Source organism: Pseudomonas sp. Pc102, assembly GCF_018408275.1.
In the GTDB taxonomy this organism is placed as follows: domain Bacteria; phylum Pseudomonadota; class Gammaproteobacteria; order Pseudomonadales; family Pseudomonadaceae; genus Metapseudomonas; species Metapseudomonas tohonis.
Genome location: NZ_AP021905.1, coordinates 5,697,303 through 5,754,973 on the forward strand (window position 1 = coordinate 5,697,303; position 57,671 = coordinate 5,754,973).

At 65.4% G+C, this 57,671-nt stretch carries 41 protein-coding genes, 2 tRNA genes and 1 other RNA gene (2 of these 44 cut by a window edge); 16 read left to right on the forward strand and 28 right to left on the reverse strand.

All coding sequences use genetic code 11. The features are described from left to right. The 10 genes from infB to ftsH form a co-directional block, all read right to left on the reverse strand. A protein-coding gene (gene infB / locus PHLH3_RS26095) for a translation initiation factor IF-2 (protein ID WP_111260163.1) crosses the window boundary here: on the reverse strand, nucleotides 1-766 show its start. It extends 1,757 nt beyond the left edge of the window; the window shows 766 of its 2,523 coding nt (coding positions 1-766); its start codon is at nucleotides 764-766; its stop codon lies off the left edge, out of view. Between the two features lie 27 nt (nucleotides 767-793). Then, a complete protein-coding gene (nusA, locus tag PHLH3_RS26100; protein WP_213626339.1) occupies nucleotides 794-2,275 on the reverse strand; it encodes a transcription termination factor NusA in 1,482 nt (493 codons plus the stop codon). A 47-nt stretch (nucleotides 2,276-2,322) separates the two neighbouring features. Next, complete coding sequence (rimP, locus tag PHLH3_RS26105) at nucleotides 2,323-2,781, reverse strand: ribosome maturation factor RimP (RefSeq protein WP_111260165.1); 459 nt, start codon at nucleotides 2,779-2,781, stop codon at nucleotides 2,323-2,325. A 130-nt stretch (nucleotides 2,782-2,911) separates the two neighbouring features. Next, nucleotides 2,912-2,988, reverse strand: a tRNA-Met gene (locus PHLH3_RS26110). A 100-nt stretch (nucleotides 2,989-3,088) separates the two neighbouring features. Next, a tRNA-Leu gene (locus PHLH3_RS26115) sits at nucleotides 3,089-3,174 on the reverse strand. 10 nt (nucleotides 3,175-3,184) lie between these two features. After that, the gene (gene secG, locus PHLH3_RS26120) at nucleotides 3,185-3,568 is read right to left on the reverse strand and encodes a preprotein translocase subunit SecG (RefSeq protein WP_111260166.1); all 384 of its coding nucleotides are present in this window, start codon (nucleotides 3,566-3,568) and stop codon (nucleotides 3,185-3,187) included. A gap of 4 nt (nucleotides 3,569-3,572) precedes the next feature. After that, nucleotides 3,573-4,328 carry a triose-phosphate isomerase gene (tpiA, locus tag PHLH3_RS26125; RefSeq protein WP_213626340.1) on the reverse strand — a complete coding sequence of 252 codons (756 nt, stop codon included), beginning with the start codon at nucleotides 4,326-4,328 and terminating at the stop codon, nucleotides 3,573-3,575. A gap of 65 nt (nucleotides 4,329-4,393) precedes the next feature. Beyond that, nucleotides 4,394-5,737, reverse strand: a complete 1,344-nt coding sequence (gene glmM / locus PHLH3_RS26130) for a phosphoglucosamine mutase (RefSeq protein WP_213626341.1) — start codon at nucleotides 5,735-5,737, stop codon at nucleotides 4,394-4,396. Nucleotides 5,738-5,753: 16 nt separating this feature from the next. Continuing rightward, nucleotides 5,754-6,605, reverse strand: coding sequence for a dihydropteroate synthase (gene folP / locus PHLH3_RS26135; protein ID WP_213626342.1), 852 nt, complete (start codon nucleotides 6,603-6,605; stop codon nucleotides 5,754-5,756). Between the two features lie 9 nt (nucleotides 6,606-6,614). After that, entirely contained in the window at nucleotides 6,615-8,531 is a 1,917-nt protein-coding gene (gene ftsH, locus PHLH3_RS26140; RefSeq protein WP_213626343.1) for an ATP-dependent zinc metalloprotease FtsH, read from the reverse strand. Nucleotides 8,532-9,030: 499 nt separating this feature from the next. Between ftsH and PHLH3_RS26145 the strand changes: the two genes are divergently transcribed. Beyond that, the gene (locus tag PHLH3_RS26145) at nucleotides 9,031-9,345 is read left to right on the forward strand and encodes a YhbY family RNA-binding protein (RefSeq protein ID WP_173178980.1); all 315 of its coding nucleotides are present in this window, start codon (nucleotides 9,031-9,033) and stop codon (nucleotides 9,343-9,345) included. A gap of 25 nt (nucleotides 9,346-9,370) precedes the next feature. Here PHLH3_RS26145 and PHLH3_RS26150 read toward each other — a convergent pair whose 3' ends face one another. From PHLH3_RS26150 to grpE, 8 genes are all read right to left on the reverse strand, one after another. Further along, nucleotides 9,371-9,799, reverse strand: coding sequence for a DUF4149 domain-containing protein (locus PHLH3_RS26150; RefSeq protein ID WP_213630687.1), 429 nt, complete (start codon nucleotides 9,797-9,799; stop codon nucleotides 9,371-9,373). After that, the gene (gene greA, locus PHLH3_RS26155) at nucleotides 9,792-10,268 is read right to left on the reverse strand and encodes a transcription elongation factor GreA (RefSeq protein ID WP_111260173.1); all 477 of its coding nucleotides are present in this window, start codon (nucleotides 10,266-10,268) and stop codon (nucleotides 9,792-9,794) included. The genes PHLH3_RS26150 and greA overlap by 8 nt, the downstream gene beginning before the upstream one ends. Then, on the reverse strand, nucleotides 10,265-13,486 hold the full coding sequence (gene carB, locus PHLH3_RS26160; protein WP_213626344.1) for a carbamoyl-phosphate synthase large subunit: 3,222 nt from the start codon (nucleotides 13,484-13,486) through the stop codon (nucleotides 10,265-10,267). The genes greA and carB overlap by 4 nt, the downstream gene beginning before the upstream one ends. Nucleotides 13,487-13,522: 36 nt before the next feature. Continuing rightward, nucleotides 13,523-14,659: a glutamine-hydrolyzing carbamoyl-phosphate synthase small subunit gene (carA, locus tag PHLH3_RS26165; protein ID WP_213626345.1), complete on the reverse strand. Its 1,137-nt coding sequence runs from the start codon at nucleotides 14,657-14,659 to the stop codon at nucleotides 13,523-13,525. A 184-nt stretch (nucleotides 14,660-14,843) separates the two neighbouring features. Next, nucleotides 14,844-15,650 (reverse strand): 4-hydroxy-tetrahydrodipicolinate reductase, encoded by an 807-nt coding sequence (dapB, locus tag PHLH3_RS26170; RefSeq protein WP_213626346.1) that lies wholly within the window; start codon nucleotides 15,648-15,650, stop codon nucleotides 14,844-14,846. Between the two features lie 76 nt (nucleotides 15,651-15,726). Beyond that, nucleotides 15,727-16,854: a molecular chaperone DnaJ gene (gene dnaJ, locus PHLH3_RS26175; protein WP_021222329.1), complete on the reverse strand. Its 1,128-nt coding sequence runs from the start codon at nucleotides 16,852-16,854 to the stop codon at nucleotides 15,727-15,729. A 123-nt stretch (nucleotides 16,855-16,977) separates the two neighbouring features. After that, on the reverse strand, nucleotides 16,978-18,888 hold the full coding sequence (dnaK, locus tag PHLH3_RS26180) for a molecular chaperone DnaK (RefSeq protein ID WP_213626347.1): 1,911 nt from the start codon (nucleotides 18,886-18,888) through the stop codon (nucleotides 16,978-16,980). Nucleotides 18,889-18,988: 100 nt separating this feature from the next. Further along, nucleotides 18,989-19,558, reverse strand: coding sequence for a nucleotide exchange factor GrpE (grpE, locus tag PHLH3_RS26185; protein ID WP_213626348.1), 570 nt, complete (start codon nucleotides 19,556-19,558; stop codon nucleotides 18,989-18,991). A 152-nt stretch (nucleotides 19,559-19,710) separates the two neighbouring features. On the opposite strand from grpE, the gene recN reads away from it, so the two are divergent. Further along, nucleotides 19,711-21,384: a DNA repair protein RecN gene (gene recN / locus PHLH3_RS26190; RefSeq protein ID WP_173178990.1), complete on the forward strand. Its 1,674-nt coding sequence runs from the start codon at nucleotides 19,711-19,713 to the stop codon at nucleotides 21,382-21,384. A 72-nt stretch (nucleotides 21,385-21,456) separates the two neighbouring features. Here recN and fur read toward each other — a convergent pair whose 3' ends face one another. After that, nucleotides 21,457-21,861: a ferric iron uptake transcriptional regulator gene (fur, locus tag PHLH3_RS26195; RefSeq protein ID WP_021222333.1), complete on the reverse strand. Its 405-nt coding sequence runs from the start codon at nucleotides 21,859-21,861 to the stop codon at nucleotides 21,457-21,459. A 96-nt stretch (nucleotides 21,862-21,957) separates the two neighbouring features. Here fur and PHLH3_RS26200 point away from each other — a divergent pair, with 96 nt between their 5' ends. Further along, complete coding sequence (locus tag PHLH3_RS26200; RefSeq protein ID WP_111260180.1) at nucleotides 21,958-22,479, forward strand: outer membrane protein assembly factor BamE; 522 nt, start codon at nucleotides 21,958-21,960, stop codon at nucleotides 22,477-22,479. Between the two features lie 69 nt (nucleotides 22,480-22,548). On the opposite strand, the gene PHLH3_RS26205 is transcribed toward PHLH3_RS26200, so the two are convergent. Together PHLH3_RS26205 and PHLH3_RS26210 are read right to left on the reverse strand one after the other, a co-directional pair. Further along, nucleotides 22,549-22,860: an RnfH family protein gene (locus PHLH3_RS26205; protein ID WP_213626349.1), complete on the reverse strand. Its 312-nt coding sequence runs from the start codon at nucleotides 22,858-22,860 to the stop codon at nucleotides 22,549-22,551. After that, nucleotides 22,853-23,287, reverse strand: coding sequence for a type II toxin-antitoxin system RatA family toxin (locus tag PHLH3_RS26210; RefSeq protein ID WP_173178994.1), 435 nt, complete (start codon nucleotides 23,285-23,287; stop codon nucleotides 22,853-22,855). Before PHLH3_RS26210 ends, PHLH3_RS26205 begins: the two co-directional genes overlap by 8 nt. Nucleotides 23,288-23,438: 151 nt before the next feature. On the opposite strand from PHLH3_RS26210, the gene smpB reads away from it, so the two are divergent. Continuing rightward, nucleotides 23,439-23,921, forward strand: a complete 483-nt coding sequence (smpB, locus tag PHLH3_RS26215) for an SsrA-binding protein SmpB (protein WP_111260183.1) — start codon at nucleotides 23,439-23,441, stop codon at nucleotides 23,919-23,921. Nucleotides 23,922-23,970: 49 nt separating this feature from the next. Here the strand turns inward: smpB and PHLH3_RS26220 are convergent, their stop codons facing one another. After that, the gene (locus PHLH3_RS26220; protein ID WP_173178996.1) at nucleotides 23,971-24,738 is read right to left on the reverse strand and encodes an FCD domain-containing protein; all 768 of its coding nucleotides are present in this window, start codon (nucleotides 24,736-24,738) and stop codon (nucleotides 23,971-23,973) included. A gap of 316 nt (nucleotides 24,739-25,054) precedes the next feature. Between PHLH3_RS26220 and PHLH3_RS26225 the strand changes: the two genes are divergently transcribed. From PHLH3_RS26225 to PHLH3_RS26255, 7 genes are all read left to right on the forward strand, one after another. Continuing rightward, complete coding sequence (locus PHLH3_RS26225) at nucleotides 25,055-26,740, forward strand: lactate permease LctP family transporter (protein ID WP_213626350.1); 1,686 nt, start codon at nucleotides 25,055-25,057, stop codon at nucleotides 26,738-26,740. Nucleotides 26,741-26,893: 153 nt separating this feature from the next. Further along, on the forward strand, nucleotides 26,894-28,039 hold the full coding sequence (gene lldD / locus PHLH3_RS26230) for an FMN-dependent L-lactate dehydrogenase LldD (protein ID WP_213626351.1): 1,146 nt from the start codon (nucleotides 26,894-26,896) through the stop codon (nucleotides 28,037-28,039). Nucleotides 28,040-28,114: 75 nt separating this feature from the next. Continuing rightward, a complete protein-coding gene (locus PHLH3_RS26235; RefSeq protein WP_213626352.1) occupies nucleotides 28,115-30,925 on the forward strand; it encodes an FAD-binding and (Fe-S)-binding domain-containing protein in 2,811 nt (936 codons plus the stop codon). A gap of 420 nt (nucleotides 30,926-31,345) precedes the next feature. Next, nucleotides 31,346-45,433: a leukotoxin LktA family filamentous adhesin gene (locus PHLH3_RS30740; protein ID WP_213626353.1), complete on the forward strand. Its 14,088-nt coding sequence runs from the start codon at nucleotides 31,346-31,348 to the stop codon at nucleotides 45,431-45,433. Then, a complete protein-coding gene (locus PHLH3_RS26245; protein WP_173179028.1) occupies nucleotides 45,420-47,090 on the forward strand; it encodes a ShlB/FhaC/HecB family hemolysin secretion/activation protein in 1,671 nt (556 codons plus the stop codon). The genes PHLH3_RS30740 and PHLH3_RS26245 overlap by 14 nt, the downstream gene beginning before the upstream one ends. Nucleotides 47,091-47,388: 298 nt before the next feature. Then, nucleotides 47,389-47,667, forward strand: a complete 279-nt coding sequence (locus PHLH3_RS26250; protein WP_111260189.1) for a hypothetical protein — start codon at nucleotides 47,389-47,391, stop codon at nucleotides 47,665-47,667. A gap of 103 nt (nucleotides 47,668-47,770) precedes the next feature. Further along, complete coding sequence (locus PHLH3_RS26255; protein ID WP_213626354.1) at nucleotides 47,771-48,016, forward strand: hypothetical protein; 246 nt, start codon at nucleotides 47,771-47,773, stop codon at nucleotides 48,014-48,016. A gap of 304 nt (nucleotides 48,017-48,320) precedes the next feature. Here PHLH3_RS26255 and PHLH3_RS26260 read toward each other — a convergent pair whose 3' ends face one another. Continuing rightward, on the reverse strand, nucleotides 48,321-51,239 hold the full coding sequence (locus PHLH3_RS26260; protein ID WP_213626355.1) for an ATP-binding protein: 2,919 nt from the start codon (nucleotides 51,237-51,239) through the stop codon (nucleotides 48,321-48,323). A 144-nt stretch (nucleotides 51,240-51,383) separates the two neighbouring features. Here PHLH3_RS26260 and ssrA point away from each other — a divergent pair. Further along, nucleotides 51,384-51,758, forward strand: a transfer-messenger RNA (tmRNA) gene (gene ssrA / locus PHLH3_RS26265). A gap of 89 nt (nucleotides 51,759-51,847) precedes the next feature. On the opposite strand, the gene PHLH3_RS26270 is transcribed toward ssrA, so the two are convergent. Together PHLH3_RS26270 and PHLH3_RS26275 are read right to left on the reverse strand one after the other, a co-directional pair. Beyond that, nucleotides 51,848-52,054 carry a carbon storage regulator gene (locus PHLH3_RS26270; protein WP_213626356.1) on the reverse strand — a complete coding sequence of 69 codons (207 nt, stop codon included), beginning with the start codon at nucleotides 52,052-52,054 and terminating at the stop codon, nucleotides 51,848-51,850. A 187-nt stretch (nucleotides 52,055-52,241) separates the two neighbouring features. Next, nucleotides 52,242-52,505 (reverse strand): hypothetical protein, encoded by a 264-nt coding sequence (locus PHLH3_RS26275; RefSeq protein ID WP_213626357.1) that lies wholly within the window; start codon nucleotides 52,503-52,505, stop codon nucleotides 52,242-52,244. A gap of 123 nt (nucleotides 52,506-52,628) precedes the next feature. On the opposite strand from PHLH3_RS26275, the gene PHLH3_RS26280 reads away from it, so the two are divergent. Next, a complete protein-coding gene (locus PHLH3_RS26280; RefSeq protein WP_213626358.1) occupies nucleotides 52,629-52,910 on the forward strand; it encodes a helix-turn-helix transcriptional regulator in 282 nt (93 codons plus the stop codon). After that, the gene (locus PHLH3_RS26285) at nucleotides 52,907-53,320 is read left to right on the forward strand and encodes an ankyrin repeat domain-containing protein (protein ID WP_213626359.1); all 414 of its coding nucleotides are present in this window, start codon (nucleotides 52,907-52,909) and stop codon (nucleotides 53,318-53,320) included. Before PHLH3_RS26280 ends, PHLH3_RS26285 begins: the two co-directional genes overlap by 4 nt. Here PHLH3_RS26285 and PHLH3_RS26290 read toward each other — a convergent pair. Then, a complete protein-coding gene (locus tag PHLH3_RS26290) occupies nucleotides 53,303-53,725 on the reverse strand; it encodes a hypothetical protein (RefSeq protein WP_213626360.1) in 423 nt (140 codons plus the stop codon). The genes PHLH3_RS26285 and PHLH3_RS26290 overlap by 18 nt on opposite strands. A 301-nt stretch (nucleotides 53,726-54,026) precedes the next feature. Next, a complete protein-coding gene (ycaC, locus tag PHLH3_RS26295; protein WP_213626361.1) occupies nucleotides 54,027-54,656 on the reverse strand; it encodes an isochorismate family cysteine hydrolase YcaC in 630 nt (209 codons plus the stop codon). 283 nt (nucleotides 54,657-54,939) lie between these two features. On the opposite strand from ycaC, the gene PHLH3_RS26300 reads away from it, so the two are divergent. Further along, nucleotides 54,940-55,836, forward strand: coding sequence for a LysR family transcriptional regulator (locus tag PHLH3_RS26300; protein ID WP_213626362.1), 897 nt, complete (start codon nucleotides 54,940-54,942; stop codon nucleotides 55,834-55,836). A gap of 72 nt (nucleotides 55,837-55,908) precedes the next feature. Here PHLH3_RS26300 and PHLH3_RS26305 read toward each other — a convergent pair whose 3' ends face one another. Then, nucleotides 55,909-56,541 carry a TetR family transcriptional regulator gene (locus tag PHLH3_RS26305; RefSeq protein ID WP_173171687.1) on the reverse strand — a complete coding sequence of 211 codons (633 nt, stop codon included), beginning with the start codon at nucleotides 56,539-56,541 and terminating at the stop codon, nucleotides 55,909-55,911. Nucleotides 56,542-56,741: 200 nt separating this feature from the next. Here PHLH3_RS26305 and PHLH3_RS26310 point away from each other — a divergent pair, with 200 nt between their 5' ends. After that, on the forward strand, nucleotides 56,742-57,671 hold the 5' portion of the coding sequence (locus tag PHLH3_RS26310) for an efflux RND transporter periplasmic adaptor subunit (RefSeq protein WP_213626363.1). It continues 213 nt past the right edge of the window; 930 of the gene's 1,143 nt are visible here — the first part of the coding sequence; its start codon is at nucleotides 56,742-56,744; its stop codon lies off the right edge, out of view.

Below are 57,671 nucleotides of genomic sequence, written 5' to 3' on the forward strand. Positions count from 1 at the left end.
GTCCTGTCGGGCTCTGGAACCCGTGCTGGTTGCGCTTCTTGAGCTTGGACTTGCCACCACGACCGCCACGACGGTAGCCGTCGCTTTCCTCTTCGGTGCTGCGCGGGGCGACACGCGGTGCCGGAACCTTTTCCTTCTCCTTGACGGAGGGGCGGTGCTGCGTGTGCTTGCGATCACGGCGCTCGTCTTCGTCACGAGCCTTCTCGGGACGGCGCGGCTCTTCCTTCTTGCGATCGTCGGCGCCTGCGGCAGCGGCAGGAGCCGGAGCAGCGGCAGGAGCGGTCGCTTCGGCAGCCACGGCGGCAGCAGGTGCTGCATCGCCGCCGCGAGCGGCTTCCAGGGCACGGGCATCGGCCTGGCGACGGGCGTCTTCTTCGGCCCGGCGCTTGGCTTCTTCCTCGGCCTTCAGGCGCGCGGCTTCTTCAACGGCACGCTGCTCTTCGAGCTCGCGCTGCTTCTCGGCCTCGATCTCGTCGGGGCTGCGTTTCACGTACGTCTTCTTCTTACGTACTTCGACGCTGATGGTCTTGCTACCGGCCACTCTCAGCGTAGTGGTGGTCTTGCGCTGCAAGGTGATCTTGCGGGGCTCTTCCAGCCGTTCGCCGTGACTGCCCTTGAGATGCGCCAGCAGCGCCTGTTTCTCATTGTCAGTCACAACTTGCTCGGCGCTGGTGTGCGGCAACCCTGCCTCACGCATCTGCAACAGCAGGCGCTCCACCGGTGTGTCGACCACTTGGGCCAGTTCTTTCACCGTGACTTGCGTCATGCACTTCTCTCCTCAGGCCGCGACTGCTTACTCGAACCAATGGGCTCGGGCGGCCATGATCAGCTTGCCGGCACGCTCTTCGTCCATGCCGTCGATGTCGAGCAGGTCGTCGATAGACTGCTCGGCCAGGTCTTCGCGGTTGACTACGCCACGTACTGCCAGCTCAACAGCCAGCTCTTTGTCCATGCCTTCGAGAGCAAGCAGGTCGTCCGCCGGCTGAGCGTCAGCCAGTTTTTCTTCAGTGGCGATAGCCTTGGTCAGCAGGCGATCCTTGGCGCGGGCACGCAGCTCGTTGACGATGTCTTCGTCGAAGCCGTCGATGCTCAGCATCTCTTCCATCGGTACGTAGGCGATTTCTTCCAGGCTGGTGAAGCCTTCCTCGACCAGTACCTGGGCCAGTTCCTCGTCGACTTCCAGCTCGTCGACGAAGGCCTGCATGATGTCGCCGGTCTCGGCCTGCTGCTTGGCCTGGATGTCGGCCTCGGTCATCACGTTCAGCGTCCAGCCGGTCAGCTGGCTCGCCAGGCGAACGTTCTGGCCGCCACGACCGATGGCCTGGGCCAGGTTGTCCTCGCCCACGGCGATGTCCATGGCATGGGCATCTTCGTCGACGATGATCGCTGCCACTTCGGCCGGAGCCATGGCGTTGATCACGAACTGCGCGGGGTTGTCGTCCCACAGCACGATGTCGACACGCTCACCGCCCAGCTCGCCGGAAACGGCCTGGACGCGCGAACCACGCATGCCGATGCAGGCGCCTTGCGGGTCGATGCGCTTGTCCTTGGAGCGAACGGCGATCTTGGCGCGGGAGCCCGGGTCACGGGAGGCGGCCATCACTTCGATCAGCTCTTCGGCGATCTCCGGCACTTCGATGCGGAACAGCTCGATCAGCATCTGCGGCGCGGTGCGCGACAGGATCAGCTGCGGACCGCGGTTCTCGGTGCGGATCTCTTTCAGCAGCGCGCGAACGCGGGCGCCGACACGGAAGGTCTCGCGGGCGATGATGTCCTCTCGGGCCAGCAGCGCCTCTGCGTTGTTGCCCAGGTCGACGATCACGTTGTCACGGGTGACCTTCTTCACGGTGCCGGAGATGATGTCACCCAGCTTCTCGCGATAGGCCTCGACGACCTGTGCACGCTCGGCTTCGCGAACCTTCTGCACGATCACCTGTTTGGCGGTCTGTGCAGCGATGCGGCCGAACTCGATGGACTCGATTTTTTCTTCTACGAAATCACCGGCCTTGGCACCAGGTTGCTTCTCCTGGGCCTCTTCGACGGTCAGCTCGGCCGCGGGGTTTTCCTGGTCGTCTTCTTCGACGACCGCCCAGCGGCGGTAGGTGTCATAGCTGCCAGTATGGCGATTGATCTCCACACGCAGCTCCACTTCATCTTCGAAGCGCTTCTTGGTAGCAGTGGCCAGAGCCAGCTCCAGCGCCTCGAATATCACGCCAGCCGGTACGCCTTTCTCGTTGGATACCGACTCTACAACCAGCAGTACTTCTTTGCTCATCGTACGCCTCGCCTTTCGCAATCCATTGGATCCGCGGGATCCGCGTCTCAGTCAAAACGGGGAATGATGTTGGCCTTGTCGATCAGATCGATCGGCAGCAGGTACTCGTGATCCTCAACAAGAACCACCACATCCTGTTCCTCCACCCCGCGGAGGAGCCCCTGGAAATTACGTCGCCCATCGTAGGGAGAGCGCAACTTGATCTTCACCAGTTCACCGGCGTGTGCCGCGAACTGCTCAAGACTGAACAGCGGTCGATCCATGCCAGGCGAGGACACCTCGAGGGTGTATTCGCTGGGGATAGGATCTTCCACGTCGAGAACACCACTGACCTGGCGACTGACTTTTTCACAGTCGTCGACCTGGATGCCGTTCTCATGATCGATATAAACCCGCAGCAGCGAATGCCGCCCCTGGGACAGGAACTCGACGCCCCAGCATTGGTAGCCAAGCGCTTCGACTACCGGGGCCAGCAAGGCCTGCAACTGTTCTAGCTTGCTCGACACCTGATTGCCCTCGCATGCTGTGCAAATAAAAAATGGGCGAAACGCCCATCCATTCGAACCAATCGGCAAACGACCGATGGCTAACTGTCCCAGCTAGCAAAAAGCCCCTAAAAAGGGGCTCCGCTACTACTGGTTGCGGGGGCTGGATTTGAACCAACGACCTTCGGGTTATGAGCCCGACGAGCTACCAGACTGCTCCACCCCGCGTCAAAGCTGGGGCGAGAGTATACGGCCTACGTGCATACACGGTCAACCGAACACCTCACCAACAAGAAAGCCCGCATACAGCGGGCTTTCTTGTTTTGTATGGTACCGAGGAGGGGACTCGAACCCCTACAGCCTATGGCCACTACCACCTCAAGGTAGCGTGTCTACCAATTCCACCACCTCGGCAAAACTTGCCTTACTTCTGCTCTGGAGCCTGAGGTACATCACCTGCACTTTCTGCAGGCTTCTGCTCTTCGAGCACCGGCACATCATCAGCTGCCGGCTTTTGCTGCTGAACCTCGACAGCTGCCGGATCCGGCAGACCAACGTGACTCAGAGCTTCAGCCTTTTCTTTAGCGAAGAACGCTAAGCCCAGGCTGGTAATGAAAAAAACCGCGGCGAGTATACCAGTAACTCGACTCAGAAAGGTAGCAGAACCTTGACTACCGAAAACGGTACCCGAAGCTCCCGCACCAAACGAGGCGCCAGCATCCGCACCCTTACCCTGCTGCAGCAACACCAACGCGACGACGCCGAGCGCGCCGAGCAGGTGAACCACGATAACGACAGTTTCCAGCATCTCGTCAGCTTCCTGCGGCACGACAGATCGCGCCGAATTCATCAGCATTCAGGGAGGCTCCACCAACCAGCCCCCCGTCGATATCCGGCATGCCGAACAATTCGGCCGCACTGGCCGCCTTGACACTGCCGCCGTAGAGAATCCTCACACCACGCGCCACTTCGGCATTTTCCGCCGCAAGCTGACCACGTATTGCAGCGTGCACCTCTTGTGCCTGCTGCGGGGTCGCCGTGAGCCCTGTACCGATAGCCCAGACCGGCTCGTATGCGACCACCGCTTTCGCGAATGCCCCCACACCGAGCTCTTCGATCACGCTACCGAGCTGACGCCCGACAACCTCTAGAGTCCTGCCCGCCTCACGCTGCTCCTGCGTCTCACCGACGCAAAGCACCGGAACCAGACCACAGGATTGAGCCGCAGCGAACTTGCGACTCACCACTTCGTCGCGCTCACCGAGAATCAGGCGGCGCTCAGAGTGACCGACGAGAACCAACGTGCAACCGGCATCAGCCAACTGACTCGCAGCAACCTCACCCGTCAGCGCGCCCTGCATGGGCTCTACTGCACAATTCTGCGCACCGATGGCAATCGACTTGCCATCCAGGCCTTGAGCGACCTGATTGATGTACAGACAAGGCGGGAATACCGCGACCTCAATACCAGCCGGCAAGGCCAACTGGCGAAGCCCTTTGATCAGCTCTGCGACGCTGGCGCGGGTACCGTGCATTTTCCAGTTACCAGCTACCAGGGGGCGACGCATGCTTTACCTCGTCGATCAAAGTGGGCGCAGATGTTACCCAAGGTTTTTTGAAGTAGCAAGAGAAATCAAGCACATACCTCGGTTACGACTTTAACCAGTTCTTCCGCGTAACCGCGGACCTGGCTTTCGTCGTCGCCCTCGACCATCACGCGAACCAACGGCTCGGTGCCGGACTTGCGCAGCAGCACGCGTCCGCGCCCCGCCATCTTCTCGGTGACACGGGCACAGGCGTCCTTCACCGCGGGGTGCTCGACCGGATCCACACCGCCACCGGCAAAGCGCACGTTCAACAGCACCTGAGGGCACTTGCGCATGCCTTGACGGGCCTCTGCCAGCGATTGGCCACGACGCTGCAGGGCCAGCAGTACCTGAAGCGCAGCGATCAAGGCATCCCCGGTGGTGGTGAAATGACTGCAGAGGATATGCCCCGAGTTCTCACCACCGAGACTCCAGCCCCGCTCCTGCATGTCGGCTATGACATAGCGATCCCCGACCTTGGCGCGCGTGAAAGGCACACCAAGCTCACCCAGAGCGAGCTCGAGCCCGAGGTTGCTCATCAACGTCCCGACTACACCGCCCCCCTGGAGCTTGCCACGCTCATGGAGGTCGCGGGCAATGATGAACAGCAGCTCATCACCGTCCACGACGGCACCGGTGTGATCGACCATGAGCACACGATCCCCATCACCATCGAAGGCGATGCCGATGTCCGCATGCTGGGCCACCACTTCCGCCTGCAACGCTTCCATGTGGGTGGAACCGCACTTGTCGTTGATGTTCAGCCCATTGGGCTGAGCCGCGAGCACCGATACGCTGCCGCCCAACTCACGAAACACACTGGGAGCGACCTTGTAAGTCGCCCCGTGCGCGCAATCGACCACGATCTTGAGCCCCGCGAGATCGGTACTCATGGGCACCGTACTCTTGCAGAACTCGATGTAGCGGCCGGCAGCATCATTGATACGCGAAACCTTGCCGAGGTTGGCCGACTCGACCACCACCATGGGCTGATCGAGCAACTCCTCGATCATCAGCTCGACCTCGTCGGAGAGCTTCACGCCCTGGCCGGAGAAGAACTTGATGCCATTGTCGTTGTGCGGATTGTGCGAGGCACTGATGACGATCCCCGCATCGGCGAGGAAGGTCCGGGTCAGGTAGGCGATGGCCGGGGTCGGCATCGGCCCGAGCAGCATCACATCGGCACCTGCGGCGGAAAGACCGGCCTCCAGCGCGGACTCGAACATGTACCCGGAGATACGGGTGTCCTTGCCGACCAGGATGCGGCACTTACCCTGCTTGCGGAACGCCATGCCGGCAGCCCAACCCAGCTTGAGCATGAAATCAGGGGTGATGGGGAACTGCCCAACATGGCCGCGAATGCCATCGGTGCCGAAATACTTTCTGCTCATGAATGCTCCGTGTTTCTTATTCCGCTGCCTGTACTGCAGCGATCATGCGTACGACATCGACAGTCTCGGCCACATCGTGCACCCGCAGGATGCAGGCGCCCTTGGCCACGGCCAGGGCCGCCAGAGCCAGACTACCGTAAAGGCGCTGATCGACATCGCGACCCAGCACCTGACCCACCATGCTCTTGCGTGAAACACCTATCAGCAGGGGACGCCCGAGACCATTCAGTTCTTCGAGATGCCTGAACAGGCCCAGGTTGTGTTCGAGGGTCTTGGCGAAGCCAAATCCCGGATCCAGCAGAATACGCTCCACCGGTATACCTGCAGCGACGCAGGCCGCCATGCGGTCGACAAGAAACCCTGCGACCTCACGCGTGACATCCTCGTACTGCGGATTCTCCTGCATGTTCCCCGGTTCACCGAGCATGTGCATCAGGCAAACCGGCAGGCCGGTATCGGCTACCGCATCCAGCGCACCATCACGTCGCAGTGCGCGGACATCGTTAATCATCCCCGCCCCCAATCGAGCGCCTTCACGCATGACGGCGGGCGTCGAAGTATCCAGGGAAATAATCACGTCCAACTCGCGGGCGATCATCTCGACCACCGGAGCGACACGCTCCAACTCCTCGGTAGGAGAAACCGCCCGCGCTCCAGGCCGGGTCGACTCCCCCCCTACATCGATGAGCGTAGCGCCGGCGGCTACCATCTCGGCGGCGTGACGAAGCGCCGCATCGTGCTGACTGAAACGCCCGCCGTCGGAGAAGGAGTCTGGAGTGACATTGAGGATGCCCATCACGTGTGGGCGCCCCAAATCAAGAACCCGGTTGCCGCAAGGCAACCGGGTCAGGTACTGCGTGGAACTCATGTAGGAACCTTAGTGTTCGCCAGCCGGCCCGCCGATCGGGTTCTCGGTACGAGGAGCTTCCTCGCGAGGGGCAGGTTTGCCGGAAGAGGCACCCGGGCCGCCTTGCCAGTCCTTGGGCTCACGAACCTGGCGACCGGCCATGATGTCGTCGATCTGTTCGGCGTCGATGGTTTCGAACTTCATCAGCGCCTCGGCCATCATGTCCAGCTTGTCGCGGTTGTCCACAAGGATCTGCTTCGCCGTGGCGTAGCAGTGGTCGATAATGCTGCGCACTTCCTGATCGATCAGTTGCGCGGTCTGCGCCGAGACACTGGAGTGCTGGCCACCAGCGCTGCGCCCCAGGAACACCTCGCCCTCTTCCTCTGCATACATCAAAGGACCGAGCTTCTCGGACAGGCCCCACTTAGTCACCATGTTCTTGGCGATCTGAGTGGCACGCATGATGTCGTTGGATGCCCCGGTAGTCACGCCATCGAAACCCAGGGTCATCTCTTCGGCGATACGACCACCGAACAACGAGCAGACCTGACTGATCAGCGCCCGCTTGGACAGGCTGTAGCGATCCTCTTCCGGTAGGAACATGGTCACACCGAGGGCACGACCGCGCGGGATGATGGAGACCTTGTAGACCGGATCATGCTCGGGAACGATACGACCGACGATGGCATGACCTGCTTCGTGGTAAGCGGTATTGAGCTTCTCCTTCTCGGACATGACCATGGATTTGCGCTCGGCGCCCATCATGATCTTGTCCTTGGCCAGCTCGAACTCTTTCATCTCGACGATGCGCTTGTTGACGCGAGCGGCGAAGAGAGAAGCCTCGTTGACCAGGTTGGCCAGGTCGGCGCCGGAAAAACCAGGGGTACCACGAGCGATCACACCAGCGTCGACGTCGTCCCCCATGGGCACCTTGCGCATGTGCACCTTGAGAATCTGCTCGCGGCCACGAATATCCGGCAGGCCGACCACCACCTGGCGATCAAAGCGCCCCGGGCGCAGCAGAGCCGGGTCCAGCACGTCAGGACGGTTGGTCGCGGCGATGACGATGATGCCGTCGTTCATTTCGAAACCATCCATCTCCACCAGCAACTGGTTGAGAGTCTGTTCACGCTCGTCATGACCACCACCCAGGCCGGCACCACGGTGGCGACCGACAGCGTCGATCTCATCGATGAAGATGATGCAGGGCGCATGCTTCTTGGCCTGGTCGAACATGTCGCGAACACGGGACGCACCCACGCCGACGAACATTTCGACGAAGTCGGAACCGGAAATGGTGAAGAAGGGAACCTTGGCTTCACCCGCAATGGCTTTTGCCAGCAGCGTCTTACCGGTGCCGGGCGGCCCCACCATCAGCACGCCACGGGGGATGCGACCACCCAGTCGCTGGAACTTGCCCGGGTCACGCAGGAATTCGACCAACTCACCCACTTCTTCCTTGGCTTCGTCGCAGCCAGCGACATCGGCCAGGGTGGTTTTCACTTGATCTTCGGACAGCAGGCGCGCCTTGCTCTTGCCGAAGCTCATGGGGCCGCCGCGACCACCGGAGCCGCCCTGCATCTGGCGCATGAAGAACATGAAGACAGCGATGATGACCAGGATCGGGAAGCTGGCGACGAGCAACTGGGTCCAGATGCTCTGCTGCTCGGGCTGCTTGCCCTCGATGATGACGTTGTTGTCGATCAGATCGCCGATCAGCCCGCCATCCTGGATGGCGGGACGAATGGTCTTGAAGGAGTCGCCGTCGTTACGCTTGCCGGTGATGACGAAACCATCGACGGTGACGCGCTCGACCTTGCCTTCCTTCACCTGACCGATGAAATCGGAATAGTTCAGCGTCTGCGGTTCGCTCGGACTGGAGAAGTTGTTCATCACCGTGACCAGGACGGCGGCGATGATCAGCCACAGGATGAGATTCTTTGCCATATCGTTCAATTAGCTACCCTCTGGAGCAGATCCCGCCCTGGGACGCGCCCCGCATGACGGCTGGTTATCAACCGGCCTAACTTACTATACAACCCCTGCCCCTGGCAGACGCCGTCTGTAACCCTTTATGAAGCATGGCACTCGCAAAACAACCGAGCCTGGCCATTCAGACCGAAAAACAAGTCGGCCGTTGCAGTCTATTCCTCGCAAAGAACACGCGCGAGCGGGTATTGCCTGGAGGAACAGTCGCTCGACGAAAGAGAGGGGCCCGCGTATGCCGACCCGACACCCCTCATATTGGGGCACTCTCGAAAATCACAAGCCTTGTCGGACATTCGAAAAAGGCCTCGAACCTGCTGGCGGATTACACGCCGATGACAGAGGCTCCTTCAGCCAATGCTGACTAGTCTTGGTACGAGCTGCGGGACACCGCCTGTTCAGCTGTGCGCCCCGAAATGACTCGGGTAAACTAGCCGCCTTTTTTCGCAGGGGTCTGATTATGGCGCTCTCTCAGGAGCACAAGAAGCAATACAAATCTATCGGCCACCACCTGAAACCGGTATTGATCGTGGCTGAAAATGGTTTGACCGAAGGCGTGCTCGCCGAATTGGAGCGCGCACTCAACGATCACGAGCTGATCAAGGTGCAATTCCGCATCACCGAGCGCGATGACCGCCGCGCACTCATCGATGAGCTGTGCAGCACCGGCAAATGCGAACTGGTCCAGGTGATCGGCAAGATGGCCCTGGTCTATCGCCGCAATCCCAAGCCGAATCGCAACCTGTCCAACATCAGCCGCTTCAGCGGGCTCTGAACCCAGGCCGATGACCGTGGCGCGCTCAGCGCGCCCGGACCTTCTCGCCCACCGGCACCGGCTGGATCACCAGCAAGGCGCCACAGAACGCCAGAACCAGGTAGTTGAACGCCAGCCAGCGCATCGCATTCGGCTGCAACTGGTTAACCAGCAGGAACGCCACCGCCATCACCAGAACGGCCACCAGCAGTTGCCCGCGCGAATCGCGCTGCAGGCTGCGGACACCTTCGATCTGGACCAGCACGAACCCCTGAACCAGCGCACAGAAAGCGGTGAATGCCACCAGCAGCGGCGTCAGGCTGCGCGTGATCTCCTCCACCAGCAACGGCGCCAGACCGACGCGTTCCAGGGAAGGCACGACAACGAAGTGCAGAAGCCAGAGGCCGCCGACCCAGAGTGTCTGGGCCAGCTGCCAACTGGCTGTCGCTGCGCAGAACCGCCGACGATCAGATATGGCGGACCTCGACGATCTCGTACTCGATCAGCCCGCTCGGGGTCTTGACCGTCACCACATCGCCCTCTTCCTTGCCCACCAGGGCGCGGGCGATCGGTGATCCCACCGACAGCTTGCCCTGCTTGATGTCGGCTTCATCCTCGCCAACGATCTGATAGGTCACGGTCTCATCGGTTTCCACGTTGGCGATATCCACCGTAGTGCCGAAGATCACCTTTCCTGTGTGGGCGATGGCGGTGACATCGATGACCACCGAATTCTGGAGGCGCCCTTCGATGTCGCGGATGCGCGCCTCGACCATGCCCTGTTGCTCGCGCGCAGCGTGGTACTCGGCGTTCTCCTTGAGATCACCCAGCTCACGCGCCTCGCCGATGGCCTGGCTGAGTTGCGGGCGCATCACCTTGGTCAGATGAGCCAGTTCCTCTTCCAGGGCGCGCGCGCCCTGGACGGTCATGGGGTATTTATTCATGCCTTGATTCCTGCATGCAGATCCTGCAGCCGGCGAACGGTCTTCTCGGGACCGAACTTGAGCGCCTCACAGACCGCCTGCCCCGCCGCGATGGTGGTGGTGCAGTAGATCTTGTGCTGCAGGGCGTTACGGCGGATCGAGTAGGAGTCTGCAATCGACTGACGCCCCTCGGTGGTGTTGATGATCAGGGTAACCTCATCGTTCTTAATCATGTCAACGACATGCGGACGACCCTCGGTCACCTTGTTCACGCGACGAACCGGCAGGCCGGCGGCCTCGATCACCTTGGCGGTGCCGGCGGTGGCAACCACTTCGAAGCCCAGGGCGATCAGGTCACGAGCGACCTGGACGGCTTCCGGCTTGTCGTCTTCACGTACGCTGATGAATGCGCAACCGGAGTTCGGCAGGATCTCGCTGGCGCCCAGCTGAGCCTTGGCGAATGCCTCGCCGAAGCTGTCGCCCACGCCCATTACCTCACCGGTGGACTTCATTTCCGGGCCGAGGATCGGGTCCACACCCGGGAACTTGGCGAACGGGAACACTGCTTCCTTGACGCTGAAGAACGGCGGGATGATCTCTTCCTGGTAACCGGCTTCTGCCAGGCTCTTGCCCGCCATGACGCGAGCGGCGACCTTGGCCAGCGACTCACCCACGCACTTGGAGACGAACGGTACGGTACGCGAGGCGCGCGGGTTCACTTCGATCACGAAGATGTCCTCGCCCTGCACCGCCATCTGCACGTTCATCAGGCCGACGACACCGAGCTCCAGGGCCATTTTCTTGACCTGGTCGCGGATCTCGTCCTGGATGTGCTTCGGCAGCGAGTACGGGGGCAGCGAGCAGGCCGAGTCACCGGAGTGCACGCCGGCCTGTTCGATGTGCTGCATGATCGCGCCGATCACGACGGTCTCACCGTCGCTCACCGCATCCACGTCCACCTCGATGGCGCAGTTGAGGAAGCGATCCAGCAGCACCGGGCTGTCGTTGGACACCTTCACCGCTTCGCGCATGTAGCGCTTGAGTTCTTCTTCCTGGTAGACGATCTCCATCGCCCGACCGCCCAGTACGTAGGACGGACGCACCACCATCGGGTAACCGATGTTCTTCGACAAGGCCAGTGCCTCGTCTTCGCTGCGCGCGGTGGCGTTGGCAGGCTGGCGCAGGCCGAGACGCTGCACCATCTGCTGGAAGCGCTCACGGTCTTCGGCGCGGTCGATGGCCTCGGGGCTGGTACCGATGATCGGTACGCCGGCCTCTTCGAGGGCGCGGCAGATCTTCAGCGGGGTCTGGCCACCGTACTGCACGATGACGCCTTTCGGCTGCTCGACGCGGACGATTTCCAGCACGTCTTCCAGGGTCACCGGCTCAAAGTACAGGCGGTCGGACGTGTCGTAGTCGGTGGAGACGGTTTCCGGGTTGCAGTTGACCATGATGGTCTCGTAACCGTCTTCACGCATGGCCAGCGCGGCGTGCACGCAGCAGTAGTCGAACTCGATGCCCTGGCCGATCCGGTTGGGGCCACCGCCGAGGATCATGATCTTCTCGCGGCTCGACGGATTGGCCTCGCACTCTTCCTCGTAGGTCGAATACATGTAGGCGGTGTCGGTGGCGAACTCGGCGGCGCAGGTATCCACGCGCTTGTACACCGGCAGCACCTTGAGCTTGTGGCGATGGGCACGCAGGCTCTTCTCGGAAACACCGAGCAGCTTGGCCAGGCGCGCATCGGAGAAGCCCTTGCGCTTGAGCTTGAACATCAGGTCGCGGTCGATGGCGGACAGACCGAGGGTCTGTACGTTCGCCTCGTCCTTGATCAGGTCTTCGATCTGGACCAGGAACCACTCATCGATACGGGTCAGCTCGAACACTTCGGCGATGGTCTTGCCGGCGCGGAAGGCATCGGCCACGTACCAGATGCGATCGGCGCTGGGCACGGTCAGCTCGCGACGCAGGGTGCTCTCGGCTTCCGGATCGTTCAGGTCGAGCTTCGGATCGAAGCCGGCAACGCCGACTTCCAGGCCGCGCAGGGCTTTCTGCATGGACTCCTGGAAGGTACGACCGATGGCCATGACCTCACCGACGGACTTCATCTGGGTGGTCAGGCGGGCATCGGCCTTGGGGAATTTCTCGAAGGCGAAACGCGGCACCTTGGTGACCACGTAGTCGATGGCCGGCTCGAAGGATGCCGGGGTGCGACCGCCGGTGATGTCGTTGGACAGCTCGTCCAGGGTGTAGCCGACGGCCAGCTTGGCGGCGATCTTGGCGATCGGGAAGCCGGTGGCCTTGGAGGCCAGCGCCGAGGAGCGGGATACGCGCGGGTTCATCTCGATCACGACCATGCGGCCAGTGTTCGGGCAGATGCCGAACTGCACGTTGGAACCACCGGTTTCCACGCCGATCTCGCGCAGCACCGCCAGGGAGGCGTTACGCAGGATCTGGTATTCCTTGTCGGTCAGGGTCTGGGCCGGGGCCACGGTGATCGAGTCACCGGTATGCACGCCCATCGGGTCGAAGTTCTCGATGGAGCAGACGATGATGCAGTTGTCCTTCTTGTCGCGGACCACCTCCATCTCGTATTCCTTCCAGCCGATCAGCGATTCGTCGATCAGCAGCTCGCTGGTCGGCGACAGGTCCAGGCCGCGGGCGCAGATCTCCTCGAACTCTTCACGGTTGTAGGCGATGCCGCCACCGGTACCGCCCATGGTGAAGGACGGACGGATGATGCAGGGGAAGCCAACCTTCTCCAGCACGCCGTACGCTTCTTCCATGTTGTGGGCGATGCCGGAAACCGGGCAGGCCAGGCCGATGTCCTTCATCGCCTTGTCGAAGCGCGAGCGGTCTTCGGCCTTGTCGATGGTGTCGGCATTGGCGCCGATCATCTCGACGCCGAACTTCTCCAGCACGCCGTGCTTTTCCAGGTCCAGCGCGCAGTTCAGCGCGGTCTGGCCACCCATGGTCGGCAGCAGGGCGTCGGGGCGTTCCTTCTCGATGATCTTGGCCACGGTGGCCCACTTGATCGGCTCGATGTAGGTGGCGTCGGCCATGGCCGGGTCGGTCATGATGGTGGCCGGGTTGGAGTTCACCAGGATGACGCGGAAACCTTCTTCCTTCAGGGCCTTGCAGGCCTGAGCGCCGGAGTAGTCGAACTCGCAGGCCTGGCCGATGACGATCGGGCCAGCGCCGAGGATCAGGATGCTTTTGATATCTGTACGTTTAGGCATTTTTACTCACTCGAATCCTTGGGTCAGTCGACAGGCTCAGCGGCGCTTGGCCATGGCTTCGATGAAGCGGTCGAACAACGGGGCCACATCGTGCGGGCCGGGGCTCGCCTCAGGGTGACCCTGGAAGCTGAAGGCCTCCTTGTCGGTACGCTCGATACCCTGCAGGGTGCCATCGAACAGCGACTTGTGGATCGGACGGACGTTGGCCGGCAGGCTGGTCTCGTCGACGGCGAAGCCGTGGTTCTGGCTGGTGATCATGACCACGCCGCTGTCCAGATCCTGGACCGGGTGGTTGGCGCCATGGTGGCCGTGGCCCATCTTCAGGGTCTTGGCGCCAGAAGCCAGTGCCAGCAACTGGTGACCGAGGCAGATACCGAAGACCGGGATCTCGGTCTCGAGGATTTCCTTGATCGCGGCGATGGCGTAGTCGCAGGGCTCGGGGTCGCCAGGGCCGTTGGAAAGGAACACGCCGTCCGGATTGAGCGCCAGCACTTCACTGGCCGGAGTCTGTGCCGGCACCACGGTCAGGCGGCAGCCGCGGGCCACCAGCATGCGCAGGATATTCAGCTTGACGCCGTAGTCGAACGCCACCACGTGGTAGGGCAGCTCGCTGGCCGGGATTTCCGGGTGGCTGTCGGTCTTCAGGTTCCAGATGCTGGAGCGCCACTCGTAACGCTCGGTGCAGCTGACCACCTTGGCCAGGTCCATGCCCTTGAGGCCGGGGAAGCTGCGCGCCAGCTCCAGGGCTTTTTCTGCAGTAGCGCCTTCACCGGTGAGGATGCAGCCGTTCTGCGACCCCTTCTCGCGCAGGATGCGGGTCAGGCGACGGGTATCGATGCCGGCGATGGCCACGGTGCCGTTGGCCTCCAGGTACTCGGGCAGCGACTGCTTGTTGCGCCAGTTGCTGGCCAGCAGCGGGAGGTCACGGATGATCAGGCCGGCGGCCCATACGCGATCGGACTCGGCATCCTCCGGCGTGGTGCCGGTGTTGCCGATATGGGGGTAGGTCAGGGTGACGATTTGCTGGGCATAGGAAGGATCGGTGAGGATTTCCTGATAGCCGGTCATGGCGGTGTTGAAAACCACCTCTCCGATGGTCTGGCCGTCGGCCCCGATGGATTCACCGAGGAAAATGCTGCCGTCGGCAAGCGCGAGTATGGCTGGCTTAGTCAAGAAGACCTCCCGTAGATCAAGGCTGAAGCAAACGCAGGTTGTAAAAAAGCGGGATGACGTTTTGAACCGTCACCCCGCTTTTTTATCTGAGCCATTCTGCGTAACTTTTAGTGGACACACTAAAGCTGCAGCTTACAGGAGAAGCCTTTTTCGGTCCACCGTGGAGTAGGACCTTTTGGCGGTTTCAGCGCAAGCCGAGCACATCCTGCATGTCATAGAGGCTCGCTTCCCGACCTTCCAGCCAAAGCGCCGCGCGAACCGCGCCACGAGCGAAGGTCATGCGGCTCGATGCCTTGTGGGTGATCTCAACGCGCTCGCCATCCGCCGCGAAGAGCACGGTGTGATCGCCGACCACATCGCCAGCGCGAACAGTGGCGAAACCGATGGTTTCGCGCGGACGGGCACCGGTCTGTCCTTCACGCCCATAGACCGCCACCTTCTCCAGATCACGCCCGAGCGCACTGGCGACGACTTCGCCCATGCGCAGGGCAGTACCGGACGGTGCGTCGACCTTGTGGCGGTGATGGGCCTCGATGATCTCGATATCCACGTCATCCCCCAGCACACGGGCAGCCGTGTCGAGCAGCTTCAGGCAGAGGTTCACGCCGACGCTGTAGTTGGCGGCGAAGACGATCGGGATTTCCTTGGCCGCCGCGCTCAGCAACTCCTTCTCCTGCTGGGAGAAGCCGGTGGTGCCGATCACCATGGCCTTGCCTGCCTTGCGGCAGATTTCCAGGTTCTTGAGGGTCACGGTCGGGTGGGTGAAGTCGATCAGCACGTCGAACTCGTCGATCACCTTGCCCAGATCCCCCGACAGCGGCACACCGATGCGGCCGAGCCCCGCCAGCTCACCGGCATCGGCCCCTACCAGGGTGCTGTCCGGGCGATCGATCGCCGCGGTCAGACCGGCACTACCGCCGGTCTGCTGGACCGCCTCGATCAGGATCTTGCCCATGCGCCCGGCGGCGCCCATCACTGCAATACGTCGCATACACAAAGCTCCAAGCTGCAAGCTCAGGCCGCAGGCGCCGCTCGTCGAGTCTTCGCCTGCAGCCTGGGCCGGGATGTCAAAGATCGCCGAAGAAGCGTTTCATGCCTTCGAACCAGCTACTGGCCTTGGGCGAATGGGAGCCGTCGTTCTGCAGGGACTTGCGGAACTCCTCGAGCAGCTCGCGCTGGCGCTTGTCGAGGTTGACCGGAGTCTCGACCACGACGCGACACATCAGGTCGCCCGCACCACCACCACGCACCGGGGCCACGCCCTTGCCGCGCAGACGGAACAGCTTGCCGGTCTGGGTCGCTTCCGGAATCTTCAGCTTGACCCGACCATCGAGGGTCGGCACTTCCAGCTCGCCACCCAGGGCGGCGTCGGCGAAGCTGATCGGCACTTCGCAGTACAGGTGCTTGCCGTCGCGCTGGAAGATGGGGTGCTCACGCACGTTGACCACGACGTACAGGTCGCCGGCCGGCCCACCCATGGCGCCAGCCTCGCCCTCGCCGGACAGGCGGATGCGATCGCCAGTGTCCACGCCAGCCGGCACTTTCACCGACAGGGTCTTGTGTTCCTCGACGCGCCCCTGCCCGTGGCAGCTGCCGCAGGGATCGGAAATCATCTTGCCGGTGCCGTGGCAGCGCGGGCAGGTCTGCTGGACCGAGAAGAACCCCTGCTGCATGCGCACCTGGCCGATGCCGCCGCACGTGGTGCAGGTGACGGGGCTGGTGCCCTTCTTGGCGCCGGAGCCTTCGCAGGTCTTGCAGTTGACCAGGGTCGGGACGCGAATGGTGACGGTGGTACCGCGCACCGCTTCTTCCAGGTCCAGCTCCAGGGTGTAGCGCAGGTCGCTGCCACGCTGGGCACCGCCACGCTGGCCGCCGCGCTGGCCACCGAAGAAGTCGCTGAAGACGTCGCCGAAGATGTCGGAGAAGCTGGCGCCGCCGAAGCCCGCACCACCGCCCGCACCCATCTGCGGATCGACACCGGCATGGCCGTACTGGTCGTACGCCGCGCGCTTGCTGGCATCGGAGAGCACTTCGTAGGCCTCGTTGGCCTCCTTGAATTTCTCTTCGGCAGCCTTGTCGTCCGGATTGCGGTCCGGGTGATACTTCATGGCCAGACGACGATAAGCCTTCTTCAGCTCAGCCTCGCTGGCGCCCCGCTCGACACCGAGGATTTCGTAAAAGTCACGTTTAGCCATTGGTTCTCTGCACTCTTCAAATTTCGCGCCCTCCAGACACGCCGACGCGGGAGCAAGCTCCCGCGCGGCGCATCAACCTGCGGGGCTGGGCCCGGCAGGCAGGAGAGCAAGCAAGCCTGATGCTTACTTGTTGTCCTTGACCTCTTCGAACTCGGCGTCGACGGCATCATCGGATGCCTTGTCTTCACCGGCCGGAGCACCTTCACCCGCCTGGGGCTGTTCGGCATACATCTTCTGCGCCAGCGGAGTGGAAGCCTGGGACAGCGCGTTCATCTTGGCTTCGATCTCGGCCTTGTCGTCGCCCTTCACGGCAACTTCCAGCTCACCCAGCGCCTTCTCGATGGCCGCCTTCTCTTCGGCAGTGGCCTTGTCACCGGCCTCGGTGACCATCTTGCGGGTCGCATGAACCAGCGCGTCACCCTGGTTGCGGGCGGCGGCCAGCTCTTCGAACTTGCGATCCTCCTCGGCATTGGCCTCGGCGTCACGCACCATCTGCTGGATTTCGTCCTCGGACAGGCCGGAGTTGGCCTTGATCACGATGGACTGCTGCTTGCCGGTGGCCTTGTCCTTGGCGGACACGTGCAGGATGCCGTTGGCGTCGATGTCGAAGGTCACCTCGATCTGCGGCACGCCACGCGGAGCCGGCGGGATCTCGGCCAGGTCGAACTTGCCCAGGGACTTGTTCTGGGTGGCCTGCTTGCGCTCGCCCTGCAGCACATGGATGGTCACGGCGGACTGGTTGTCATCGGCGGTGGAGAACACCTGCGACTTCTTGGTCGGGATGGTGGTGTTCTTCTCGATCAGCGCAGTCATCACGCCACCCAGGGTTTCGATACCCAGGGTCAGCGGGGATACATCGAGCAGCAGCACGTCCTTCACGTCACCGGACAGCACGGCACCCTGGATGGCGGCACCGATGGCCACGGCTTCGTCCGGGTTCACGTCCTTGCGCGCTTCCTTGCCGAAGAAGTCGGCGACCTGCTTCTGCACCAGCGGCATGCGAGTCTGGCCACCAACGAGGATCACCTCGTGGATGTCGCCCACGTCCAGGCCGGCGTCCTTCAGGGCGATGCGGCACGGCTCGATGGTACGAGCGACCAGGTCCTCGACCAGGGCTTCCAGCTTGGCGCGGGAAATCTTCACGTTGAGGTGCTTCGGACCGGTCTGGTCTGCGGTGATGTACGGCAGGTTGACGTCGGTCTGCTGGCTGGAGGACAGCTCGATCTTGGCCTTCTCGGCGGCTTCCTTCAGGCGCTGCATGGCCAGGGGGTCGCCCTTGAGGTCCATGCCGGATTCTTTCTTGAACTCGTCGACGAGGTAGTCGATCAGGCGGATGTCGAAGTCCTCACCACCCAGGAAGGTGTCGCCGTTGGTGGCCAGAACCTCGAACTGGTGCTCGCCGTCGACTTCGGCGATCTCGATCACCGACACGTCGAAGGTACCGCCACCCAGGTCATAGACGATCACGGTGTGGTCGCCCTTGGCCTTGTCCATGCCATAGGCCAGCGCGGCCGCAGTCGGCTCGTTGATGATGCGCTTGACGTCGAGGCCGGCGATACGACCGGCATCCTTGGTGGCCTGGCGCTGGCTGTCGTTGAAGTAGGCCGGAACGGTGATCACCGCTTCGGTCACGGTCTCGCCGAGGTAGTCTTCGGCGGTCTTCTTCATCTTCTTCAGCACTTCCGCGGAAATCTGCGGCGGCGCCATCTTCTGGCCCTTCACCTCGACCCAGGCGTCACCGTTGTCGGCCTTGGCGATCTTGTAGGGGACCATCTTGATGTCTTTCTGCACGACGTCTTCTTCGAAGCGACGACCGATCAGGCGCTTCACGGCGTACAGGGTGTTGTGCGGGTTGGTGACCGCCTGGCGCTTGGCGGACTGGCCGACAAGGATCTCGCCGTCGTTGGTGTAAGCGATGATCGACGGCGTGGTGCGAGCGCCCTCGGCGTTCTCGATCACCTTGACGTTGCCGTTCTCCAGGATGGCGACGCAGGAGTTGGTGGTCCCCAGGTCGATACCGATGATTTTGCCCATGTTCTCTCTCCCGAAACTTTGGATTTGCCGAGACCCCGCTTCACTGGTCGCGGCAGCATGAATACGCTTGGTTAAACAGATGGGGGCCGCAGCCCGGATTTCAAGCCTGCTCGTCGATGGACGGCGGCACTTCGGCCGGCGCCTTGCTGACCACCACCATGGCGGGGCGCAGCAGGCGGCCGTTGAGCAGGTAGCCCTTCTGGAACACCTTGAGCACGGTGCCCGGTTCCACATGGGTGCTTTCCTGCATCGCCATCGCCTGATGGTGTTCCGGATTGAACGGCGCACCATGAGGATCGACCGCCTCGAGCTGGTAGCGCTTGAGGGTGTCGTGGAACAGCTTGAGGGTCAGTTCCATGCCCTCGCGCACCGGCTTGATGGCCTCGTCCTCGGCGCTGCTCAGCTCCAGGCCGCGCTCGAGGCTGTCTACCACCGGCAACAGGTCATTGGCGAATTTTTCCAGCGCGAACTTGTGCGCCTTCTCCACATCCTGCTCGGCGCGCCGGCGGATGTTCTGCAACTCGGCGGCAACGCGCAGGGACTGATCCTGGGCCGCGGCCAACTGCTCTTCCAGCGTCTGCACACGGGTCACGAGGTCTTCGCCGCTGGCGGCCTCGGTAGCGGTGTTCGCCTCAGGGTTCTGGTTGTCCAGGGTCTGTTCGTCAGCCATGCGTTCCTCCTTTCAAAAACGGGCCGGGCAATAACCCGGCGATCTGTCCGCCTATATGGGGTCGCAATTTGTCGGTTCAAGGGGGCGGGGTGATTGTCAGGCGGAAAACAAACACTGTATAAATACCCAGCCATCGCCCTGGGAGTGCCGCCATGCTGGTCCACCTTTCCGTTCACAACTACGCCATCGTCGAACACCTCGATCTCGAACTCGCCGGCGGCATGTCGGTGATCACCGGCGAGACCGGCGCGGGCAAGTCGATCATGCTCGACGCCCTGGGCCTGACCCTGGGCGATCGTGCCGACAGCGGCGTGGTAAGGCCGGGAGCGGACAAGGCGGACATCCTCGCCAGCTTCGATCTGCATGACATCCCCGAGGCCCGCACCTGGCTCGCCGAACGCGACCTGGACAACGACGGCCCTTGCATCCTGCGCCGGGTCATCACCGCCGAAGGCCGCTCGCGCGCCTATATAAATGGCACCCCCTGCCCACAGGGCGACCTCAAGACCCTCGGCGAGCTGCTGATCGACATCCACAGCCAGCACGAGCACCAGTCGCTGCTCAAGCTCGACACCCATCGTCGCCTGCTGGACGAATTCGCCGGTGCCAGCGAGCTGGCGCGCCAGGTGCAACTCGCCGCGCAACGCTGGAAGCAGACCCGCCAGGAACTGGAGCGCCTCTCCCGCAGCGGCGAAGAACAACGCGCCCGCCACCAACTGCTCAGCTACCAGCTGGAAGAGCTGGAGAATCTTGCCCTCGGCGACTGCGAGCTCGACCAGTTGGAGCAGGAGCACAAGAACCTCTCCAACGCCGAAAGCCTGCTCGCAGGCTGCCGCCAAGTGCTGGACATGTGCAGCGAGAGCGACGCGGGCAACGTGCTCAGCGCCCTCACCTCCAGCCTCAACCGCCTGACCGCCTTCAACACCCAGCAAGGCGCCATCGCCGAAGCCGTCAACCTGCTGGCCAGCGCGCAGATCCAGGTGGAGGAAGCGGTCGGCGAGATCAATCGCTTCATCGATCATTTCGACGCCGACCCGCAACGCCAGCAGCAACTGGAGGAGCGCCTCGACACCATCTACACGCTCGCGCGCAAACACCGCGTTCATCCAAGCGAACTGGCCAGCCTGCAGCAATCGCTGCTGGAGGAGATCGAAGCGCTGAATGCGGATGACGAAGCGGTCGAGCGCCTGACCGAAGAGCTCGCTTCCTACACCCGCCACTACCAGGCCAAGGCCGGAGAACTCAGCAAGCTGCGTGGCAAATCCGCCGGCAAGCTGGCCAAGGCAGTGGAAGCCGAGATGCAGCGCCTGGGCATGCCCGGCGGACGCTTCACCATCGAGCTGCACCCGATCCAGAGCCAGGACCCGCAGGCCAACGGCCTGGAGCAGGTCGAATTCCTGGTCAGCGCCAACCCCGGCCAACCTCTCAAGGCCCTGGCCAAGGTCGCCTCGGGTGGCGAGCTGTCGCGCATCAGCCTGGCTATCCAGGTCATCACCGCGCAGACATCCCGCGTCCCCACACTGGTGTTCGACGAAGTGGACGTGGGCATCGGCGGCCCCACCGCGGAAGTCGTCGGCCAGTTGCTGCGCCGGCTCGGTGAGCGCGGCCAGGTGCTCACCGTGACGCACCTGCCGCAAGTGGCGGCGCAAGGCCACAACCACCTGTTCGTGCACAAGGTGCGCGGCAGCAAGGAAACTCGCACCGCCGTGACCAACCTCACCGAGGCGGCGCGCATCGAAGAAATCGCCCGCATGCTCGGCGGCCTGGACCTCACCGAAGAGTCCATCGCCCACGCCAGGAAGATGGTCACCAGCGCACAGGGCTGACTTCTCCCACAACCCCATAAATGAAAAAGGCGACCCGCAGGTCGCCTTTTTCCATTTACTGGTGCAGCGCGCTTATTTCTTCTTGCGCACGTACAGCACCAGATTGTGATCGACCAACTCGAAGCCGTGCTCCTTGACGATCTCTTTCTGGCGTTTTTCGATTTCGGTGTCGAAGAACTCGATCACCTCACCGCTGTCGACGCAGACCATGTGGTCGTGGTGACCGCCATCGGCAAGTTCGAATACGGCATGGCCACCATCGAAATTGTGGCGTACCACGAGGCCGGCCGCCTCGAATTGGGTCAGCACGCGGTAAACGGTTGCCAGCCCCACGTCTTCACCCGCTTCCATCAGGGCCTTGTAGACATCTTCGGCACTCATGTGGCGCTGTTCGGTGGAGTCAAGCATCTGCAGGATCTTGACCCGGGGCAGGGTCACCTTCAGGCCAGCTTTGCGAAGTTCGTTATTTTCAACCATGGTCAGCTTTCTCATGGACGCTGCTTCGCAGCTTCCCTTAATGCGGGTATGATCGGATTTTCGTTGCCCAGCCAAGATAGTGGAAGTCACCCACCGATGCAAAACACCAAGCTCTTGCTGACCAGCCTCACATTTGCAGGCCTGGTCGCACTCGCCGGCTGTTCATTCCCCGGGGTTTACAAAATCGACATCCAGCAGGGCAATGTCGTGACGCAGGACATGATAGACCAGTTGAAGCCCGGAATGACCCGGCGGCAAGTGAGGTTTATCATGGGCAACCCGCTGATCACCGACACCTTCCACGCCAACCGCTGGGACTATCTCTACAGCATCCAGCCGGGTGGCGGCGAACGCCAGCAGGAACGCGTCAGCCTGGTGTTCGACGGCAGCGATCAGCTGATCGGCCTGGCAGGTGACTTCATGCCGGGCGTGAGCCGTGACGAAGCCATCCTCGGCAGCGACGGCAACACCGAAGTGAAGAGCGAGAAGCCTGCCCAGCAACAGCAGGAAGAGAAGCCGAAACCCGGCTCGCTGCTCGAGCAGATCCAGCAGGAAGTGGACAAGGTGGAAACCGTGCCGGTGCCCACGCCCGAGCCGCTGGAAACCTCGCCACAGTAAACGCTGCGCAGAAAAAAGCCCGGACTGGTTCCGGGCTTTTTCTTGGGCGCCTGTCAGGCCAACCGGCAGCTATTCCTCCGCCGCCCTCGCCTGGGCCGCACGGGCGGCGCGCGCCTTGCGAACCTCCTTCGGGTCGGCCAGCAGCGGGCGGTAGACCTCGACGCGGTCCCCCTCCTCCAGCACCCGCTCCTCGGGATTGGCCAGCGCCTTGCCGAAGATGCCCAGTGGGCAGCTCGCCAGGTCCAGCTCGGGGAACTCCGCAGCCAGGCCCGACGCCATCACGGCCGCGCGCGCCGTGGTGCCAGAGGCCACATCCAGGCCAAGCAGGCGCTGACGCTCGGCCAGCGCGCAAACGATCTCGACTCGGATCGACTCAGCCATGAAGCTGCTTGGCCCGCTGGCAAAAGGCGTCGACCAGGGTGTTGGCAGCCTGGTTGAACAGCGGCCCGAGTGTCGCCTTGACGATGGGGCCGGCGTAGTCGAAAGACAGGTCCAGGCTGATCTTGCAGGCCTTCTCGCCCAGCGGCTTGAAATTCCACACGCCGTGCAGCTCGGTGAAGGGCCCCTCCTCCAGGTTCATCTCGATCACCTGCCCCGGCACCAGCCGGTTGCGGGTGACGAAGCGCTGGCTGATCCCGCCCTTGGCCACGCCGAGGCTGGCGACCATCTCGGTCTCGCTGGCCTGCAGCACTTCACTGGTGGAGCACCAGGGCAGGAACTCGGGGTACCTCGCCACGTCGTTGACCAGATCGTAGAGCGCCTGCGCAGGGTACGGCAGCAGAGCGGAGCGCTGGATATGGGTGGTCATCTGGGCCTCTAATCGTCGGTCAGTCGGCTGCGCCTGAGCGAGCAACACGGCTGGTCAAAAAAAGAGCGCGCATTGTCAGGGATTCACCCCTTGCGCTCAAGCCTACGCCGCCGTAGCGGCCACGCCTGGGACTCCCTATAATGCCGCGCCTATGGCTAAGCAAAAGAAACATCCCCAAGGCTCCATCGCGCAGAACAAGAAGGCTCTGCATGACTACTTCGTCGAACAGCGGTTCGAGGCGGGTCTCGCCCTCGCCGGCTGGGAAGTCAAGAGTCTGCGTGCCGGCAAGGCCCAACTGGTGGACAGCTACGTGTTGCTCAAGGACGGCGAAGCCTGGTTGCTCGGCAGCCACTTCACGCCCCTGAAAACCGCCAGCACCCACGTGATCGCCGACCCCGTCCGCACCCGCAAGCTGCTCCTGCACAAGCGCGAACTGAGCAAGCTGATCGGCGCCGTCCAGCAGAAGGGCTACGCCTGCGTAGCGCTGTCGCTGTACTGGAAGGCCCACCTGATCAAGTGCGAGATCGCACTGGTGAAGGGCAAGAAGGAATTCGACAAGCGCGCCACCGAGAAGGAACGCGACTCCGATCGCGAGATCGCTCGCGTCATGCGCACCAAGGGCAAGGAAGACTGAGCGCCGCTCCGGCGCCAGTCACCCGCACCATCCCTTCAGGCCAGCGACCTCATATCCCCTGCCTGCGCTGCGCACGCTCCATGCGGCGCGCTTCCAGCTGCCCTTCCGCCAGCACCTCCTGCACGTAGTCGATGTGCTGGTGCGAAATCTCCCTCGCCTCCTCCGCACGGCGCTCGATGATCGCCTCGAACAGGGCCCGGTGCTGCTTCATCAGCATGTCGCGGGTCTCGTCGCGCTGCAGGTACATGCCTCCGATATTGGTGACCACATTGTGCTTGAGCAGTTCGAACAGGCCGCGAATGGTGTGCAGCAGCACGGCGTTGTGGCTGGCCTCGGCGATCGCCAGGTGGAAACGCGCATCCGCCGCCCCCTCGTCCTCGCGACTCGCCTTGCTGCCGGGCGTGTAGCAGGCCTGCAAGGTCTCGAAAGCCTCACGCAGGCGCTCATGGTCGACCGAAGTCGCTCGCTGTGCCGCATAGAAGGCGCATGACCCCTCCAGCGTGTGGCGGAACTCCAGCAAATCGCGCTGGGCATCCGGATTGCCCTCCAGCAGCGACAGCAAAGGGTCGCTGAAGGTGGAGCCGAGCTCCGCGGAAACGTAGTTGCCGCCGCCCTGGCGACTGACCAGCAAGCCCCTGGCCACAAGCTTCTGGATCGCCTCGCGCAGCGACGGCCGGGACACCCCGAACTGCTCCGCCAGCAGGCGTTCTGCGGGCAGCCGCTCGCCGGCCTTCAAAGTGCCCTCGAGGATCATCGACTCCAGGTGACTGACGATGTCATCCGACAGACGGCGCTGACGCACCTGACCAAATCCCATAACCCTCCCGACTCACTTCCACAGCCCATCCGGGCGGTCTGGCGCGGCAGCCCGCGCATATCCGGCGGCAGCCTAACCAGCCCCCGCCCGGCGCACAAGAAAAGCCCGATCACAACCCTCTCGACCAAAGTTGTAGGACAGGAAATTGACATGCGCACGGTAAGACTTTTACCCTGAGCCGTCGATTTTGTAAATTGGTATTACCAATTTCGACGAAGTACGCCAGATCCGGCCAATGCCTGCTGCAACGTCAAAAGCGTCGCGCCCACCCGGACGGCCCACAGGCACTCCAAAAACAATTACGGAGCCAACCACCATGCAAGCATGGCAACAGATCTACACCCCTCTCGGCAGCCTCGGCCTGTCCGCTGCCGTCGCCGTGATCCCGATCGTGTTCTTCTTCCTCGCCCTCGCCGTGTTCCGCCTCAAGGGCCACATCGCTGGCACCATTACCCTGGCGCTGGCACTTGCCGTCGCCATCTTCGCCTTCAACATGCCCGCCGACATGGCCTTCGCCGCGGCCGGCTACGGCTTCGCCTACGGTCTCTGGCCGATCGCCTGGATCATCGTCGCGGCGGTGTTCCTCTACAAACTCACGGTCAAGAGCGGCCAGTTCGAAGTGATCCGCAGCTCGGTGCTGTCGATCACCGATGACCAGCGCCTGCAGGTGCTGCTCATCGGCTTCTCCTTCGGCGCCTTCCTCGAAGGTGCCGCCGGTTTCGGTGCCCCGGTGGCCATCACCGCCGCCCTGCTGGTGGGCCTGGGCTTCAACCCGCTCTACGCCGCCGGCCTGTGCCTGATCGCCAACACCGCACCGGTGGCCTTCGGCGCCTTGGGCATTCCGATCATCGTCGCCGGCCAGGTCACCGGCATCGACGCTTTCAAGATCGGCGCCATGACCGGCCGCCAGTTGCCCTTCCTGTCGATCCTCGTGCCCTTCTGGCTGGTAGCGATGATGGACGGCTGGCGCGGTGTGAAGGAAACCTGGCCCGCCGCCCTGGTAGCCGGTGGCAGCTTCGCCGTCACCCAGTACTTCACCTCCAACTTCATCGGCCCGGAACTGCCGGATATCACCTCGGCCCTGGTCAGCCTGATTTCCCTCACCCTGTTCCTCAAGGTCTGGCAACCGGCCCGCGCGCAAAGCGCAGAAGTGGTCGGCGTCTCCGGCGGCGCAGCGGTGCTCGGTGGCTTCGGCGGCCCGCGCAGCACCACGCCCTCGCCCTACGGCTTCGGCGAGATCCTCAAGGCCTGGTCGCCCTTCCTGATCCTCACCGTGCTGGTGACCATCTGGACCCTCAAGCCCTTCAAGGCGATGTTCGCCCCGGGCGGCGCACTGGAGCAGTTCGTCTTCATGTTCGCCATCCCGCACCTGGACCAGCTCGTACTGAAAGGCGCGCCCATCGTGGCCACCACCACGGCCATGCCGGCGGTGTTCAAGCTCGACCCGATCTCCGCCACCGGTACCGCGATCTTCTTCTCCGCGCTGCTGTCGATGCTGGTACTCAAGGTCAATGTTAAAAATGGTCTGACCACTTTTGGCGAAACCCTGGTCGAACTGAAATGGCCGATCCTGTCCATCGGCATGGTGCTGGCCTTCGCCTTCGTCACCAACTACTCGGGCATGTCCACCACCCTGGCACTGGTCCTGGCTGGCACCGGAGCGGCCTTCCCGTTCTTCTCGCCCTTCCTCGGCTGGCTGGGGGTCTTCCTGACCGGCTCGGACACCTCGTCCAACGCCCTGTTCAGCTCCCTGCAAGCCACCACCGCGCACCAGATCGGCGTCAACGACACCTTGCTGGTGGCCGCCAACACCAGCGGCGGCGTGACCGGCAAGATGATCTCGCCGCAGTCCATCGCGGTGGCCTGCGCCGCCACCGGCATGGTCGGCAAGGAGTCGGACCTGTTCCGCTTCACCCTGAAGCACAGCCTGATCTTCGCCGCCCTGGTCGGCCTGATCACGCTGGCGCAGGCCTACGTCTTCACCGGCATGCTGGTTCACTGACCGTGCCCTGATCGGCTGCGCGTCGGCGATACGGCGTTGGAAATGGCCTCGGAGATGCTCACCTACAGTCGTAGGCTCCGCTCCCTCGGCCATTTCCGCCTTGTCTCGCTCTAGCTCGCTCGATCCAAACTTTTCTCTCAGACGGAAGAGCCCATGATCATCTCCGCCTCCACCGACTACCGCGCCGCCGCCCAGCGCAAGCTGCCGCCCTTCCTGTTCCACTACATCGATGGCGGCGCCTACGCCGAGTACACGATGCGGCGCAACGTCGAGGACCTCTCCGCCATCGCCCTGCGCCAGCGGGTGTTGAGGAACATGTCCGAGCTCAGCCTCGAGACCCAGCTGTTCGGCGAGACCCTCGCCATGCCCGTGGCCCTGGCCCCGGTGGGCCTGACCGGCATGTACGCCCGTCGTGGCGAAGTGCAGGCAGCCAAGGCGGCGGCGGACAAAGGCATCCCCTTCACCCTGTCCACCGTCTCGGTGTGCCCCATCGAGGAAGTCGCCCCGGCCATCCAGCGCCCCATGTGGTTCCAGCTCTACGTGCTCAAGGACCGCGGCTTCATGAAGAACGCCCTGGAACGCGCCAAGGCCGCCGGCGTCACCACCCTGGTGTTCACCGTCGACATGCCCGTGCCCGGCGCCCGCTACCGCGACGCCCACTCCGGCATGAGCGGCCCCAACGCCCCGCTGCGTCGCGTGCTGCAAGCCATGACCCACCCCGCCTGGGCCTGGGACGTCGGCCTGCTGGGCAAGCCCCACGACCTCGGCAACATCTCCACCTACCGCGGCAACCCCACCGGCCTGGCCGACTACATCGGCTGGCTCGGCGCCAACTTCGACCCCTCCATCTCCTGGAAGGACCTCGAATGGATCCGCGACTTCTGGCAAGGCCCCATGGTCATCAAAGGCATACTCGACCCCGAGGACGCCCGTGACGCGGTCACCTTCGGCGCCGACGGCATCGTCGTCTCCAACCATGGCGGCCGCCAGCTCGACGGCGTGCTCTCCAGCGCCCGCGCCCTGCCGGCCATCGCCGACGCGGTGAAGGGCGAGCTGAAGATCCTCGCCGACTCCGGCATCCGCACCGGCCTCGACGTCGTGCGCATGCTCGCCCTCGGCGCCGACACCGTGATGCTCGGCCGTGCTTTCGTCTACGCCCTGGCCGCCGCCGGTGGTGCCGGTGTCAGCAACCTGCTGGAGTTGATCGACAAGGAAATGCGCGTGGCCATGGTGCTCACCGGCGCCAAGAGCATCGCCGAAATCAGTGCCGACTCGCTGGTACGCGAACTCGGCCGCTGACCCGCGGCACCTGATAGAGAACCGACGAGGCCGCTCGAGCGGCCCGCGCCCACCGTTGATGACAGGACCCGACCGATGAGCCTGCCCGCCGCCTTCCTCCAGACCGCCGAACGCCTGATCCCCCGCGATCGGCGCTTCGACGATCCGCTCTCCACCCTGGCCTTCGGCACCGACGCCAGTTTCTACCGGCTGATCCCCAAGCTGGTGGTACGCGTCGAAAGCGAAGCCGAAGTGGTCGGGCTGCTGCGCGCCGCCCACGCCGAACAGGTGCCCGTCACCTTCCGCGCCGCCGGCACCAGCCTCTCCGGCCAGGCCATCAGCGACTCGGTGCTGATCGTCCTCGGTGACAACTGGAACGGCCGCGACATCCGCAAGGGCGGCGAGCAGATCCGCCTGCAGCCCGGCGTCATCGGCGCCCAGGCCAACGCCTGGCTCGCCCCCTACGGCCGCAAGATCGGCCCCGACCCGGCCTCCATCAACGCCTGCAAGATCGGCGGCATCGTTGCCAACAACGCCAGCGGCATGTGCTGCGGCACCGCCCAGAACAGCTACCACACCCTCGCCGGCCTGCGCCTGGTGCTGGCCGACGGCACCCTGCTGGACAGTGAAGACCCGGTCAGCGTCGCCGCCTTCCAGGCCAGCCACGGCGAGCTGCTGGAGCGCCTGGCCGAACTCGGCCGGCAGACCCGCGCCAACACCGAACTGGCCGCCAGGATCCGCCACAAGTACCGCCTGAAGAACACCACCGGCCTGTCCCTCAACGCCCTGGTGGACTACGACCAACCGCTGGACATCCTCACCCACCTGCTGGTGGGTTCCGAAGGCACCCTCGGCTTCATCAGCGCGGTGACCTACGACACCGTGCCCGAGCACCCGCACAAGGCCTCCGCGCTGATCGTCTTCCCCGACGTGGAAACCTGCTGCCGCGCCGTCCCCGTGCTCAAGCAGCAACCGGTCTCCGCCGTCGAACTGCTGGACCGCCGCAGCCTGCGCTCCGTGCAGGACAAGCCCGGCATGCCCACCTGGGTCAAGGGCCTCTCCGCCAGCGCCTGCGCCCTGCTCATCGAATCCCGCGCCGCCAGCGCCAGCCTGCTGCACGAACAGCTCGCCCGCATCACCGCCTCCATCGCCGACTTTCCGGTGGAGCAGAAGGTCGACTTCAGCGAAGACCCGGTCGTCTACAACCAGCTGTGGAAGATCCGCAAGGACACCTTCCCCGCCGTCGGCGCCGTGCGCCAGACCGGCACCACGGTGATCATCGAAGACGTCACCTTCCCCGTCGAACAGCTCGCCGCCGGCGTCAACCGCCTCATCGAACTGTTCGACAAGCACCGCTACGACGAGGCGATCCTCTTCGGCCACGCCCTGGAAGGGAACCTGCACTTCGTCTTCACCCAGGGCTTCGACAGCCCCAAGCAGGTCGCCCGCTACGACGCCTTCATGCAGGACGTCGCCCAACTGGTCGCCGTCGAATTCGGCGGCGCCCTCAAGGCCGAACACGGCACCGGCCGCAACATGGCGCCCTTCGTCGAACTGGAATGGGGCAGCGACGCCTACCAACTGATGTGGCAGCTCAAGCGCCTGCTCGACCCCACCGGCATCCTCAACCCCGGCGTCATCCTCAGCGACGACCGCGAACTGCACCTGAAGAACCTCAAGCCGCTGCCCGCCGCCGACGAGATCGTCGACAAGTGCATCGAATGCGGCTTCTGCGAGCCGGTCTGCCCCTCCAAGGGCCTGACCCTCAGCCCCCGCCAGCGCATCGTCATCTGGCGCGACATCCAGGCGCGCAAGCGCGCCGGCATCGACACCCGCGAGCTGGAAGAAGCCTTCGCCTACCAGGGCGTCGACACCTGTGCCGCCACCGGCCTCTGCGCCCAGCGCTGCCCGGTGGGCATCAACACCGGCGACCTGGTGCGCAAGCTGCGTGGCAACGCGGCCCACCACGCCGGCAGCGCCGACTGGCTCGCCGGCCACTTCGCCACCGCGCTCAAGGGCGCACGCCTGACCCTACGCCTGGCCGACGGCGCACGCCGCCTGCTGGGCGCGCCGCTGCTGGAGAAAACCTCCGGCACCCTGCGCCGCCTCTCCGCCGGGCGCCTGCCGCAATGGACACCCGCCCTGCCCCAGGCCGCCAAGCCCATCCACTTCACCCCGCCGGCCAACGACGCCCGCCCCCGCGTGGTCTACCTGGCCGCCTGCGTATCCCGCGCCATGGGCCCCGCCGCCACCGACGGCGAACAGGTGCCGCTGGTGGACAAGACCCGCATGCTGCTGGAAAAGGCCGGCTACCAGGTGGTCTTCCCCGCGCAGCTGGAAAGCCTCTGCTGCGGCCAGCCCTTCGCCTCCAAGGGCTACGCCGGGCAGGCCGAAGCCAAGCGTCGGGAAATGATCGACGCCCTGCTGGAAGCCAGTCGCGGCGGCCTCGACCCCATCTATTGCGACACCAGCCCCTGCACCCTGCGCCTGGTGCAGGACGGCCTCGACTCGCGCCTGGACCTGTTCGACCCGGTGCGCTTCATCCGCACCCACCTGCTCGACCGCCTGGAGTTCACCCCCCAGGACAAGCCCATCGCCGTGCACGTCACCTGCAGCACCCAGCACCTAGGCGAAGCCCAGGGCCTGATCGACCTGGTGCGCCGCTGCACCCGCCAGGTGGTGGTGCCCGAAGGCATACACTGCTGCGGCTTCGCCGGCGACAAGGGCTTCACCACCCCGGAGCTCAACGCCCACTCGCTGCGCAGCCTGAAAGACGCCGTGCAAGTCTGCGAGGAAGGCATCTCCACCAGCCGCACCTGCGAGATCGGCCTCACCCAGCACGGCGGCATCGACTACCACGGCCTGGTCTATCTGGTGGACCGCGTCACCCGCCCCCGGGCCATCTGAACCTCAAGCTGCCGTGCCTGGCACGGATTGCGCCCCGCCCAGTGCGGGGCTTTTTTTGCTCGGCAAAATCGCCTCCCCCCGCCTCCCGGCCAAGCGCAACGGCAAGCGAAACGGCAAGTCGGACGCAATCCGGACCGGGTTTCATCCCGCCTCCCCTTCCCGACGAAATGCCAGCCCTGGAGCCCGCGAAACCCGTCACGCGAGCGCCCCGCAAATCCCCACGCAGCCCATCTACTACGCCCCTTCCAGGGCTGGCCATCATGACTTCGAAAAATGATGGCCAATTGTCAGCATTGCTCAGTTTCAGGCCAGGGACCCGCTCATATACTCGCGCCCAAACCCTTTCCCTGGCCCGCACTCCGCTGGCATTGCCCGACACCCGCTCGGCAGGCCGCTGTGGCCCTCATCAAGGATCGCGCCATGAACCACGTCTATCGCACCATCTGGAACCACGCCAAAGGTGTCTGGCAAGTCGTTGGGGAGCACACCACGCGGCAGGGCAAGACCAAGTCGAGCAAGGCCGCCAGCGGCGCCGGCCTGCTGGCCATCGGCGCCCTGCTGAGCCCCGGCCTCTATGCGCAGGGCATCGTCACGGACGGGCGCACGGCCACCAGCGTGGTGCAGAACGGCGCGGTCACCGACATCCGCACCGAGACCATCCGCAACGGCAACGGCTTCAACTCCTTCTCGCAGTTCAACGTGGGCAGCGGCGAAACCGCCAACCTTTATGTACCGGACTCGGCCAACGCCCTGATCAACATCGTTCGCGACCAGCGCAGCGAGATCAACGGCATCCTCAACGGCTACAAGAACGGCCAGATCGGCGGCGACATCTATTTCGCCAACCCCCACGGCATGGTCGTGGGCGAGTCCGGCGTGATCAATGTCGGCTCCCTCACTGTCACCACCCCGGACAGCGCCTCCCTGGAACGCCTGATCGGCGCCGACGGCAAGATCGACGACCTCGCCGTGGCCCAGCTGAAGTCCGGCAACCTGCCCCTTTCCGAGTCCGGCCTGGTGTCCATCCGTGGCCAGGTCAATGCCAAGGGCGCCGTCACCCTCAGCGCCCGCGACGTCGGTATCGGCGCCAGCGGGCGCGTCACCGCCGGCCAGCAGGCCATGCCGCGCATCGAGCAACTGGTCAACATCGACGGCCTCGACAGCGCCGCCGCCATGACCGAGGTGAACGGCGAGATCCGCATCGTTGCCGAGAACGACGTGCTCATCGCCGGCCAGGTGAACACCGACGGCGTCGCCGGCAAGGCTGCCGGCGAGATCGAGATCCGCGCCGGCCACGACATCACCATCGCCGACGGCGGCAAGGTGTCCGCCTCGGGCCAGGGCGCGCATTCCGATGGCGCCAAGGTCGTGATCAAGGCCAAGCAGCAGACCACCCTGGCCAAGGGCGGCACCGTGGCGGCCAACGCCGGCAGCAGCGGCAATGGCGGCAAGGTCGAGCTCTCCGCCGACGAACGCGTGACCTGGGCCGGCACCCTGGAGGCCAAGGCCGGCCAGGGCGGCGCCGCCGGCCACGTGCTGATCGACCCGCGCGAAATCAACCTCACCCAGGACCAGCGCCTGGGCGGCACGAACTACAGCCTGCAGGCCTCGGAGAAGATCAGCGTCGCCGACGGCGTGATGATCTCCACCCGCGACATCGCCAACTACCAGACCGCCAGCCAGCAGGAACACCGCGACGCGGTGTCCATCGGCGACTCCGGCGACATCACCCTGGAAGCGCCGACCATCGTCCTCGGCCAGAACGCCAAGCTCTACGCCCACACCAACAACGCCGCCTTCGAGGCCGGTGACGTCACCCTCAAGGCCATCGCCGCCGAAGGCGCCCTGCTCACCCCCGGCATCCTCGTCGGCGTGGGCAGCAACAAGACCGAAATCACCCTGGGGGCCGGCGCCGAGATCCGTGGCGGCCAGGTCACCATCAGCGCCGAGTCCTCCACCGCGCTGACCGACAGCCTGTCCAGCGACGGCCTCTACAACGGCGTCGATGAAAACGGCCACCCCATCGCACAGGTCCTCGACGACGACGAGCTGGAAGAGCAGCGCCAGGCCCTGGCCGATGCCGGTTTGCAAACCGACGACGACGGCGGCAGCGACTTCTTCGGCGGCCTGCTCGACACCCTCGCCAGCAGCGGCCTGCTGGCCTCGGTGCAGGTGCTCGACGCCCAGTCCAAGGTCAACATCGGTGATGGCGTGAGCATCATCGGCAGCAACGACGTGAACATCTCGTCCCACGCCAGCACCAACGCCCAGGCCGAGGTCGCCGACCTGCCGGTGGGCGCCGTGGTCTCTGTGACCAACACCGACGCCCAGCTCAACGTCGGCCAGAACGCCCGCATCGAATCCCTGGGCGGCAACGTCAACCTCAAGAGCCAGTCCGACACCACCGTGGAAACCGCGGTGGAAGCCGGCGCCCTCGAAGGCCTGCCGGTCACCCTCACCGCCAACGTCACCTCGGCCAAGGGCCGTGCCACCACCACCGTCGGCTCCGGCAGCCTGATCAAGGCCGCCTTCGACGCCAGCGTCAGCGCCGAGCAGGTCAAGGTGTTCGACGTCAGCGCCCAGGCCGGCGACGCCGAGGGCGCCATCGGCGTCTCGGTGCTGGTCGCCCTCTCCGACCTGCAGGCCCGCAACGATTTCAACGGCACCCTGGAAGCCGGCGGCAACGCCACCCTGGAAGCCAAGGTGGACACCCAGTCCAATAGCCACGAAGCCGCCGTGATGCTCGGCGACGAGAACAAGATCGTCGCCACCCTGGAGGAGAAGATCGGCGAGGCCGGCGAAGACCCGACCGAGCTGCTCCAGGCCAAGACCAAGGACGGCATCAAGGAGCTGCTGAAGAAGCTCGTCGAGAAGGGCGAGGAAGAAGAAGGCGAGAAAGGCGGCAGCGAGCAGAGCAAGGGCTTCCTCGACGAGCTGGGCGCCGCCGGTGCCCTGGCCTACATAAACCACGACAACCAGGCGCTGCTGACCCTGGGCGGCCAGGCCAAGGTCAAGGCCGGCCAGGATGCCAGCCTCAACGCCGAGGTCACCGACCTCCTGGATTCCACCGTCTCCTCGGTGATCTCCGACAAGAAGAACGCCGACAAGCCGTTCGACTTCAGCACCGAGAGCACCGGCAAGAAGAACGGCGTGGGCGTCGCCATCCTCATCAGCAACCAGGACAACGACGCGGTGCTGAGCGTGCGCCCGGGCGCCGAGCTGGACGCCATGCAGGCCCTCAGCCTGAACGCCAAGACCAGCCTGCCGTGGCTCGACCAGAGCCGCCTGTCCAACCTGATCAAGGCCTTCAGCGCCGACAACCTCAGCGACTTCCTGCAGACCATCAACGAAGGCCAGATGTTCAGCACCTGGGTCAACGCCGCCACCGCCGTCTCCGGCGAAGGCGCCCAGGACAGCGGCACCACCCTCAGCGGCATGGTCGACATCAACCACGTCGGCCTCAACGCCAAGGTGGACGTCGCCGACGGCGTCAACATCAACCAGGACCTGGCCTACCGTGGCCAGGAACAGACCGTCGACATCGAAGCCCGCACCGAGTCGCAGATGGTCAACGTCGCCGCCGACCCGGGCCTGTTCAACAACGAAGGCGGCAAGAACGGCTTCGGTGCCGGCCTCATCGCCGGCATCTACAACAACAGCGCCCAGGCCTCCGTCGGCGCGGTGAACCTCTATGCCAGCGAGCTGAACGTCAACGCCGTCACCGACGTCGACATCCTCAACTACGCGGTGGCCGGCTCCAAGGGCGGCACCAATGCCCTCAGCGGCTCGATCTCCGTCTCCGTGCTGGACAACACCACCCGCGCCGGCATCGACGACGGCGCCAACCTGGTGGTGAGCGACGAGAACGGCGGCAGCGGCGATATCAACATCGGAGCCCGCGACGAGACCGACAGCCTGACCATCACCGGCGGCGTGGTGAAATCCACCAGCAAGGCCGCCGGCGTCGCCGTCGGCGTGCACGCCTTCGACCGCACCACCGAAGCCTGGCTGGGCAGCCGCGACACCCAGCTCGCCGCCGGCTCCGTGGCCGCGTCCGGCGGCCTCAAGGTCGGCGCCAGCGCCGACGGCCGCATCGGCAACTACGCCCTCTCCGTGGCCCTGACCGCACCGCCGGCACCGAGCACCCAGCCCGCCGCGCAATCGCGCGAGGGCACCGGCTCCTTCGGCATCAACATCTCCGGTTCGGCGGCGGTGAACACCCTCGACAACCGGGTTCGCGCGCGTATCACCGACAACCTCGACATCGAGGCCGGCGCGGTCAACGTGCAAGCCAGCGACGACACCGCGCTGCACGCCATCGCCGGCGGCGCCGCCGTCTCAAGCAACACCGGCAACGGCGTCGGCCTGGCCGGCGCCTACACCCAGAACACCGTGGACGCCCTGGTGGAGGCCGAGCTGGCCGCCACCGGCGACGTCACCGCGCGCCGCCTCGACATCAGCGCCGACAACGAAGCCAGCGCCCTGTCGATCTCCGCCGGCGTGTCCGCCAGCGCCTCGGCCAGCAGCTACCAGGTGGCCGGTTCGGTGAGCGTCAACGCCATCGACAGCACCACCCGCGCGCGCCTCGCCGACGGCGCCATCGATGCCGTCGACGGCGTCAACGTCAGCGCCCGCGACGACTCCAGCATCCACGCCGTGGCCGGTGCCGCCAGCTTCGGCGGCAAGGCCGGCGTCGGTGCCGGCCTGTCGATCAACAGCATCGACGGCGCCACCGAAGCGGTGGCCGACGACCTGCGCCGCCTCGACAGCGCCGCCGGCCTCACCCTCGACGCCAGCAGCGACGCCGACCTGGTCTCGGTGGCCGCCGCCATGGGCTACTCCAACAAGTACGCCTTCGACGGCGCCGTGGCCATCAACCAGCTGGACCACGACACCCTCGCCGCCCTGCGTGGCAGCCACGGCCTCAACCTCGGCGGCGCCCTGGCGGTGAACGCCGGCAACACCAGCAGCATCTGGACCGCCTCGGGTTCGGCCGCCATCGGCAACGACGGCGCCATGGGGGCCAGCTTCGGCTACAACACCATCAGCGACCGCGTCAGCGCCGAGATCCTCGACAGCGACGCCGAAGCCGCCAGCATCGCGGTGCAGGCGAGCCAGCAGAGCGACATCAACGCCCTGGTCGCCGGTGGCGCCGTGGCGGCGCGCTCCTCCGCCGTGGCCGGCTCCATCGCCGTCAACACCATCGACAACCGCACCAGCGCCCGCACCGATGACTCCAGCCTGGCCAGCCACGGCTCGCTGCTGGTGAACGCCCAGGACGCCTCGCGCATCCGCAGCCTCACCGGTGCCCTGGCCTATGGCGGCCAGGGTGCGGGCATCGGCATCGCCGGGTCCTATAACGAGATTGCCGGCGCGGTCTACGCCGGCATCAACGGCGGCAACCTCCAGGCCGGTGACCTGGTGCGTGTCAGCGCCCTGCGCAACCAGCAGCTGCAATCCCTGGCCGCGGGCGCCGCGGTCGGCAACAACGTCGGCGTCGCCGGCTCCGTGGCCGTCAATATGGTCGGCGGCGCCACCCTCGCCGAGATCGGCGACGGCGCCCAGGTCCACAGCGACGGCAGCCTGCTGCTGACCGCGCGCTCCGACAGCGACATCGAAACCGTGGCCGGCGCCCTGGGCGTCGGCCTGTCCGGGGTCGGCCTGTCCGGCGCGGTGGCGGTCAACCAGCTCGAAGGCACCACCACCGCCCGCGTCACCGGTGCTTCCACCCACCTCGGCGCCGACGGCCAGGGCGCCGCCCGCGCCATCGACAACGGCCAGCTCAACGGCAACATGGGCAGCGACCTGCGCGATCGCACCCTGCAGGAAAGCATCAAGGGCATCGGCGTCGTCGCCAGCAGCACCGACGAGATCGACACCGTCTCCGTCAGCGTCGGCGGCGGTTCCAGCGTCGGCGTGGCCGGCGCGGTCACCGTCAACAGGGTGGGCGGCTCCACCCTGGCCCAGGTCAGCGGCGCCACCCTCGACAGCGACGCCGCCACCCAGGTCGGCGCCTACCACCACACCCGCGTCACCACCGGCAACGGTGCCGGCGCCGGCGGCGGCACCGCCGGGGTCGGCGTGTCCACCACCACCAACATCCTCGACCACGACACCCAGGCCCTGGTCGCCAACGCCACCCTCGGCAGCGACGCCGGCATCGGCGTCAACGCCCGCGCCACCCACGACCTCAACGCCGTGGTCGTCGGCGCCGCCATCGGCGGTACCGCCGGGGCCAACGGCTCGGTGGCCGTCACCACCCTGGCCGGCACCGTGCGCAGCACCGTGCAGGGCTCCAGCCTGCGCAGCGACGCCGGCGGCATCGAGATCGCCGCCGACGCCGACAACGACCTCGACATCGTCGCCGGCGGCGTGGCGGGCGGCGGTGTAGCCGGCGTCGGCGCCACCGTCATCGTCACCGACCTCAACCAGCGCACCGAGGCCTCCACCTCCGGTGCCACCCGCCTGGACGCCAGCGGCCTCACCGCCATCGACGCCAGCGCCGCCCAGGACGTGACCATCGTCGGCTTCACCGGCGCCGGTGGCGGCACCGCCGGCGTGGCCGGCACCGTCAACGTGCTGGTCGCCAAGGGCCAGACCCTCGCCGGTGTCGGCGCGGGCAGCCAGATCAACACCCAGTTGGGCGGCGCCCAGCAGGACGTGCGCGTGCACGCCCAGGACAGCCTCGAAACCACCGACGTGCTCGGCACCGCCGGTGTCGGCGGCGTGGCCGGCGTCGGTGCCGGTGCCGACGTGCAGGTGGTGCGCAGCGGCGCCATCGCCAGCGTCGGCGACGGCGCCACGGTCAAGGCCGGCCGCGACATCACCGTCGAAGCCGGGAACAGCCGCGACATCGACTCCGTCTCCATCGCCGCAGCCGGCGGTGGCTACGTCGGCGCGGGCGCCGGCGTCTCGGTGGTCAGCGTCGCTTCCGGCGCCTCCTCCCAGGCCACCGGCAGCCTCGACAGCAGCATCCGCAACGCCCAGAACGTCGCCCGCAACTCCGGCCTCAACGGCCAGATGGGCAACGGCTTCTCCGGTTCCAGCCAGCTGCAGGCCGACATCAACGCCAACCAGCAGACCATCAGCCCCAACGACACCTTCCTCAGCACCCCGGATGGCACCGCCTACTCCGCCGCCGCGCGGGTCGGCAACGCCACCCTGGACGCCGGCCGCAACGTCACCGTCAGCGCCCACAACAGCACCGACGCCCTCAGCGAGGCGGCCGGCGTGGCCGGTGGCCTGGTGGGCGCCGGTGCCGGCGTCGCGGTGATCAACGTCGGCGACCGCAGCCTGGCGGAACTGGGCGGCACCCTGCGTGCCGGTGGCAACGTGCGCATCAGCGCCGAAGACGGCCAGGACGGCACCACCCAGGCCCTCGCCCAGGCGGGCGGTGGCGGCCTGGTGGGCCTCGGCGCCGCCGTGGCGGTGAGCGAGAAATCCAGCCAGACTACCGCGCGCATCCTCGACGGCACCCACATCACCGCCGGCGGCGCCCTCAGCGTGGACGCCGACCTCGATCACGCCCTCAAGGCGCAGACCGTCGGCGTCAGTGCCGGCGGCGTGGCCGTGGGCGCGAGCATCGCCACCTCCAGCAGCAGCGGCCAGGCCCAGGCGCTGGTGGGCAAGAACGTGCAGGTCAACGCCGGCAGCCTCGCCGTCGACGCCAGCGCGCGCTCCAGCAACAACGTCGACGCCGTCGGCGTCAGCGGCGGCATCGTCGCCGGCAACGCGGTGGTCGCCACCGCCAGCGATCGCACCAGCGCCCGTGCCTGGGTCGACGACGGCAGCCGCGTCACCACCCAGGGCGCCATCGGCATCCGCGCCAGCACCGACCCGATGACCCGCGCCTTCGCCATCGGCGCTTCCGTGGGCGCCGGCGCCATCGGTGCCAGCGTCGCCACCGCCAACGTCGACAACAGCGTGCAGGCCGGCACCGGCGCGGTGAACCTCACCGGCGGCTCGCTGGAGGTGGACGCATCCGCCCAGCGCACCCGCAGCCAGAGCGCCGAAGCCCAGGCCGTGGGCGCCAGCGGCGGCGCCCTGATGGGCCTGAACGCCACCGTCGCCAGCGCCAACCTGGACACCGACGTGCTCGCCGACCTCGGCCAGGGCACCCAGCTCGCCATCACCGGCAACGCCGCGGTGAAGGCCAGCGACGCCACCCGGGTCAAGACCGACGCCACCGGCATCGCCGTCGGCGGCCTGCTGGCCATCGGCGCCAACGTCGGCCTCGCCGACATCGACGCCACCCAGCGCGTGCGCTTCGGCGCCACCGGGCTGGTGGGCGGCACCCTCGCCCTCTCCGCCACCGGCAGCAACGGCATCAGCGGCGACGCGGTGGCCGGCAGCGGCGGCGTGGTCGCCGGCAGCGCCTCCACCCTCAACCTCGACGCCACCAGCACCACCACCGTCGACGTGCTGGGCAACACCAACATCCTCACCGGCCGTACCGACGTGCTCGCCGAGCACCGCCTCGACTACGCCGCCGACAGCGACTCGATCCAGGCCGCCATGGTCGGCGCCTCGGGCACCTTCATCGACCTCGACCTGGGCGCCACCACCCAGGTGCTGGTGCGCGACGGTGCCCGCGTGGCCGCCCTCGACGGCCTCGACATCGAAGCCCACACCATCACCCAGGGCGGCGCCGAGGCCTTCTCCGGCTCGGGCGGCGTGATCAGCGGCAGCGCCGTGCTGGTCGACAACACGATCCGCGACACCACCCGCATCCAGGTCGGCAACAACGTCGGCCTGGCCACCGTGGGCAGCCCGCTGGACATCGACAAGGGCCACCTGCGCCTGAGCGCCCACAACACCATGCGCGCCGCCGACACCGGCAAGCTGTCCGCCGGTGGCGCCATCGCCGCCCCCTACGCGGGCACCGAGATGGACGTGGACGCCACCAACCAGGTGACCTTCGGCGACAACCTGAGCATGAAGAGCAGCGGCCTGCTGCAGGTGGGCGCGTACAGCGACACCCGCGCCAGCACCAATGCCCGCGTGGACGTCTACGGCCTGGTGGGCGCCGGTGGCGGCGATTCGAAGATCGACCTGACCGCCGCCCAGCTGATCCGCTTCGGCGCCAACGCCGACCTGCTCGGCTACGGCAACCTCGGCCTGCGCGCCGGCCAGAGCGCCGACGGCAACCTGGCCAACGACATCCGCGCCACCGCCAGCACGGTGGTGGTCAACAACACGCTGATCCCGGTGACTGCGGTTCTCGATGCCGACGCGACCGCCACCACCACAAACGACCTGGTGTTCGGCACCGGCGCCCTGCTGCGCTCGGTGCGCAACGTCGACCTCATCGCCACCAACGGTGCGGTCACCGCCAGCGGCGGCGGCGTGGGCAAGAACCCCTACCTGGCGCTGTTCTCCAGCGAGCAGACCACCCGTTCCGACCGGGTCAACCAGCTGGCCAGCCTCAACCTCGCCAACAGCCGCGTGGTGGCGGGCGCGGGCAACCGGCAGGAGGTCTACTGGGACGGCAACCAGCTGCGCACGGTCTCCTCGCTCAACGACCTGAGCGTGCAGTACAAGGCCGCCGGCAGCGCCGGTGCGTTCCGCCCGCTGGCCGAGATCGACGCCACCCTGGCGAGCCTCGCCCAGCAGCTCGCCGGCCTCACCCCGGGCTCGGCCGCGTACACCAGCCTCAACGACCAGATCACCCTCTACACCCAGATGCGCGCCAGCACCGCGCAATCCCTGGGTGCCGGCGCCAACGGCAACACCACCGTGGACAGCCTGGTGATCGGCGACCTCATCGCCGGTGCCGGTGACATCCGCGTCGGGGCCGACCGCATCCAGCAGTCCGGTGCCAACCTGACCGCCTACGGCGCGCCGACGGTGATCATCCACAACAGCTCCGACGACTACCTGGTGACCAACGGCATCCTGGTCTCCGCCGCCGGCACCGGCAGCATCACCTCCACCGGCGCGGCCAAGCTGGCCAACAGCGGCGCCACGCTGACCGAGGTGAAGCGCTCGCAGTCCGACTACTACGACGCCACCCAGCGTCCGAGCGTGCCCTCGATCGTCATCGAGAACACCTACGACACCAACCTGGCGGGCAACACCAGCCCCGCGCCGGGCATCCTGGTGCTGGGCGACATCGAGAACCTCAAGGGCAACACCTCGCTGAGCAACACCTCGGGCAACGTCTCGCAGTTCGCCACCATCGAGAGCTACCAGCTGAGCATGAACGTGCCCAACGGCGACCTGTTCGTCAGCCTGCCGGGCCGCAGCTGGAACCTGGCCTCGGTGCAGTCGGAGTGGGCCAACGTCATCAACGGCCTGAACCCGAGCAGCCTCAGCAGCGGCCGCAACGTCCCCGACGCCATCGCCGAGTTCGCCGCCAACGTGGTCTACAACGGCTCCTACGCCTTCACCAGCAAGGAAGCCTTCACCGACTACCTGATCCGCAACTACGGCAGCGGCAACGGCACCGACCAGCAGATCATCCTCGACGGCATGGTCCGCGGTTACTGGGAGACCGACGACGACAACACCGCCAACCGCGTGTGGTTCAAGGACACCCGGTACGAATACAGCGGCAACATGTCGGCCAGCGACCATGACTTCTGGACCGGCAACACCGGTGTATGGGATTGGCGCTACACCATGATGCAGGCCTACAAGACGCAGAACAGCGCGGCCCTCGGCCAGTCCGACACCTCGGGCTCCACCGCCAGCGCCCTGCGCGTGGGCGGCGCCCTGGCGATCAACGCGAAGAACATCAACATCAACGCCGGCATCGAGGTGGGCGCGCGCACCGACTGGTCGCTGAACCTGGGCGCCGCCGCGGCCGCCGAGATCGCCAGCATCGCCAACGGCAACGGCCTGGTGCGCCTGAACAACGTCAGCGGCATCGCCGACGGCAACGGCGCCGACGAGGTCCCGGTGGTGTACTGGGACTCGGACAAGCAGCGCATCCAGGTGCAGCGCATCAACGCCGCCGGCGGCGGCTCGGTGTCGCTGACCGGCAACATCATCAACACCAACACGGTGGGCAACATCGTCGTCAACTCCGGCTACGGCGATGTCGAGATCAACAACACCACCGGCCGCGACCTGATGCTCACCGACATCGACCTGGGCAACGGTGGCCAGAGCGTGGTGCGCATCACCGATACCCTCAAGCACTGGGGCGACGGCCGCGCGCAGACCTGGTGGTACGTCAACCAGGCCGGCCAGGACAGCGTCTCGGTCTACAACAACGCCAACGGCGCCACCGCCCTCACCGGCGCCAGCCTGGCGAGCGTGATCGGCCGCGACTTCACCTACAACCCGCAGGCCGGCGCCCGCTACGAGTGGACCCAGGACTACCACATCACCCGTACCTACACCGGCCCCACCAGCATCTCGGGCAAGAGCGATGAGATCCCCGGCAACCTGGGCAACTGGGTGAGCGAGATCGCCACCGCCGACGGCAAGGCCTACCTGACCAGCGCCGGCGACGTGGTGGTCCGCGCCGTCACCGGTGACGACAAGGCCTTCATGCAGTGGGCCGACGCCGACATCGGCTACACCACCGTGCGCGCCACCTCCAACGGCGACGAGTGGGGCGGCTACTACGCCGGGGCCACCTTCGACCTGGCCACCGACATCCAGATGACCGTCACCAACAGCGTGAAGGCCGACCACGCCATCCCGATCCGCTTCGTCGGCAACAACGAGTCGCGCCTGCAGGTGGATTCCGGCTCCAACGTGCTGATCGGCGGCGCCATCCGCAACGACGTCGGCACCAGCACGTTCGACGTCACCGGCTCGCTGCTGCAGGCCGGCGGTTCGCTCCAGGGCAAGGACCTGGTGCTCAATGCCAGCGCCGGCATCGGCAGCGCCAGCGACGCGCTGAAGCTGATCGACTCCCGCGTGGCCGGTGCCTCGGTCAGCGCCAGCAGCCAGGGCGACATCTTCCTGGCCAGCAGCGGCGACTTCTACGCCAAGTCGATCCAGACCACGGGCGACGTCACCGTCAACGCGGTCGGCGGCATCTACCAGCACGCCGGCGCCGTGGGCGTGTCCATCGGGGGCGACGTGCTCAACCTGCACTCGGGCTCGGGCAGCTCCATCGGCGGGGTCAACAACCCGCTGGTCACCCAGAGCAACGAGATCAACGCCTCCGCCCCGGGCAGCGTCACCCTCACCCAGGGCAGCGGCAACATGAACGTCGGCTACATCGAGTCGCTGTTCGGCAACGTCGAGCTCAACACCCCGAGCGGGCAGATCCTCGGCGCCGCGCCCAAGGGCGAGGACCAGGACGCCAAGCTGCAGGAGAAGATCGCCGAATGGGAGGCCATGGGCCTCACCGACGCCAACCACGCGCAGAGCACCATCAATGGCTACGAGAATCGGGTGGAGCGCTACTACAGCGACTACTGGACCATTCGCGAGCGCGCCAGCAACCCGGATGGCAGCTTCAGCCTGACCAGCGCGGGCCTGGACCTCTACCGCGAACAGGTCAGCGCCAGTCTCGGCCACAGCGCCAGCGACGCCGAGATCAACAGCGCCATGAAGGCCCGCTACCTGGAGGCGAAGAGCTTCCTGGCCGGCGCGCCGGGCGTCGACCAGGGCCTGCTGCAGACCCGTGCGGCCGACTTCCAGTACAGCCTGGACACCGGCTCCGAGCTATACGCGCAGATGACCCACGGCGCGGTCTGGGACAAGAGCATGCTGGGCACGGTGATCAACGCCGGCGCGGTGGCGGGCGACCGTCCCTCCACCGGCGCGCTGCCCAACGTCTCCGCGACCCAGGGCTCGATCCGCCTGAACAACGACCCGACCCAGGCCCTGCCCGAGGCGGAGACCCTGGTCTTCACCCTCAAGCGCACCGACGGCTACCTGCCGATCGTCACCCAGCTCTCTTCCTCGGAAGGCAACAGCTACAGCTCCAGCCAGCTGATGGCCTTCCTCGCCGAGGCCAAGCCGGGCACGCTGCAGGCCGACCAGGTGGACGGCGACACCGTGCGCATCACCCTGCGCCCGCGCTACGACCTGGCGGTGGAAGCCAAGGACCCGGTGGTGATCGACGCCAAGGGCGACTATCACGTCGGCACCTCCCAGGACGTGATCCTCAAGGACATCACCGTGGGCGGCACCCTCTACGTCTACGCCGGCCGCGACGTGATCAACCAGACCGCCACCGGCGTCGCCGGCGCCGTCACCGGCGGCCTGTACATCGACGCCGGCCGCAACATCGGCTCGCCGGACAACCCCATCCAGGTCACCAACAACGGCAACGACCCGGTCACCGTGTACCGCCTGGTCGCCCCGGGCACCGCCAACGTGGTGGTGCTCAACGGCAACGTGGTGGTCGGCAAGATCGACGTGAAGGGCGAAACCAACCTGGTGGCCAACAACGGCAACTTCTACTCCCTGGGCGACCACGCCACCTTCGATGGCGGCCTGGTCAACCTGCGCGCCGTGGACGGCAACGGCCAGACCTCCGGCTACATCGGCACCGCGCTGAACCCGTTCAACGTCGTGCAAAAGCAGGGTGCCCTGGGCCTGTTCGGCCTCGGTGCCAACCTGGTCGCCACGCAGAACGACCTGGTGATGTCCAACGGCGTGCTGGACGGCCTGGTGTCGCTCACCGCCAGCCTCGGCTCGATCCTCATGGACGACGAGGACTCGGTGATCCGCACCACCGACGAAGGCACCGGCCAGGTCGACCTGGTCGCCGCCACCGGCATCGGTGCAACCGGCGCCGCCATCCGCCTGGATACCGGCCACTTCAACGCCGAGACCCCGGTGGGCGACGTCAACCTGCACCTGCACCGCGAGGCCCGCGCCGAGCGCGTGCATGCCCTGACCGGTTCCGCCCACCTGGTGGGCGACGGCGACGGCGTGCTCGGCACCACCGACCTGGACCTGGCCGACGTGCGCATCGCCCGTGACCTGGAGCTGCGCGCCGAAAGCATCCGTGGCCAGGTCACCCAGACCGTGCAGGCCACCCCGCTGCGCCTGTGGGCCACCAACCTGCAGGGCGGCGTGGCCGACCGCATCGACCTGGGCATCACCGCCGCGCCCTACGTGCTCAACGAGCAACTGGCCGCCCGCGTCGCGGACATCCGCTCCAACGCCACGCGCTTCAACATCGTCAACGGCCACATCGGCGAAGAGCTGAAGCTCACCACCGGCTACGTCAGCGCGCTGATGGACAACACCACCCCGGCACTGCGCTACGCCAGCGACTTCCAGTACTACATCCCCTGGAAGGGCTTCTCGCTGGACCTGGAGACCCGTGGCGCCACCGGCTCCCACGCGCCCATGTGGTTCAACTCGGCCCGTGGCGTGTTCACCCGCAACATGGTCACCAGCGGCCACGCCACCTTCGACCTGGCCCGCCCGCACTTCAGCACCGACCTGCGCCAGACCGGCGGGGAGGCGATGCCCGCCTTCTCCGCGGCCTACCCCGTGCGCCCGGCGCTGCAGCGTGCCAATGCCATCTCCACCGCCCCCCTGGCGGTCAACCTCGGTACCCAGAGCAGTGACGATGACTCCATCTAAGACCCTGACCAGCGGCGGCCTGCGGGCCGTCGCCAGCCGCGCGCCCTTCCTGCTCGGTGCCGCCGGGCTGCTGTTCGCCGCCTGCGCCAACGCCGAGGCGCTGCCCTCCGGCGCGCTGCCCGGCGCCATCAGCTCGGAGCTGCTGCGCCAGCCGCAGCGCGCCCAGGAGCGCCAGGAAGCCCGCCCGCAGGACGACACGCCGGTGCTCGACGTGCCGGTGGTGGGCGACCAGAAGCTGCCGGACAACCCCAACGTCGCCTTCCAGCTGGACGCGGTGGTGTTCAGCGAGACCGCCATCCTCGACGCCCAGCAACTGCAGGAAATCGCCAGGCCCTACCTCGGCCGCAAGGTGGGCTTCGCCGACCTGCAGCAACTGATCTCGGCGGTGAACCGCCTGTACGACGAGAAGGGCTACGTCACCGCCCGCGCCATCCTGCCGCCCCAGCGCATCGAGCAGGGCCGCGTGCGCATCCAGCTGGTGGAAGGCCGCGTCGGCGAGCTGGTGCTCGAAGGCAACAGCTACATGAACGAGGACTTCATCCGCGAGCGCCTGGACATCGGCAACGGCGAGCTGGTGGACCCCAAGCGCCTGGAAGCCGAGCTGTCGCGCTTCAACCGGGTGAGCAACGGCACCCTCTCCGCCTCGCTGCAGCCGGGCAAGGGCTACGGCCTCACCGACGTCTACGTGAACGTCAACGAGCCGCCGCAGAACAGCCTCGACCTGTTCGCCAACAACCACGGCTACGAATCCACCGGTGAAGAAACCGGCGGCATGATGTACCGCCACTACGGCGCCCTCGGCCGTGACGACGTGTTCTCCGCCTTCCTCTCCGGCTCGCGGGGTTCGGGCGTGGGCATGCTGTCCTACGACGCGCCCTTCAACACCCTGGGCGGGCGCATCGGCGGGCGCCTGGGCAAGAGCAAGGCGAAGGTGATCTACGGGCCCTTCCGCAGCCTGGATTCGGAGAGCGACTCGAAGAACGGCTCGCTGTTCATCAGCCACCCGCTGTGGAGCAACCAGGACTGGCTGCTCACCGGCCAGCTGACCTACGGCGAGCAGCGCACCAAGAACTACATCGCCGATGTCTTCCTCAACGAAAACCGCGTGCGCACCACCCAGGCCGACCTCACCGCGCTGTACCTGGCGCCGGGCCGCTCCCTGCGCGTGGGCCTGGGCTACCAGGATGCCCGCAGCGAGCTGGAAGGCACCGCGATCCGCGAGAACTACGGCCTCTGGGTGGGCTACTGGCAGTTCTACCAGGCCCTCAGCGCGGACTGGTACCTGAACGCCACGGGCGCCTGGCAGTACGCCAACCGCGAGGGCGTGCCCTCCAGCCAGCTGTTCCAGATCGGCGGCGCCTCCACCGTGCGCGGCTACCGCCAGGGCGAGCTGGCCGGCGACGGCGGCCTGTACTCCAACCTGCAGGCCAACTACCGCATCACCCAGGCCCTCACCGGCTTCGGCTTCTACGACTACGGGCGCATCGACTCCTCGTTCCGCCAGCCGGAGAAGCTGGACAGCGTGGGCGGAGGCTTCAACTGGCAGGCCACCTCGCGCCTGAGCGGCGAGGTGACCCTAGGCGTGCCCCTGACCAAGGTGCGCTCCGACCAGGACAACGCCTACGTCAACCTGCAAGTGGTGTTCAAGGTCCTCTGACGCCACGCACCCGAATCCGCTCCCGTGCTGAAGCCCGGCCCACGTGACCCCATCTCGTGGGCAGGGCTTCGGCGCCGGGGCGGCCCTATCGCACCGCCCTCCCTCGTAGCCGGACTTCAGTCCGGGAGCCTCGGCACCCGAGCCCCCAGAAAAACACTGAACCGCGTATTTCGCCGGGCAGTCCATCCTTACAAGCCCGTCGGCAAGCCGGGCTTATCCGTCTCGGACGTCATTGCTCCACTCGGCCTCCACAAAGGGCCTATCCGAGTGCCAAAGAACGAGAGAGGAGACTCCCCTCATGAAACGCACCGCCCTGTTGATCACAGCCGCCCTGATGGCTTCCCCGGTGTTCGCCGATGACCTCTGCACCATCAACCTGCAGAAGATCAGCGACGCCATGGCCACCAACACCACCCTGGGCGACCCGCTGAAGAAAGAAGTGGAAGACCTGCGCATGAAGGCCGAACAGGCCAAGACCGCCGGCGATACCGAAGCCTGCATCAACTCGTCCAACATGGCGTTGCAGCGCCTGCAAGGGCCGAACAAGGAAGGCGGTAGCGACGGCGCCAGCCAGTGATCGGCCCCGCGTGAACAAGCCAGCCTCGTGCTGGCTTTTTCATGCCCCGCGCAACCCCTCGCCCCTGCCTATACTCCTGGACACCCCTGCCAGGAGCCTCGCCATGCGCCGTCTCGCCGCCTTCATCGCCGCCGCCCTGATCAGCGCCCCGCTCTGGGCCATGCACTGCCCCCAGGACATGGCCAGGATCGACGAAATGCTCAAGACCGACCCGCCCTCCGACGCCGCCCTGCTGGCGGAGGTGCAGCGCCTGCGCGCGGAAGGCGAAGAACTGCACAAGGCCGGCAACCACACGGAGTCGGCCAGGGTGCTCAAGGAAGCCATCGACATGCTGCAAGCCAGCGAATGAGCCTGGCCCGGCATCAGTAAGCATCCACGCTCTTGGAACGCGGCTTTGCTTTTGGTCAGCTGAAAGGCTCGAAGCATGCGGCCGCCACTCACGTCGGACGTAGGGTGTGCTGCGCGCACCTGGGACTCGCCGGAAGCACCGTGCGGCGGTGCGCACGGCACGCCCTACGGCACGAGTTCGTCCTGCCGAGTTCTCAGCTCGAATCGTCACTGGCAGAACCGATGACTGATGACCACGCCCTAAGGACGTGGCTTCTCAAGTTCAGATGAAAAAGGGCTGCACACAGCCCGGGGCCAGGGCCGGTTCAGATCACCGGCGGCTCGCGCTCCAGCAGCGACAGCGCCAGGCGGCGCACCTGCTGCAGGTCCACCGGTTTGGTCAGGCAGGCATCGGCCCCGCGCCGACGCGCTTCGGAGAGGCTGGCCTCGTCCACCGCCGCGCTCACCACCAGCACCGGTATCCCACGCAAGCGCGGAGTGCGGCGTACGTAGTCGAGCACCTCCAGGCCATCGCCATCGGGCAGGTCGAGGTCCAGCAGCAACAGTGCCGGCGTCTGGGCTTCCAGGGTCGACAGGGCGCGCCCGACCGAGCCCGCACCGCGCACTTCGGCCATGTCGCGCAGGCCTTCCTTGAGCACCTTGAGGCAGGCCGGGTGGTCTTCGACGCAGAGCACCTGGGCCAGCACCGGCGCTGCCGGGTTTTCCTGCGCAGCCCCCTGCGCCTGATTGGGCGGCGCGGCACTGGGCAGGTCGATCCAGAAGCGGCTGCCGATGTCGCGGGTGCTGCTGAAGCCGATCTCCCCGCCCATCAGCTCCGCCAGCTCGCGGCACAGCACCAGGCCGATGCCGGTGCCAGGGATGGTCGAGTTCTCGCGCCCCAGGCGCTGGAAGGGTTGGAACAGCATGGCCTGCTGCTCCTCGCTGAGTCCCGAGCCGCTGTCCGCCACCCACAGCCGGACACCGGCCGAGCGCAGCTCGTAGCCCAGGCTGACCATGCCCTGCGGGCTGTTGTACTTCACCGCGTTGGACAGCAGGTTGAGCAGCACCTGGCGCAGGCGCCGGGCATCGGCCAGGACGAAGAGCGGCGGCTCCGGCGGCGCCATCATCTGCAGGTGCAGCTGCCGGGTCTGCAACTCGGGCTGGATCAGCTCGGCGCAACCGGCCAGCAGCGGGCCGATCTCCACCGGTTTGAGCTGCAGTTGCTGGCGACGGTTCTCGATGCTCGACAGGTCGAGGATGTCGTCCACCAGGGAGGTCAGGTGGCGGCTGGCGTTGACGATCTCCTGGGCGTACTCGGCTTCCTCGCGGCGCTCGTCCTTGCCCTCGGTCTCCAGCCCGATCAACTGGGCGAAGCCGTGGATGGCGTTGAGCGGCGTGCGCAATTCGTGGCTCATGCTGGAGAGGAAGCGGCTCTTGGCCTGGCTCGCCGCCATGGCCTCGCGGCTGGCGCGGCGCAACTCGTCCTCCACCTGCTTGAGGCGGGTGATGTCCACATGGGTGCCCGCCACCAGTTGGGCGCGGCCTTCGGCGTCGCGCTCCAGCACCTTGCCGCGGCTCAGCAGCCAGGCGTACTGGCCATCGGCATCGGCGAAACGGTATTCGGCGTCGAAGTTGTCCTGGCCGCTGTCGGCGAAGAACAGCCGCAACCGGCGCACGCGCTCGACGTCGTCGGGGTGCACGCGGTCATTGAAGTCGCTGAAGCTGAGCTCGTCGGAGGGCAGGCCGAAACGCTTCACGAAGCGCCCGCTCATCTTGATCGACAGCGTGCGCGCGTCCACTTCCCAGAGGCTTTCGGTGGTGCTCTCCAGCACCAGTTCCAGGTTGCGCTGGGCCTCGACACGCTCCTCCTCGCTGGCGCGCAACTGGTCGCCGGTCTGCTGCACCGCCAGGGCCATGGACTCCAGCTCCATGATCCGGCTGCTCGGCGCCTCGGGGCTGAAGTCGCCCTGGCCGATGCGCTGCATCATCCCGGAGATGCCGGCCAGCGGCACCGAGAGTTCGTCGCTCAGGCGTCGCGAGCGGGCCCACATCCAGGCGAAGAACAGTGCATAGAAGAAGGCCAGGCCGGCGATCAGCAGGTAGCCGATCTGCTGGTAGCGTTCGGCGAGGCGGTTGGTCTCGCGGAAGATATTGGCCTCGTCCACCACCATCATCAGGCGCCAGCCGGTCTGCGGGATCTCGGTCCAGGCCACCAGTTGCTTGCGCCCGCCGAGCAGCACCTCCTTCATGTTGCCCTGGCCGGACTGCATGGCCTGGAGGATGGGCTGCATCTCGGCGTGCTTGGCCAGGTTGAAGTCTTCCGGCTTGAGCACCTCGCGGCGCACCGCCTCCTCGTAGGAGTAGCGGGTCAGCTCGCGCAGGCCGAAGTCGCGCTCCCCCGCCGCCGGCAGCGCCATGATGCTGTTGTCGCGGCTCACCAGCATGGCGTAGCCCTGCCACGGCACCTTGAGGTTGCTGATGGCGCCGAGCATCTGCCCGACCGTGATATCCAGGCCGACCACGCCTTCGAGGAAATCGTCGCGGTACACCGGCGCGATCGCCGACATCATCCAGCCCTGGCCGGCCGGGTCGAGGTAGACGTCGGTCCAGACCACCTTGCGCCCGGGGTTGTGGCCGGCGTCGGCGAGGTAATAGAAGTTGTAGTCGGGTATCACCATGTCATGGGGATACTGCTCGGGCGTCATGAAGAAGGGGTAGATGCGGTTGTAGCTGTCCCAGCTGTTGAAGTAGACCGCCGCCATCAGCGGGTCGCTCTCGCGGATCGAGCGCATCAGCGGATCGAGCTGCGACAGGCGTAGCGCCTTCTCGTGATCCTGGCGCTCCACCGGCGTGCTGTTGGCATAGAAGGAGGCGGAGCGGCCGTCGTCGCTCTGGGTATAGAACACGCCATCCTCGCTGAGGCGATGGCGCGAACGCTCCAGCTCGTCGGGCTGGAAGCTGCGGTCCTGCACGGCGCGGGCGGCGCTGTCGCGGAACAACCGGGCGAGGCCCTCGATGCTCTGCAGGCGCCCGTCGATGATCTTGCCCTCCCGTACCACCGCGCTGCCGAGATCCTCCAGCGCGCTCTGCTGCAGGTAGTCCACCTGGGCATCGCGGATCGCGCTGTTGGTCAGCAGGTAGATGGCGATCAGCACCGACTCCACCAGAATCAGCGGGATCAGCGCGCTTTGCACGAACGCACGCCATATCCACTGGCGCAACGGGTAACGGGGGGAGCGCGGCATTCGGAGGACTCGTTTGAGGGACATCCTGACAATAGCTGGCAATCATAAGCGAAGCCGGCGGACAGCCCAATTGTGCACTGACCGTCGACGCGGAGGCGCCTTTGGCGTACCATCCGCCTCCTAGCTTTACCACTAGAAGCTTTTGGGGCCGATTAGGATTCGACGCCGGTTACAAAACTCTAGGGGCATGCCGAGCTGGTAGCAGACCTCGTAAATCAGCTGCTGCAAACTTATAGTTGCCAACGACGACAACTACGGGGCGGCCCTCGCGGCCTAACCCTTCTGGTGGCTTCGGCCGCCAGCAGTCATAAGGGGATGCCTGTAAACCCGAAATGACTGTCAGATAGAACAGGATCGCCGCCAAGTTCGCTGTAGACGTAACGGCTAAAACTTATACAGCTCGCTCTGAGCACCCTGCCAGTCGGGCCGCAAAGAGCTAACTCAGTAGACTTGGCTAAGCATGTAGTCCCGAAAGCGGCGCACTGGCGGACGGGGGTTCAAATCCCCCCGGCTCCACCAAACGCAAAGCCCCTGAAGATCGCGAGATCTCCAGGGGCTTTTTCTTTGGGCGTCGAAAAGCCACCCTCAGCGGCAGCAAGAAGGTATGGCTACGAAGAAAAGCCCAACTCCTCCACAATCAGCATCCCGCTTGGCGCCCTCACCGCCAGCTTCACCGAATCGCCCCGCACCTCCAGCACCTCGACCTCGATCCCCTGGGTCAGCAACAGTCGCATCACCTGCGTCCCCAGCTTCCCATCGAGGAGGTTGATCGACACCACATCGCCCGTCCGGCAGACACCTTCATGTAGTTGCACGTGATGCACCTCCGATTTTTCCTGAGGTAGAGGACAGCACAGAGGAAGTGCAAGGGCGAGAGCGGGTGAGCGGCTTCGGAGAATTCCCTGGCAGCAAAGAAGGCAGCGCTATGCCCGGGTGCATAGGCGAAAGCGCCTGGCGAAGCCGGTGCTGGCATTCCAGCGAGCCTCTCTCTGGCCCTCTCCTTCACTCCTCCTGTGCCCCCTGCATCTCCAGGAACCGCGAAAAATCTTCGAGGTTGCTACGCGACAGCTGCACCACCGCCTCCATCAGTGCCCCTTCCCGGTACTCACCGAACCAGGGCCCGGGGAAGCCTTCCCGAAACGCAGCGTTATCCAGGATGATCTCGGCGATCACCTGAACCGTATGCAGCCTCGACTCCAACCGCTCGCGCAGTTCGCGAAGGCGACGTTGTTGAGGGGTCAGTGAAAGCAGATCGGGATCGTTCATGGCAGCACCTCTCTAGACATGGCCATATTTCTGCAGCAGCACCTCCAGCGCAGAAAATAACCCATTTTGGGATAAACCTGAAATAGGTTTATTCAAACCACCGGCCCTCGTTCCGGTGATGCCATGAAAACCATCAACTCCCCGCCCTACCAACGCTTGCTCGAACTCCTCATCGCAGCACGCAATGAGTCGGGCATGACCCAACAGCAGCTGTCAGAGAAGCTGCTGCGCCCTCAGTCCTACGTATCCAAATACGAGCGCGGTGAAAGGCGGCTCGATGTGGTCGAGTTCCTGCTGGTCGTGCAGAGCCTCGGTGCGGAGCCTTTCGAGCTCCTGCGGGAGATTCAACCTCTGCTCAAACAGCTCAGTAGGAACTTCAAGATCAATGTCGGAGATGACCAATGACGAGAAGCGTTGAGCAAATATTCGATGAGGTGAGAACCGTACCTGACTGGTTCGAGCGCCCCATTACCTCTGTCCATGACAGAAATGGCTATGGCGATACTCCTCTGCACATCGTCGCTAACTGGGGCGACTGCGAGGCAATAAAGACACTCATCGAGATCGGTGCAGACATCAACGCCAAGGGAGAAGCCGGCTTGACACCACTGCATTGCGCCGTCGAGCAAGAGAGGCCCGAGGCTATCGTGCTGCTCCTGGCCATGGGTGCCGAAATCATCCCCGACTCGGATGGCTATACGCCCATGCAGCTGGCTGAGCTACTGGGGCACAACGAGTTAATCAAGCTCTTCAGAGACCCGGCGAACCAAACAGCAGGCCGGCATGAAGGCCTCGAGTCATCTGGTACTCGATAGCGTCAACAGCAGTTCGCTGATGCTTCTTCGGAGCTCCAGGTCAGAAGAGCACTGCACTGCATCGTAGGCCTGAATTGTAAAGGTCATGGCCAGGGATGCATCACCCTGCTCCAGATGGGCCTCGGCCATTGCCAGGCAGACTGACGATACGTACTCATCCAGCCCTTCAGCCTGCGCCTTGCACAGCGCACGCTTATAGAATCCGATGGCTGTCGTTCGATCTGCGGTGAAGTCGCCCAGGGTTTCCCATTGAAAGGGATGCTCATCCCCGTCTTTCTCACTGAGTTCGCACAGGCTTTCGAGCCGTCGATGAGCCTCCCACTCAGCCCGCCTGTCGCCCGTATGCGATGCATGGATGATATCCAGCACGATCTCGTGAACAGCGTCATGGAGCTTGGGCTTCATACGAAGAACTCTCGACTGAGGAGCGCAGGTGAAAAGCTTGAAATGTCTCCACTCACCTGTCCATGCGCAAATCGGTAAAGAGTCCGACGGCCTGAGCTCACCTGAAGCAAACCAGGCACCAGACAGGTAGGTTGGCGCCGAGCGTAGCGAGGCCCAACGGAACGGTCTCCACCTCTGGACGTTGGGCTTCGCAAGCTCAGCACCAACCTACGATCCACTGCGCACCAAGCGTGCCCCCCAACACAAAAAAGCGGGAGCCCCTAAGGGCTCCCGCTTTCATTCCAGGCCCCGCTTCAGCCCATCACTTGTTGCCGGTCAGCGCCGCGTAGCTGGTCATCAGGTTGCGGTAGTCCGGGATGTGGTTGGAGCACAGGGCGGCCAGGCCTTCCACGTCGTTGCGCCAGTCGCGGTGCAGCTCGCAGGCGACGCCGAACCAGTTCATCAGTTGCGCGCCGGCCTGGCTCATGCGGTTCCACGCCGCGTCGCGGGTGATTTCGTTGAAGGTGCCGGAGGCGTCGGTCACCACGAACACTTCGAAGCCTTCCTCCAGGGCGGAGAGGGCCGGGAAGGCCACGCAGACCTCGGTCACCACGCCGGCGATGATCAGCTGCTTCTTGCCGGTGGCCTTGATCGCCTTGACGAAGTCCTCGTTGTCCCAGGCGTTGATCTGGCCCGGGCGGGCGATGTAGGGCGCGTCCGGGAACAGCGCTTTCAGTTCCGGTACCAGCGGGCCGTTGGGGCCGGTTTCGAAGCTGGTGGTGAGGATGGTCGGCAGCTTGAAGAACTTGGCGAGGTCGGCCAGGGCCAGGACGTTGTTCTTGAACTTGTCCGGCTCGATGTCGCGGACCAGGGACAGCAGGCCGGCCTGGTGGTCGACCAGCAGGACGACGGCGTTGTCTTTATCGAGACGGTTGTAGGTGAAGGGGGTCATGGTGCGTTCCTCGCTTTTCGATAAGGGGTGCCGGTTCGGCGTGGGTGTTCTCTGCTTCGTTGCAGTGGCTGACTGCATGGAGGAAAGATTAAATTTGGCACCATTGATCCGCTAGACTGCGAAAATTGCCTCTAGCGTTCTATTTAAGGAACGAAAAATACCCCCATCAATCCTCGTCACGTCGCCAGGCAAGGACCTAGGCCGGGTTCGGCATACAATTACGTGCCGGAAACGGCGATATCCGCGCCACAAGCTTGCCTGCCGATCACGAATTGAGGCCGCCATGAAAGCCACCTCCGATGAACTCCAGCACTTCGTCAGCGTCGTCGAATGCGGCTCCATCAGCGCGGCGGCCGAGCAGTTGGGCCTCACGCCCTCGGCGGTGAGCCGCACGCTGTCGCGCCTGGAGGAGAAGCTCGCCACCACGCTGCTGAACCGCACCACGCGGCGCATGGAGCTGACCGAGGAAGGCCGCTTTTTCTTCGACAATGCGAAGGAGATCCTCCAGCAGATGGAGGCCCTGGAAGAGCGCCTGGCCCTGCGCCAGCAGAAGCCCGCCGGGCGGCTGCGCATCAACGCCGCCTCGCCCTTCATGCTGCATGCCGTGGTGCCGCATATCGGCGATTTCCGCGCGCTCTATCCGGACATCCAGCTGGAGCTGAACACCAACGACCAGATCATCGACCTGCTGGAGCACCGCACGGACCTCGCCATCCGCATCGGCCCGCTGAGCGATTCGACCCTGCATGCGCGGCCCCTCGGCGCCAGCCGCCTGCACCTGGTGGCGAGCCGCGAGTACCTGGCGCGCCACGGCACCCCAGAGAGCGTGGAAGCGCTCAAGGCCCACAGCCTGCTCGGGTTCACCCAGCCGGAAAGCCTCAACCAGTGGCCGGTGCGCCACGCCTGCGGTACGCAGCTAGCGGTGCAGCCGAACCTGCGCGCCTCCAGCGGCGAGACCCTGCGCCAGCTGGCCCTGGCCGGCCAGGGCATCACCTGCCTGGCCAGTTTCATGACCGACCAGGACCTGGCCGAGGGCCGCCTGGTGGCGGTGCTGGCCGAACACATGAGCGACTACCGCCAGCCGATCCATGCGGTGTACTACCGCAACTCGCAACTGGCCCTGCGCATCCAGTGCTTTCTCGATTTCATCCAGGCGCGCCTGACCGGTTCCCGGGCCTAGCACAAATCCACTCATCCTTGGGACGGGCTTCCCGGGCCCGGAAAGCTGCTGGCAGGGCGTCTGACAGCGCGTTCAGCGACGCAGGGCCGGGCTGCTCTTGAGCATATCCAGCAGGGCATCCACCAGTTGCTCGGCCTGTTCGGCCAGGGGAAAACGCCCCGGCACCAGCAACCAGTGAGCCTGGAGCCCGTCGATATAGGCATGCAGGGTCACCGCGGCGCGGGTGCAATCCAGGCCCTCGGGCAGTTGCCCCTTGGCCACGGCATTGGCCAGGGCACGGGCAATGCGCTGGTCACATTCCTGGCTGAAGCCCTGCATTTTCTGCCGCAGGTCGCCCAGCTCATCGGTGAACTCGCATTTGTGCTGGAGTATTTCGCTGATGCGACGGCTGCGCGGGTCCAGCTCCACGCGCTTGAGCAGCCGCACCAGGAGCTGGCGCATGCGGCCCAGGGGGTCGGGCTCGTCCTCGCTCTCGCTGGCCCGCGCCAGTTCCTCGAGCGGGGTGCGCAGGCGCTCGTGCATGGCCTGGAAGACATCGACCTTGTTCTGGAAGTGCCAGTAGATCGCCCCGCGGGATACCCCCGCCTTGCTGGCGATATCGGCCAGGGAGGTGCGCGACACCCCCTTGTCGTAGAACACGCGCTCGGCGGCATCGAGGATCTGGATGCGGGTCGCTTCGGCTTCTTCTTTGGTTCGTCTGGCCATGCCGGGGCGGACTCTGGGGGGCAGTGGAAGGAGTAAGGAATCGCCTCCCCATCGACACATTATCTGACAGAGAGTACAGAAGAATCGTTTACAAACGTTCACGTACGTAAGTATATTCGTTAGCAGACTAAACAATCCACCCACGCTCCCTGCATGGGTATCGCCCGCCCGGGCAAACGTATCGAACGAGGTCTTTTCAGATGCAGAAGAAGCCAGCCTTCGCAGCTATGGTTTCCGCCGTCGCTCTGGCTACGCTCACACTCGCCGGCTGCAAGGAGGCCTCCGCGCCCCCGCCCGCGCAGACACCTCAGGTGGGCATCGTCACCCTGCAAGCACAGCCCTACACCCTGACCACCGAGCTGCCGGGCCGCACCACCGCGTTCCGCATCGCCGAGGTACGCCCCCAGGTCGACGGCATCATCCAGAAGCGCCTGTTCAAGGAAGGCACCGAGGTGAAGGCCGGCCAGCAGCTGTATCAGATCGACCCGTCCGTCTATCAGGCGACCTTCAAGAGCGCCGAGGCCACCCTCGCCTCCAGCCGCTCCCTGGCCGACCGCTACAAGGACCTGGTGACCGACCAGGCCGTCAGCCGCCAGGCCTACGACGAGGCCCAGGCGTCGCGCCTGTCGGCCGAAGCCGCGCTGGAGAAGGCGCGCATCGACCTGCGCTACACCAAGGTGCTGGCCCCCATTTCCGGGCGCATCGGCCGCTCCTCGGTCACCGAGGGCGCCCTGGTGAACAACGGCCAGGCCGCCGCCATGGCGACCATCCAGCAGCTCGACCCGATCTACGTCGACGTCACCCAGCCGACCAAGGACCTGCTGCGCCTGCGCCGCGACCTGGAGAGCGGCCAGTTGCAGAAGGCCGGCGACAACGCCGCCAAGGTCAAGCTGATGCTCGAGGACGGCAGCGAGTACGCGCACGAAGGCACCCTGGAGTTCTCCGAAGTCTCGGTGGACGAAGGCACCGGCTCGGTGACCCTGCGCGCCGTGTTCCCCAACCCCGACCACGACCTGCTGCCGGGCATGTTCGTCCACGCGCAGCTGAGCTCCGGGGTCAAGCAGCAGGCCATCCTCGCGCCGCAGCAGGGCGTGACCCGCGACCTCAAGGGCCAGGCCACCGCGCTGGTG

Bases quoted from the DNA above. Each gene is read 5' to 3' on its own strand.
- nusA (WP_213626339.1), bottom strand. From the start codon at position 2,275: ATGAGCAAAGAAGTACTGCTGGTTGTAGAGTCGGTATCCAACGAGAAA.
- secG (WP_111260166.1), bottom strand. From the start codon at position 3,568: ATGCTGGAAACTGTCGTTATCGTGGTTCACCTGCTCGGCGCGCTCGGC.
- tpiA (WP_213626340.1), bottom strand. From the start codon at position 4,328: ATGCGTCGCCCCCTGGTAGCTGGTAACTGGAAAATGCACGGTACCCGC.
- glmM (WP_213626341.1), bottom strand. From the start codon at position 5,737: ATGAGCAGAAAGTATTTCGGCACCGATGGCATTCGCGGCCATGTTGGG.
- folP (WP_213626342.1), bottom strand. From the start codon at position 6,605: ATGAGTTCCACGCAGTACCTGACCCGGTTGCCTTGCGGCAACCGGGTT.
- ftsH (WP_213626343.1), bottom strand. From the start codon at position 8,531: ATGGCAAAGAATCTCATCCTGTGGCTGATCATCGCCGCCGTCCTGGTC.
- PHLH3_RS26145 (WP_173178980.1), top strand. From the start codon at position 9,031: ATGGCGCTCTCTCAGGAGCACAAGAAGCAATACAAATCTATCGGCCAC.
- greA (WP_111260173.1), bottom strand. From the start codon at position 10,268: ATGAATAAATACCCCATGACCGTCCAGGGCGCGCGCGCCCTGGAAGAG.
- carB (WP_213626344.1), bottom strand. From the start codon at position 13,486: ATGCCTAAACGTACAGATATCAAAAGCATCCTGATCCTCGGCGCTGGC.
- dapB (WP_213626346.1), bottom strand. From the start codon at position 15,650: ATGCGACGTATTGCAGTGATGGGCGCCGCCGGGCGCATGGGCAAGATC.
- dnaJ (WP_021222329.1), bottom strand. From the start codon at position 16,854: ATGGCTAAACGTGACTTTTACGAAATCCTCGGTGTCGAGCGGGGCGCC.
- dnaK (WP_213626347.1), bottom strand. From the start codon at position 18,888: ATGGGCAAAATCATCGGTATCGACCTGGGGACCACCAACTCCTGCGTC.
- grpE (WP_213626348.1), bottom strand. From the start codon at position 19,558: ATGGCTGACGAACAGACCCTGGACAACCAGAACCCTGAGGCGAACACC.
- recN (WP_173178990.1), top strand. From the start codon at position 19,711: ATGCTGGTCCACCTTTCCGTTCACAACTACGCCATCGTCGAACACCTC.
- fur (WP_021222333.1), bottom strand. From the start codon at position 21,861: ATGGTTGAAAATAACGAACTTCGCAAAGCTGGCCTGAAGGTGACCCTG.
- PHLH3_RS26200 (WP_111260180.1), top strand. From the start codon at position 21,958: ATGCAAAACACCAAGCTCTTGCTGACCAGCCTCACATTTGCAGGCCTG.
- PHLH3_RS26205 (WP_213626349.1), bottom strand. From the start codon at position 22,860: ATGGCTGAGTCGATCCGAGTCGAGATCGTTTGCGCGCTGGCCGAGCGT.
- PHLH3_RS26210 (WP_173178994.1), bottom strand. From the start codon at position 23,287: ATGACCACCCATATCCAGCGCTCCGCTCTGCTGCCGTACCCTGCGCAG.
- smpB (WP_111260183.1), top strand. From the start codon at position 23,439: ATGGCTAAGCAAAAGAAACATCCCCAAGGCTCCATCGCGCAGAACAAG.
- PHLH3_RS26220 (WP_173178996.1), bottom strand. From the start codon at position 24,738: ATGGGATTTGGTCAGGTGCGTCAGCGCCGTCTGTCGGATGACATCGTC.
- PHLH3_RS26225 (WP_213626350.1), top strand. From the start codon at position 25,055: ATGCAAGCATGGCAACAGATCTACACCCCTCTCGGCAGCCTCGGCCTG.
- lldD (WP_213626351.1), top strand. From the start codon at position 26,894: ATGATCATCTCCGCCTCCACCGACTACCGCGCCGCCGCCCAGCGCAAG.
- PHLH3_RS26235 (WP_213626352.1), top strand. From the start codon at position 28,115: ATGAGCCTGCCCGCCGCCTTCCTCCAGACCGCCGAACGCCTGATCCCC.
- PHLH3_RS30740 (WP_213626353.1), top strand. From the start codon at position 31,346: ATGAACCACGTCTATCGCACCATCTGGAACCACGCCAAAGGTGTCTGG.
- PHLH3_RS26245 (WP_173179028.1), top strand. From the start codon at position 45,420: ATGACTCCATCTAAGACCCTGACCAGCGGCGGCCTGCGGGCCGTCGCC.
- PHLH3_RS26250 (WP_111260189.1), top strand. From the start codon at position 47,389: ATGAAACGCACCGCCCTGTTGATCACAGCCGCCCTGATGGCTTCCCCG.
- PHLH3_RS26255 (WP_213626354.1), top strand. From the start codon at position 47,771: ATGCGCCGTCTCGCCGCCTTCATCGCCGCCGCCCTGATCAGCGCCCCG.
- PHLH3_RS26260 (WP_213626355.1), bottom strand. From the start codon at position 51,239: ATGCCGCGCTCCCCCCGTTACCCGTTGCGCCAGTGGATATGGCGTGCG.
- PHLH3_RS26275 (WP_213626357.1), bottom strand. From the start codon at position 52,505: ATGAACGATCCCGATCTGCTTTCACTGACCCCTCAACAACGTCGCCTT.
- PHLH3_RS26280 (WP_213626358.1), top strand. From the start codon at position 52,629: ATGAAAACCATCAACTCCCCGCCCTACCAACGCTTGCTCGAACTCCTC.
- PHLH3_RS26285 (WP_213626359.1), top strand. From the start codon at position 52,907: ATGACGAGAAGCGTTGAGCAAATATTCGATGAGGTGAGAACCGTACCT.
- PHLH3_RS26290 (WP_213626360.1), bottom strand. From the start codon at position 53,725: ATGAAGCCCAAGCTCCATGACGCTGTTCACGAGATCGTGCTGGATATC.
- ycaC (WP_213626361.1), bottom strand. From the start codon at position 54,656: ATGACCCCCTTCACCTACAACCGTCTCGATAAAGACAACGCCGTCGTC.
- PHLH3_RS26300 (WP_213626362.1), top strand. From the start codon at position 54,940: ATGAAAGCCACCTCCGATGAACTCCAGCACTTCGTCAGCGTCGTCGAA.
- PHLH3_RS26305 (WP_173171687.1), bottom strand. From the start codon at position 56,541: ATGGCCAGACGAACCAAAGAAGAAGCCGAAGCGACCCGCATCCAGATC.